Raw genomic sequence first — 57,671 nt, 5'->3', positions numbered from 1 at the left:
AACCTCATCTTGATGTGGGACTTGGAGTAGTCCTGCACAACTTCGCCGAGCGTCGCGGTCATGACCCGGCCGACCATGTTCGCGGGGTCGGCCGAGATTGCGTCGCCAATCTCAACTTTGCCGAAGGCGTCGGGTACGTAGACACGGTACCACTTCTTGGCCTTCCAGCCTTCCAGCCTTCTTCCAACCTGTTTCTTCTTTGCCATGGTATCACTTCTCTCCTGATTGTTTGTATCCCAGATTCACTCCGGAGCTCCCGGTTGTCTGCCTGATGCCGATGTGCACACATCCTCCGCTATCGCCAGGTTCATGAGGTAGTCGTCCACCGAGGCGGTGATCGACCGAAGCCTGGTCCCCTCTATCTCGGCCCGCACTCCTCCCTCGATCGGGTAGGTCCGGATCAGGGTGAGATTGTCGGGCTCGAGCGCGGCCGCCACGCATTCCGGACGGCTGTGCGGGGTCTCGATGACGCCCTCGATCCGGGTCATGCATGCACCTCATTTAAGAGTTCCTGCCTGAACCGGTCAATCTGGTCGGCGCCGATCAGGGCTCCGGCCCTCCGCTGATGCCCGCCGCCCTGGCCGCCGCATGCCTCCGCGACCCTCCGCATCAGCGGCTCGAGGTCGAGGTCGATGCCCGGCGGGCAGCGTGCCGATACGGAGTACCGGTCCCCCCTCTCTCCGATGACGAAGACAGGCCCGCTCTGGACGAGATCGTTTGCGAGCGCGTCGGCGACGTCGCTTGCTACCGCTCCATCGTCTACCGCAAAGAGAGCGAGACGCTCGTCGAGACGGCGCGCCCCCCGGATGCCGGCGATGACCGCCTGCCGATAGCGGGCGGTGATCTCCCAGGCTTCCTGGAGTGCATGGGTCGAGCGGAGGCAGAGCGATGCGCCGATGTCCCCGCGCCCGGCCTTGCCGCAGGCGTCGACGACGGCGGCGAGGTTCGTGGCCTCGTCGATCACCTCCCGTCCGAGGCTGTAGGTAGTGCCCCAGATCCCGCAGAGCGCGGAGAGCGAGGCTTTCGGGGCGGCCGTGAGCACGACCCGGGAGAGGAGGGACTCGACGTCCACGTCATCCTCATCAGTGACCTCTGCGACGAGCGCCCTCGCCGCGTCGGGCTCGCCCGAGAATCCCACAAGATACGGGTTGACGGAGAGTGCGAACTGCTCGACGAGCCCCCTTCCCGGGAGGCGGAGACCGCGGCGGGGTGCGATAAACCCGTTCCCGATGCCTTCGCTGGAAATTTCCCGGTTCGGCCCCTCTATCTCCTGGCCGTCGCCGATGATCCCGAGGAGTGCGAGGCCCGTCAGGTCGCGGTTGTCTCCCATGCGCTGGGCGACGAGGTAGGCCGCACCGGCCGCCGAGAGGTTTCGATCGCCGTCGATTCCCGCGAGGCGCGGGTTGACGTGGTAGTCGCCTTCGAAGTGGGGCAGATGGTGGTCCACCACCATCACGTCGCCGGAGAGGTCCGTGAGTGCTGACCCGAAGTCGCAGAGGAGCACGCTGCTGTCGTGAGGGACCTCGGCCGCGGTGATGCCTGCGCGGATCCTCAGCCGGAACTGCCCGCCCTCACGGAACATGGCATGGCAGAGGATGGATGCGGCGGCTATGCCGTCCGCGTCATGGTGCGCGAGCACCTCCACAAACTCCTGTTCGAGCAGGTGATCGGCGAGGTTTGCAGCAGCGGCGTTTAGCGACATGGGGTCATCAGCGGGAAAGCAGGATCTCCGCAGTCTCCGGTTTATATGTCCAGCCTTTCGGCATCCGTCCGGATCCGACGTAGTACTTGACCAGTCTGCGCACCTTGGACTCAACGATCTGGAGCTGCCGGGCGTTGTGCACGTCCTTCTTGTTCTCCTCAAGGTGTTTCCTTAACCCGAGCGCTTTCTGCATCAGGTTCCGGAGATCTTCGGGGATCTCGGACTCAAGCCCCTTTTCGCGAAGGATCTCGTTTACACGCTTGCCGGTGGCGAGCTTGACGTCAGGGACAGCGTACCTGTCCCGCAGTGCAAGGCCGATCTGGCTGGTCGACATGCCGTCTTTGCGCAGATCGACGACGATCTTCTCGATCTCCGTAGCGTCCGTATTGGACCACTCGGGTGCTTCCTTCCGGTAGGGCCGGATGGAACTGCTGGTTCCTCGGCGCCGAGCGTACATTCTTGCCATTCATACACCTCCGTTAGATACACTATGTAAGTCCAGAAAAGAGTCCGTTACCTGACTAATCTCTGTAATCCCGAGCCCTTGCGGGCAGTGCTTCCGGGAGCACGTCGGACTTACCATAGCCAGCACATGTGGTGCTGCATCATATTCTCCGGGAGGCGTCTTAAGGGTATCGGGCGGATGCACAAGGAGCCGGGAGCGATCTTCTTCGTGAGGGTTCCCTCATGAGGTGAAGGGGCAGAGCCGGAAGGCCCGGGCAACAGGTGCGGGGGTGAAAGCTGCGTCCCTTCGTCAGGCGGATCAGGAGGGCCGGATCGCCGCCGGTCAGTCTACAACCGGGCGTTGAACCTCAAGGGCCGTGCCTATCGGGAGGATGGTGTGAGCCTGTCCGGGTACGATCTCATTATGACACTCTCGCCACTCAAGGAGGGGCATCTCCGGCTCCGGGATCCCCGACGACTGCGAGCCGCGTATCTTCAACCACAGCCGGCGCGGGAAGGGGCCCGGCCTCTACATCGTCCGGATGCTTCTGGGGCGCTATAGGGGCAGCGTCCGGGCGGGTGACCACGTCCCGGGCCGGCCGGGGGAAGGGGCCGCCATCACGTTCACCCTGCGGCGTTATAAGCCGGGAGGGAGTGAGCCGAATGTTTATCTCCTCCCCGGTCAACATGTATTGGTACCGGAGCGATAGTAGTCTAGCGGTAGGACAGGGGCTTCCCAAGCCTCTAGCCCGGGTTCGATTCCCGGCTATCGCATGGGTATCTTCTGGTTCTGTTTTTCGGTACCGTTCTCGATTCCAGAAGAACACGATTGCAATCCTTGAGTCCGCGAGGACCAGGTTCAATCTCAAGGCCACGCTGATTGACCTCCAGGATTCGGATGCCGTTCAAAATGCCCCTTGCGCGTTTGGAACCTTCTGTATCGTGCATGACGGCGAGGTTATCAGCCATCACCCGATCAGCAATACCCGGTTTGAGAATATCATGAAGAGGAGGGTCGCGTAACCGGGGAGGGAAGAGGGGGTTCTGCCGGCCCCGGTTTCCCGTAGCGTGGATCACCCGACGCCGTTACTGTCGCCATCCGCAATAATCTCGAACCGGCAGTGATCAAACCCCATCGAGTAGCACCGGGCCTCGATCACCTCCATCGGCCGCCCATAGTGGCGGGAGAAGAGTGCCCGGAGGATGCCGGAGTCGAACGCGCACGCGGGCTTCCCCGTTACGGGCAGGTCGGCGCATTCGAAGCAGTCGTAGACGAGGAGGGTGAGCGGCTCCGTCCCTGCGATCTCGATCCGACCGAGGTTGTGCTCCTCCCAGAACCGGGCGATCTTTGCGCAGAAGGCCCCCGTATCTGTCTCGGTCACCGCCGGATAGAGTTCCTCCCCGACCCGCTCGCCGGCCCGGGTGAGGAGCGGGTCGAGCAGGATCCCCTCCTGCATCAGCGAGACCCGGACCGTCCGGAAGATCAGTTTATAGAACGCAAAGGGGTCGCTCGATCCCGCCCGGTACGCCCCCGTGTAGGCGGCGAGCGCATCGGCCACCCGGTCGTCGGGCGTGACGCTTGCGACGAGCTCGCCGGTGAGAAAGAAGATCTTGCGTCTCGCGTCCTCCGGGTCGGCCCGGGACCCGATCACCCCCGCTGCCGTGAGGTCCTGGAGGTGTACCGAGACCGTTGACTTTGCCCGCCCGGCAAGGGCGACGATCTCATCGAACGTGTACTCGCGTTCCCGGAGCGCTGTAAGGATCGCGCGCCGCACCGGGTTCTCGACCGTCCGCATCCCGTCCCGTGTCGAATACAGGTCTATCTCCAGGTTCGGTTTCGGCCGGCTGGTTCTCTCTCTGCCGGTCATCTCCTGCTCCATAGACTAAGATCGAAAGGATGATATATCAAATGTTCGGATATAATAGAACGTTCGTTTAATTACGAACAACATGAGGGATACATATGATGGCTACGAAACTCGCCCCCGGCGTCTACTGGGTCGGGGCAATCGACTGGAACCTGAGGGAGTACCACGGCTACACCCTCCCCGGAACGACCTACAATGCTTACCTTGTCCGGGGTGAGAAGACGGCGCTGATCGACGGCGCCTACCACGGGTTCGAGGGGGAGGTCCTTGGTCGTATCGAGTCTGTCTGCAACCCCGGCGCGATCGATTACATCGTCGTGAACCATATCGAGATGGACCACTCCGGCACCCTGCCGGCGTTCGTGCGGCGGATGCCCGATGTCCCGATCTACTGCACGGGGCGGGCCGCGGCCGGCCTTGCGCGCCACTACGATATCAGCGGCTGGAAGATCCATGTCGTGAAATCCGGCGACACCCTCGACCTCGGCGGAAAGACGCTCACCTTCCTTGAGGCCCCGATGCTCCACTGGCCCGATTCGATGTTCACCTACCTCGTGGAGGACGCCATCCTCTTCCCGAACGACGCGTTCGGGCAGCATGTGGCAAGCGCCGCCCGGTTCGACGACGAGCTCGGGAAGGATGCAGCGATGGCCCACGCGCAGAAATTCTTTGCAAACCTGATCATACCGCTCGCGCCGAAGGTCCTGAAGAAACTCGACGAGGTCGGCGGGCTCGGGATCGATATCAGGATGATTGCGCCGAGCCACGGCATCGTCTGGCGGTCCTACGCCGGAGATATCCTCAAGGCCTACACCGACTGGAGCCGGGGTGTCGCGAAGGAGAAGGTCACGATCGTCTACGACACCATGCACGGCTCGACCACGATGATGGCCCGCGCGATCGCTGAAGGGATCATGGCCGAGGGCGCCGACGTCCGGGTCTGCCTCCTCCGCGACGGCCGCTATGAGGGGACGCACCGGAGCGATATCGTTACGGATATCCTCGACTCAAAGGCGGTCATCATCGGGTCGCCAACGCTCCAGGACGAGGTCCTCCCCACGGTGGCCGGGTTCCTCAGTTACCTCCGGGGGCTCGCGCCCGGCCGGCTTACCGCAAAGAAGATCGGGTGCGCGTTCGGGTCGCATGGCGGCATGGGCGGTGCGGTCGCTCAGGCAGAAGCTGCCCTGAAGGCGGCCGGGATCGAGGTGATCGACGGCGGGTTCCAGGTGAACTACCGCCCGGACGGCGACGAACTCGGCCGGGCCTACGAACTCGGGCGGAGGGTGGTGCAGGAGATCCGCGCCCGGTGATCTCGTCTTCCCATACACGTTCTCCGAATCCCGATATGCACCCGGTGTTTCACGCCCGCCGGATGTCCCTATCTGCCGGACTGATCGGCCCAACCACACCCCCGGGCGATACCCGGGGTCCATACTCTCGTTCGCTCTCCTTCACGCCGGTGCAGCAGAGACGGGCCTCGTTGTCGTGCGGGGGAATATCGCGGGGGAAGATGTAATCGTGATGAGCGGCATCTACCTCCCGTGATGCCGGACAAGACGAGCGTTCTGCGGGGAGACGGGCGGGCATGAGAAGCCGGGGCTGGATCCTGCTCTCCCTTCTCCTCAGCGGCGCAACACTCACAGTTCTCCTCGCGGTGACCTTCACCCCCGAGACCCGGGCCTACCTCGGTGAGGTCAGCGTCGCCGCCCTCTTCCTCGCCCTCGGGCTCCGTGCCGCGGCGATCGTCTGCAGGATCGCGCGGATCCGGGTCCTCTGCGGCGGTCTCGGCTACACCATGCCGTTCCGGGGCCTCGCGGAGCTCCAGTTCCTCTCACTTCTCGCCGGCTCGATCACGCCCGGTCAGGTCGGCGGCGAACCTGTCCGAATCCACCGGCTCTCGCGTTCCGGGCTTGCCATCGGGGATGCCGTTGCCGTCGTCGTCGCGGAGCGGGTGCTTGACCTTGCCGTAGTTGTCGCTCTCACCCTCGCGGCCCTGCTCGCCGTCCGGCACCTCTGGGGCTACCTCGCCGCTACCGTCCTCTACCCGGTGGCCGCCTTCCTGCTCCTCGCCCTCGGTCTCCTGCTCGCGCTCATCCTCCTGATCCACCGCCCGTCGTTTCGGAGGAGGGCGGTGGACGGTGTTGCCGCCCGGGTGATCGACCGGTGCAGCCGGAGCCGGCGTTGGCTCCGGTTCTGTCCGGGTGCCGGGACTGCGAGCTCCCTTGCGGAGCGGATCAGCCGTGAGGCCGAGACGTTTGCCGCAGGGCCATCCCGGTTTGCGCGGGCCGGCCGGCGGGCTATCGGTGGTGCGCTCACCCTCACCGTCCTTGAATGGACCCTTTATTTCTCGGTATCCTCGGCCCTGCTCGTTGCTCTTGGTCTACCGCCTTCCCTCCCGGAGTCGCTCCTCTTCCAGGGGGTTCTCCAGATGGTCGCGACCATCCCGCTCATTCCCGGCTCGTCCGGGATCGCCGAGATCGGCGCCGTCACGCTGTATCGCCAGCTCGTGCCCGCTTACCTCCTCGGTATCTTCGTCGTCCTCTGGCGGCTGACCCTCTACTACCTCAACATCCCTCTCGGTCTCCTTGCGGGTGTTCTTGCCGCGAAGGAGGGGATCGGTGAGGGCGAGGCCGATCCCTATCCCACTGAAAACCTATAACCCTTATGAGACCCAAATCTATCAATTAACGCGATATGACCGAATTTTTCCTGTTCACCAGACAATCGATGAGTATTCGGATCTCCGGCGGGGGAGGATCATGATCACCGATACCGATATGTATGCCCTCTCGATCATCACCGAGAACAGGGCCGGCGTGCTGCGCGATGTGGCCACGGTGATGGCGGATTACCAGGCCAATATCCAGATGATCCAGCAGTCGATCATCACCTCCGGCCCGAACACCGGGAAGGCGTACCTCTACTTCGAGTTCGAGGAGTGCGGGAACCACGGCGAACTGATCGCCGACTTATCAAGGGTGCCGTCGGTTGTCGAGGTCACGATCTACCCGCCGTTCTCCCGGATATTCGGGTCCCGGGTGATCATCATCGGCGGTGGTGCGCAGGTGGCGCAGGTGGCGCTCGGCGCCGTGAACGAGGCGGACCGCCACAACATCCGCGGCGAGCGGATATCGGTCGACACGATCCCCCTTGTCGGGGAGCAGACCCTGGCCCTCGCCGTGGACGCGGTGGCCCGGCTCCCCCGGGCGTGCATTCTGGTGCTTGCCGGGTCGCTGATGGGGGGGGAAGTCTCGCGGGCCGTCGACCGGGTCCGGCAGGCCGGCATCCCGGTGATAGCCCTCAAGATGGCGGGGAGCGTCCCGCAGCACGCCGATCTGGTCGTGACCGACCCCATCCAGGCCGGCGTCTTCGCCGTGATGCACGTCAGCGGCAAGGGGGTCTTCGACATCAACCGCGTGCGTGGACGTGAGTTCTGATGAATTCGATCGATATGGCTGTCAAGGTGCTCTCGCGGGACGGGCTTATCGTCTATCCCACCGAGACGGTCTACGGCCTCGGGGCGGACGCTCTCTCCGAGGATGCGGTGATGCGGGTCTATGAGGCCAAGAACCGGCCGCTGGGTAAACCGGTCTCCGTTGCGGTCTCGGATATGGAGATGCTCTGTGCCGTCGCCGTGGTGGACGAGGCTGCACGGGCCTTCATCGACCGGTTCCTGCCCGGCCCGGTGACGGTGGTCCTCCCGGCGAAGTCCTGCCTGCCGGAGGTCCTCACCGGCGGCACCGGTCTCATCGGGATCCGGTGGCCCGAGAACGAGATAGCCATCGCTATCATCGCGCGGTTCGACACGCCGATCACGGCCACGAGCGCGAATATGTCTGATGATATCCCGCCGGTCCGGCCCGAGGAGGTCTCCGTCCCCTACGACTACCTGGTTGACGGCGGGGAACTTCCCGGGACGCCGAGCACGGTGGTGGACCTGACCACCCGGCGCATCCTGCGGAAGGGGGCGGAATGGGAAGCAGTGGAAGCGTTCCTGGAGACCCTGCAACCATGACCTCCATACGGCTCCGTGACTTCATCGAGGACCGTGAGGGCTGCATCTATGCGGTCTCGAACTACGACAACACCGATCGGGTAGGGTGCATCCTCCGTTACGTCCCCGATGCGGACGGGGAGCGGACGGGCATCACCGGCCGGCGGTACCGGAAGTACGACTTTGCCGAGTCTTTCGCCTGGATCCGGGAGCATAAGCCGGAGTATCTCGACGCGGTCCACCGGGTGCCCTGCTGCGATGTGGTCCGGGTCTACAAGCCGGAGGAGGAGATCGGGAAGGTGGCGGCCCGGAACGCCCGGGTGCGGAGGCTCCTCTCCCGCTTCGACCTCCCGACAGGCTCGTTCGGGTGCACGGGCTCGCTCCTCTGCGGCCTGGAGAACGCCGCCTCCGATATCGACCTGGTGGTCTACGGCGACGCCTGGTTTGCCGCCCAGCGCCAGCTCCGGCACCTGGTGGGCGCGGGGGTGATCCCGGGGATGAGCACTGCGATGTGGCGGAAGGTCTACGACAAGAGGGTGCCGGAGATATCGTTTGAGGCCTTTGTCCTGCACGAGCAGCGGAAGTGGAACCGGGGCGAGTTCGAGGGGACCTACTTCGACCTCCTCTACACCCGGGCCTACGGGAACCTGGACGCGGTCCCGGCCGGGAAGGGGACAGTGCTTGGCCGGGCGACGATCGAGGCGACGGTCACGGACGCCTCTCTCTCCTTCGACAGCCCGGCGGTCTACGCCGTGGACCACGACGATGTATCCCGTGTGCTCTCCTTCACCCACACCTACTCAGGCCAGGCGCTCGCGGGCGAGGTCATCGAGGCAAAGGGCGTCGTCGAGGAGCACGGCGACGAACGGTGGCTGATCGTGGGGACGACCCGCGAGGCGAAGGGCGAGTATATCGTTTCGAAGACGCTGCTTGAGAGCGTTTAGAAGAGATCCGAGAGTCGCCGCGGGCCGGCCATGCATCGCTCGAAGTGAGGGCAGCCGTCGCATGGGGCCCGGAGGGGCCGCGGCGGGATATCGCCTGCGACGACCCGTTTTGCGGCCCGGACCGCCCGGACCATCTCCCGCCGGTCGCGGGGCTGGGGCTCGACGAACCGGCAGACGCCGCTTGCGACATACTCGACGTAGCCGCCGGCGACGGCGCGCCCGAGGGTCTCTTTGAGGCAGGCAACGTAGCAGGCGACCCGGAGACGGTCGGTGCCGTAGGCCCCGGCTTTCGGCGCGGTGCTCGATCGGGCGATGGCGAACGTGCCGTCTTCGAACACCTTGTCTACCCTTCCCCGGATGCCGAGGGTGTCGGACTCGACGGCAAGGTCGGTCTGGACCGGCGTCTGCCAGGCGGTCTCCCGGCAGGCGGCGACACACTCGTCGAGGAGGTCCCGGGACTCCGGCGGGGCGTCGGGGAGAACGCAGAGGATCTCCTGCCAGATCTCTTCCGACTCGAGGAGTTCCCCGAGGTGGGTAGAAACCTGTTTGCAAACGGTGTAGCGGGCCGACTCCGGGTGCTCCTCCGAGCGCTCGAAGTAGTAGCGCCGGGGGCAGATGTGGCAGGCGACGACGCCGGAGACCGGGATGTAGTCAGTCATGGATAGCGTGGTCCCGTTTGAGAAGACGTATGCGTTCTCTCTATTTATCGGGATACGCTCGGCGCGGAGTTCCGGACGTCCGGGACGAACGCTTATCCCGGAGTGGATCACAGAAGAAGGGTATGGCAAACCGCGAGATATCGGTCAACATTCCCAGCGACCTCGACCCGGTCTACTCCAACCGGATCCAGATCGCCTACAAGGAGGACGAGTTCACGTTCCTCTTCCTGCACGAGATCCCCGGCATGAACCAGGCGCGGGGGAAGGCAATCGTCTCGATCAGCCCCCGGCACGCGAAGAACCTGGTCGCGGTCCTCGCGAAGAGCGTCGCGGACTACGAGCAGAAGTTCGGGGCGATCGCCGGCCAGGAGAACGCCCCGCACCAGGAGGGCAACGTTACCATCCGGGGGTACTCCTGAACGGGGCCGGGTCGGCGAACCCCCGGCAGGTGATACCTTTTTAATTCCGGACGTACAATATTCTAGGGCAGTCGCCGCTGTGGCTTAGCGGTATAGCGGCTGATTCGTAATCAGCAGGTCGGGGGTTCAAGTCCCCCCAGCGGCTTCTATTATTCACGTTTAATTCTTTCAGGCAATCCTAGTAAGGTGTTTTTCCGACCACAATGCATGCTGAACTTAGCCGCACCAACAATCGACACCGTCTTCAGCTGCTAGCTGAAGTGCCACGATACGAGCGGCGAGATCTACTGCGTGACCTTCAGCTGCAATGCAGTCCGGATCTCGAGATACTGGGTGGATGCCATCCGCACCGCGGTTGAGGCCTTGGTGGACACCGTGCCGGCGCTGGCCTGAAGGGAGTTTAGAGAGATTTCCTTTTTTTCCGAATGTGGGCATCCATGGAGAATGAGGTGCTGTTCGTCGCGATTTTCGTCAGCGCCGGGCTGCTCGGATATGTGGTTATTCTAGGCCTTCTGATCATGTGGGACCAGGTTCTGGACCATATGGGCCGGACCGGGTCGGGGAAGAAGCAGGCGTGAGGACCTGCGCTGGGGGAAGGGAATAACCTCTTCTGTTGCAGAAATACGCCAGATTTGCCGATATTTCGGGTCGAAATCATCTGTTTTCAGCGACTCGGAAAGTCGCCATAATATGCCATTTTATTGATGAAATAAGAGCAATCCTCCTTTATATTGGCCGAATAAGAAGACTTGATTATGGGAGGATGAATCCCTGACCGTCGCAGAGATCTGTCATCTGAGGGTTTCTGTGAAAAAGACTTTTTTTTGTGAATTCGGCCGAAAATTTGGGTATTTAAGTGTTGCTGAACCATATGCACCTGCCCGGCTGACAGCCGCGAGCATGCCCGGCGCAGCTGGAGATGCGAGCAGCGGGCGGAGAGTACCGTCACGATGTGAGCGATAGCGAGTGAGGGCGTCAGCGGTGACGGAAACCGGGAACAAGCAGGGTGACACTCTGCAGCGATCATCGGCAGCAAAGAAACTCGCCCGCCCACGCTGTCCCGAAAAAGAAGAGGTTCCCCCACGGCCCCCGATGAGGAAGACAGCGACCGGCGGAGTGTCGGCCGTGGGTCTGCCGTTCTACGGGATCTGGCTGAAGCGGAAGATTGAGAAGCAGTATCGCGGGACATCAAGTCGAGATGTGATGGCCTGATGCTGCATCGGATGTAGGGCAAACTTTATCCTACTGTGCATAATTGAAGGGGGCCGAGATCTGACGTGGACTTTGATCTCGTCCACGCTAACGCGCATCAGATTGGTGAAAGATTATGGAGGCAATGGCAGTCCGGAGGTTTGAAGTCCCGCCGAGTCCGTGCCCACCGGAGGAGTTTTCTGGCAGGTTCATAGAGCGGAGGACGATACTGAAAACCCTCTCTCAGGTAAAAGATCGCGGACAGGTGATACTGATATCGGGCGCCTCTGGCTCGGGGAAAAGTTCACTCCTGAGATGGGCCGCCGATGAGATCCAGAAACCTGATGGGCTGGAAAGCCCCGCAATAATAAAGGAATTTTACGAAACGGCCGGAATGGGCCTAAAAGTATATTTAGACTTGCTCAAAGACCTGAAAGGTCATACAAAATTCGGCTGGTTCAAAAACATTATAGAGAACACTGGAGTCATTAAGTCTCTGAATACCACACTAGACCTTTTAGAGACGTTCACGTCGATTACCGAGCCGGTCGGGATAGGTATTCGAGTTGTGAGGGCTTTCACAGGGGCATTCGCCCAACCTCAAAAGGTTGAATATGACCAGATTCTCACCTCGTATCTCACGATATTTCGGAATATCAGTGCCGAGTTGCAGAAATATGACCGGTTCATTGCAATCCTTCTCGATGATGTCCAGTGGTCTTCCGATCTGGACTTCCGGCTGCTCAAAGATCTGGTTCGGAATGTACCCCCCAATATCGCTTTTTTGGTGACGTATCGCCGGGAGGACAGGACGCAACAAATGTACGAAGAACTTGTGGGAGAACTAAACCGGTGGAATCAAACAACTCTTTCTCTCTATTGCTTGAAGTCTGCAGAAATAAAAGATCTCGCTGCCCGGAGGTACGGTATATCTCTTGCTGATTCATCAGCTCGCTGCTTAGAGGAGCATGCCGGCGACCCGTTCAGCCTGATAGCCTGCTTCAATTTGTTACAAAAGAAGGGCTTGAGCCCCGATATTGGTAATTTGAGAACTGTTCTGCCGGAAGCACTCCAAAACCCTGCAAGATCATTTTTGGCAGGGCTTGATCAATCATCACGAGACCGCGTGAATTTGATTTGTATTTTGAAACAGCCCATTCCACTCCGAATTATTGTCTGTATGACAGAAACGCAGCCTACAGAAGCAGCGCGACTGCAATCCGATCTGGATAACGACATAGTGTTCAGACGAGTTGAACGAGGCCAGTATGATTTTGCTCACCCTTCGCTCCGAGAATACTGCAAATATGAACTCCCTGAAATTCAGGAACTTGAATTACACAAGAGAGCGGCGAAATGTTTTGAGGAACATCTGGATAGATTACCTGATAAACAACATGCATATCAATCTCTTGCCGAGCATGCTTTCCGAGGAGAAGATTATCAAAAGGCCCTCGATCTCAATTTCAAACTTGGCAGTGACTTATATGAACATTACGATTACTCAACCGCTCTCGAGCTGCTGGACAGGGCAAAGATCTCAGCAGAACAGTTAGATGAGCGGGGAAAACTGGCAACAGTACATCATTATTTGGGCATGGTTCATCAAATGTCATTTCATTTTCCAGAGGCGCTGGAATGTTACAGCCAAAGCTTGGCGGTCTGGCAGGAAATTGAGAATCAGGTAGGCGAGGCAAGAGCTCTCCATGCGGCGGGGATGCTATACTATGCGATGTGCGAGTATGACGAAGCATTGAACCAGTGCAACCGAAGCATGGCGATCATGCGGAAATGTGGTGACCGAGAAGGCGAGGCGGGAGTTCTCCGCCTGATAGGGGCGGTGCATGCAGAAGAACATCAATACGATACCGCACTGGACTATTTCAACCAGAGTTTGACGGTCTTGCGGGAAATTGGAGATCTTGATGGCGAGGCATTAAGCCTCCTTAGCATGGGAAATGCGTACAGGGCGATGCACAGATACGACCTAGCACTGGAATGTTGCAAGCAGAGCCAAGTGGCCGCAAGGAAAATCGGGTACCTTGATACCGTGGTTAGAACTCTCTTTGAAGCAGGGACGGTGTATTTGGAAACGCAACGATATGATGAGGCACTTGACTGTTATAATCAATGCCTGGCGATCGAGCGAGAAATTGGATATCGGGACGGCGAGGCCTTAACCCTCTGCCAGATAGGAATGGTTTTCCAAAGGATGCATCGGTATGACGAGGCGCTGGACTGCTACAACCGGTGCCAGGAGATCTCACAGGAAATTGGATTCCGTAAATGTGAGGCAAAAGCACTTTACCAGATAGGGACAGTGTATCAAGAAACGCATCATCATGATGAGGCGCTGGACCATTACAACCAGAGTCTGGCAATCGAGCAGGTACTCGTAGATCGAGATGGCGAGCCCTCAACATTCCAACGTATTGAAGCATTAGAGGCAAATAAAAATCAAACTTGATGGTTGTTTTCAAGCGGTTCCCTCTGTTCCAAAACCTTCTCCCCGCCGCAATCCTCCATCGTGATAGACCAGCAGATCCTCCCACCCCGAAGCCCTGACTCTCCAGCCCTGCCGTCGCCCTCATCCAGGCAGGGGTCACCCTCAAACCCATCTAAATGAGGACGAATTTGTGGTCTTGTCTGACTTTGCGTCGGCCTTTGAGGCCAGATTTTAGCCCGGGGATAACTGGCACATAGCACCCTGATTGCCGGAGACAGCGGGGTCGGAGGACCATATCGGTCATATGAGCGAGAGTAATTCTTGCGGGATTTAACTACGGGTCTGCTCGATATCGGCTGTCTGAGGGCTTCTGTGAGGAGGGTTTTTTCTGCAAATTCGGCCGAAAATGGGAGTATCTAGACATTGCTGAATCATATGCGCCTGCCCGGCGCAGCCGGAGATGCGAGCGGCGAGCGGGAACAGCGCCACGAAGCGAGTGCAGCGAGCGAGTGAGGGCGTCAGGAATGGCAATTTGAATCTCTCTGAGTTTTCTGGTTTTGGAGTGAATCCAGGTTCACCATGACCAACAAACAATCCAAAAAACGGATGACCCCCCATCCCTCTTCCGAAAGCCCACGGCCAACGACACCGGCATGCTGTCCCTCCCCGGTATCGCGTTCATGCCGCACTTCCCCGCAGCCGGTTACTACCCCATTGACTCCCCGCCGACGGGGCTCAGCACCGGTCCTCGGGCTCCCTGCGTCCTCGGAGTGCTTCTCGCCGGCTTTGCAGCCGCGAAGAAGGGGTAAACCGGTATTCACGATCTCTGGCCGCCGATACATATCACTGATACCTTTATAGATATATCATAGTTTACCGATACATATCACTGATATATAAAATGGGTATCATGATACAGTGATAATTGTGACCTCGATTGATCAGTCCCCGGAAGTCGTCGCGTTCATCCGGGAGGCGCTCGGTCTCTCGCCCGACGCAAGAGCCGACGATGTTGCAGTTCTATATCAAGCAATGGAGATTGAGTTGCCGTTGCAGCCGGATATCGTCTTCAAAGACGGCGATCGGCTCTACTTCGTCGAGGTAAAATCGAACGTTACGTCGATCGACACGATTGGCCGAATGCAGCTCTTACGGGAACTCTGGTATCGCCGGAGATCCAATTGGCACCCGGTCGAGCTGGTTATCGCCGCCAGAACCATTCGCCCACGGGAAGAGCAGCTCGCACGGGAGGTCGGCATCCGGGTGATCAAACTCCCCCGGACACTCGGTCCGCCCCTTCAATCCGAGTTCAAGCCGTCGAAGAGCAGGATCACTTCCGAAAAATCCTGGAAGATCGTCTCCCGCCTGCTCAAAGAGAAGAGCACATCCATCCGGCAGCTGGCGCTGAAAGAAGGGGTTTCCTACGGCTGGGCGCACAAAACCGTCGAGATGCTCATAAGCCAGAACATCGCGAAGAAGAACGACAGTTACGTCCAGATCAGCGATTTGAAAAAACTTCTGAACGGCATCGCCTGGGAGCGGCCGATGAAGAACCTGAGCATCGCCGAGATCCCGGTCTCTTTCAGCGATTCGATTCCGGCAGCGAAGGACATCTCCTCAATGCTCTCCGAACAGAACGTACCGTTCGCCTTCACCGGCTACACTGCCGGCGGGCTCTATACTGGATATGCAGTTCGCCAGGATGCGGTCTACCTTTACCTCGATAAGAAAAACCTCGATCTCTTCACTGAGTTCTTCAAAACATCCTCCTACGAGCCCGACCGGAGCAGCATTCGGGCATGGATCTACGCGCCGGACAGGGATGTCTATACCGACACGCGGCAGAAGGAGGGCATCACCGTCGTATCTCCTGCACAGAGCCTGCTCGACCTTGCAGGATTCGGGTACAGCGCGATGGATCTCACGAAAGCGATGGTGGAGATGTATGACGCTCTATGACCGGGGTCCGGAAGTCATTGAGCGCTCTCTCGCCGAGCTCCGGGAGATCGTCGCCTGGGTCAACGAACGCGAAGAAGATTAGCCCACTCCGATGACGAGCCTTATCGGGGGGTGGGCTGTCGATGCATACAACCCGTATGTCGGTTCCGTCGACATCGACTCTGTCACCAACAGCAACCCGCCGAAGCCTGATGCATCATCTGGTTCATCGCGGGGGATTTCATTACAGGCGATATACTCACCATACGACTGTGGAGAAAGGATCGGGAGCAGAAACCGTTATCCTTGACTTCTATTCAAGAGAACGCCGTGATCCGTTCGAGGGTGGCCGGGGAGAACTTGCGCTTGACTTCCTTGATGATCACACTGTCATCACGTCTATCAGGGGCAACATCCGGATGGCCATCCCGACACGCGGGGCGCTCCTGATTATGAAGCTGAAAGCCGTATGGGACCGCTCGTTCCGCTACGAACAGGGGAGGTCGCCCGATCCCGAGTGGGAATACTCGAAACTCGTCAAAGACAATGCAGACGTTCTGGCTCTACTGGATCCTGAGCACGGTGGGCATGATCTCGATCTTGAACACCTCGGCGAGATGCTGAACTGTCATCGCTTCCTGAAGGAATGCATCGAGAGATTGCCGGGGTTGGACGATGCCCGGGAAAAATACGAACGGATGGATGAGAAAACCATTCGGCAGGTCTGCGAGGATTTCATGTCGGTGCTGTGAAGAGACAGGCTCAATGAGGTGGAGTCATTCCTCGAAAAGCTATGAGAACCATTTGGGGAGGGTATTTTATCCTCACCTCGCGGAGAGCGCCTCATTGAGCGAGAGGGATTCTTCCTCCTCGACCTCTTCCATCAAGAGCGCGAGTCCGCAGTCTTCGAGAAGTTCCTCGATCTTCTCGAAGGTCTCAATGTCAAGAACGACCCCGATCTTTCTGTCGTTGTCGGTTACGATGTACTGCCGCTTGATATTGATCACCGCTCACCACCTCCTGTCGTTCTCTCGCCTGCACGGGTATCCTGGGAGAGCGGAACGATAACTGGTGAGGTATTCCGGTGCCGCCATCGTTTTCTTCCCCTCACTGAATGGCCCGCTACTCCCGCGCCATCATCGCGGCCGCTTCTCTTTCGAGGTCGGTATACGGTTCTCCGGCGACGTCCACCACGATCCTGCGGACCGTCCCGGTGAACGCCCACGGCCGCTCGCCGGGATAGTCGCCGGTCACGGGATCGCCCGGGTCCAGTCCGACGGAAAGCCCGCCGCCGGCGATACCAAAGTACGCGGGCTGGGTCCTGATCCGTCCCTCACCCACTTTCCGGCCGTTGACGGAGATCGCGAGCGTCCCGTGTGCGGTGCCCTCCGGCTCCTCGCTCTCCTTCGTGAACGCAACGGAGAGCGTGACCCTGCCGGCAGGGAGTCCGGCGTCCGACGCGACCACCTGCTCGGTACCGACGAAGTTGTAGACGTATCGGGGCCGGTTATCCCTGACGTAGAGGGCGTGGCCCCCGAATCGGCCCCCGAGGGCGAAGAGGACTCCTTCTGCACCGCCATCCGGGATCTCGACGTCGGCGGTGATGGTGTAGGACCGGTTGCGGATGTTCGCCGCCACGCCTTCGGGGACCGGCGCGGTCTTCGGATAGTAGACGAAGAGGTTGCGTTGCGGCGCGGGCCGGGGCCGGGGGCTGGTCAGGACTTCCGGAGCGGTGCGATCTTCGAGCGGCAGCCCCCGGTACTTCCCGGCCTCGTGCCACCAGAGGGCGATCATCTCAAAGAGTTTACGCGGGTGCTCGTCGGCCAGATTATGTGTCTCCGAGCGATCGTCCCCGGTATGGTAGAGCTCCCAGGTATCTTCGGCGAAGTGGCCCCATCCGGCCATCGCCGGGTGCGTGGTGACCGCCTTCCAGCCATCGTGCCAGATCCCGCGGGAACCGAGCATGGAGTAGAACTGGGTATGCCGCTCTGTGGACGCATCGCCCTTCTCGAAGGTATAGCGCATGCTGACGCCCTCAACAGGCCACTGGGCGTAGCCCTTCACGGTATCGGGCATCGGGATACCGATACATTCCAGGATGGTGGGCGCGATGTCGACGGCATGGTGGTACTGGTGGCGCATCTCCCCCGTTGTCCGAATGCCCCGCGGCCAGTGGATGATGCAGGGGTCGGCGATGCCGCCGGCGTAACAGTAGCGCTTCCACATCTTGAACGGGGTGTTGAACGCCATCGCCCAGCCCGAGCAGTAATGGTTGTATGTCTTCTCGCTCCCGAGGTCGTCGATAAACTGCAGGTTCTCTTCGAGAGAGTCCGGAATGCCGTTAAAAAACCTGTTCTCGTTGACCGAGCCGTTCGGCCCGCCCTCGGCGCTGGCACCGTTGTCGGAGACGAGCACGATCAGGGTGTTCTCAAGTTCGCCGCTCTCTTCGAGGAAGCCGATGAGCCGGCCGATCTGGGCGTCGGTGTGGGAGAGGAACCCGGCGTAGACCTCGGCCATCCGGGCAAAAAGGCTCTTCTCCGCACCTGAGAGCGAGTCCCATGGTTTGACGGCGTCCAGTTCCGGGTATGGCTGTCCGTCGGGACCCGTCCTTGCCTCCGGCGTGCCGATGGGGTTGATCGGCGGCAGTTCCGTATTCTCCGGGACGATCCCCATCTGCTTCTGCCGTGCAAGCACCCTCTCGCGGCAGCGCTCGTAGCCCATATCGAACCTGCCCTTGTAGCGATCAGCCCACGCCTTCGGGACATGATGCGGGGCGTGGGCGGCGCCGGGGCAGTAGTACATGAAGAAGGGCTTTGCCGGGTCGATCTGCCTCGCGTCCCGGACGAACGCGATCGCCGTATCGGTCAGGTCTTCGGTGAGGTGGTAGCCATCTTCGGGCATCGCCGGCTGTCCGACCGGGTGGTTGTCGTGGACCAGGGCGGGGTAATACTGGTTCGTCTCGCCGCCCAGGAATCCGTAATACCGTTCGAATCCCCGGCCGATGGGCCAGTTTCGCCTGGTCGCGGCCAGGTGCATCTCGTCCTGCGGGCAGAGGTGCCATTTGCCGAGCATATAGGTGTTGTAGCCCCGCTCGACCAGCACCTCTGCGAGGGTGGCGCACTCGAACGGGATGTGGCCGTTTGAGTTCGGAAACCCGGTGGTCGCTTCTGCGACGCAGGCCATCCCGACGGTGGTATGATTCCTGCCGGTCAGCAGGCAGGCGCGGGTCGGGGAGCAGAGCGCTGTCGTGTGCCACTGCGTGTATAATAAGCCGTTTGCCGCCAGGCGATCGATGTTCGGTGTATCTATCAGCCCGCCGTAACAGGAGATGGCCGAGAACCCGACGTCGTCGAGGACGATCATCAGGACGTTCGGGGCACCCTCAGGCGCCTTTGGTTCTTCATACGGTGTCCAGTCGGCAACGGAGTCCCGGACATCGACATTGACGACACCCTTCCACTCTTCAGGCATACCTTCTCCCCCCATCGAAATTGGTGAACAGGGTTCCGCAAGATATCTTGTCGTTTATATAGTTGTCATCGAATATCCTGGTGACGACCTGCCGCTACGTTAACGGCTCGTGCGCCCGCAGCATCTCTTATACTTCAAACCGCTCCCGCAGGGGCAGGGCTCGTTCCGGCCCACCTTTGCCGCGAGCATCGGCATCACCTCGCCCGCGGGCCGCCCCCGCCGGAGCAGGTCGGCCATCATCCGCATCGGGCGGTCGGCGTGGGAGAAGAAGGTCCGGTAACCATCGCAGAGGTAGTTCAAGCCCCCCTCGCCGTCCGGCGCCTCGATGAACCGGTTCTTCGGGCATTCGCCGTTGCAGACGGCGAGGAAGTTACATTCCCGGCAGTACCGGGGGAGCGTGTCGCGCTTGGCCGTCCCGAACCGCCGTTGCGCCTTCGAGGCGACGAGCTCAGCGAGCGGTGTCGTGATGATGTTGCCGAGGAGGTGGCCCGGCTCGACGAAGTGGTCGCAGGAGTAGAGGTCGCCGTTGTGCTCGAGCGCCACGCCAAGGCCGCAGGTCGGGGCGAAGACGCAGACCGTCCCGGCCATGCCGAGCCAGCCCGCGAGCGCCCAGTCGAAGTTCAGGACAAACATCCGGCCGACGTCGCGCCCGACCCACTCATCGAAGATCGCGACCAGGAACCGACCCCATTGATCCGGCCGGACGGACCGGCCGGTGACCGCGTTCCCTTCTTCCTCCCGCTCGACGATGGGGATGAACTGGATATACGGTGCAGAGAGTTCGTCGCGGAAGAACCGGTAGACCTCGAGGGGGTGGTCGGCGTTCGTCCTGTTCACCGCACAGAGGATGTTGAACTCGACATGATGCTTCCGGAGCAGGCGGGCGGCGTTGAACACCCGGTCAAACGTGCCCCGTCCCTGCCGGTCCCTCCGGTAGACGTCGTGGAGCTCCCCGGGGCCGTCCATCGAGAGGCCGACCAGGAAGTTGTTGTCGTGGAAGAACCGGCACCATTCGCCGTCGAGGAGGATGCCGTTCGTCTGGAAGGTGTTCTCGATGCGAGTTCCAGGTCTTGCATACCTCTTCTGGACCGCCACCGCCCGCCGGAAGAACTCGAGCCCTATCAGGGTCGGTTCTCCCCCCTGCCAGGCGATCGTCACGAGGGGCACCGCGTGCCCTGCGATGGTCTGGCGGACGAACTCCTCCATCACCTCATCGCTCATCCGAAAACTGCTATCCGGGTACAGGTGCTCTTTCTTTCTGTAGAAACAGTAGGCACAGTCGAGATTGCACCGTGCGCCGGTCGGTTTTGCCATGACGTGGAAGGCGGGGGGCGCCCCCTCGCCGGACCCGCTCATCGGCCGGCCCCGTTCCCGCTGCACCGGCCGGAGGCGTTGAAGACCGGAGATAGGCCTGGTTCCGGCGTAGTCGACCATCCCTTCCGATACAGGTGCGAATTGCGTACGAACGCCTCCCGACAAAGCAGTGTTTCCTCTGCGGGCAGTGCTCTCATGCTCCCTCCTTTTTCAAAGACTGCGTGAGGGTTCTCCCGAAGAACAGAGGCTGGAGAACGAAGTAGATCGCCACGGAGATGTATATTGCGATTGCCACCCGGGGCAGGAACAGTGCGAGCAGCACCCCGATTCCATCGAGCACGATGCCGTATCGCCGCCGGTGCTCCAGACCCCGGAGATCCGTGTCTCCAAAACTGTCGATGAGGAGTTCCGGACGCCGGACAAGGTAATTCATGATCCTGTTCAGCATGAGCGACGCGAGGAACAGGTCCAGCCCGTAGATGAACACCGCCAGCCGCGAGCCCGGCCCGATGAGGTGCGTGGCCATCAGGCTCGTGGAGAACGGGAGCAGAGAGACGAAGAAGAGCATCACGAGCGTCATGCGGACTGTAACGCCGTTTTCGTGTGCTGTCATCCGGGTAATGGACATATGCGTGATCCAGAACCCGCCGATAAATGCGAAACTGATGATGTAGGCGAGGAAGTCGGGCCACGTCTCAAGAAGCGCCCGCAGCAGGTCATCGGTGGCTTCCGGCACGGGAATTTCGAGGACGAGCAGGGTGATGACGATGGCAAAGACTCCATCGGCAAACGCACTCAGCCGGTCGGCAGGAAGCATGTCGGTCAGGCGATCTCGATCGGACGTCTTCGGACTCTCATCGCGGGCGGCCATCATTCCTCACCTCCGCGCCGGCAGGAACGTGAGCGTTCGCATGAGAACGATACGACCCGGGATGTGTGCCCGGCGGGTATGGGAATCGACCACCCCTTTCGATACCCACCGGATCTCACCTCAATTCCCGAAGCGCTCACTACGCCGTGCAGTTCAGGTCATCATAAAGGCTCTGCTGTTCCTCCCGGACGGCCTGTACCTGCGGGCGGATGGCCTGGATGGCTTCGATGACGGTCACATCGTCGGGAAGGTCCTCTACGGCCTGATTGAGGTTATCATAGGCCGCGTTGAGATCGTCGACCCGGATGTTGGCGAGCTCTCCTGCGGATTCCCTGACACTCTCCATGGCGGACCGGACCTGGTCCCGTCCCTCCCGAATATCTCCCACTGAAGTCCTCAGGCTCGTGTTCTCCATGCTCTCAAGCGCCACTCTGAGTTCTTCGAGGTCCTGGCAGAGCTGCGCCTCCGCCTCCTCCTCAGACGGCTGGACACATCCGGCACCGGCACAGGCCAGGATGAGGATCAGCAAGATCGAGAGTACTCCCGTTTTCTTCATGCCTATCTCCCGGGCAGGATGACTGCCCGGAGCCGAATGATAATAGCAGTTATATAAAATTATCCCAATGCATTGCGGCGAACCGGGTGTTACGCAACGGTTCTCCCGTATTCCCGCATACCGGGGAAAACAGCGGCAGATACCCATCGTTACGAGCAAAGAGGGGGGAGGTCGTACCTCCACGCCCGGGATGCTATCCTGCCCCTCCCTCCGGTCACCCCGGCAACCGGAACGAAACGACGATCGCCGTGATGCCCCCGACGATGGCGAGCCCCGCAAGGAGCAGCACCAGGCCGACAGCCGCGACGAGCGGGTTTGCGATCAGGACCAGGCCGAAGATGATGCTCAGGATGCCGAGGATCCCCGTTCCCCACCCGGGACCGGAGAACCCCTGCGCCATGTAGACCGCCCCGATGATCAGCCCCTCCACGCCGATGATGAGGGCAAAGACGGTCGGGACGAGGATGGCGCTATAGAGGGGATAGGTGAGGACGAGGATTCCTGCAAGGATACCGAGGATACCGACCAGCAACTTCCAGCCCCGGCCCGTTCTATCCGTAAACAGGCCGATGAGCGCGACGATACCGTTGAAGAGCCAGTAGAAGCCGAGGAACGTGACGAGGAGCGTCAGCGTCTGGATGGGGTAGATGAAGAAGAGAACGCCAAAGATGACCGCGATAACGCCGAGCAGCAGCACGAGCCAGCGTGACGGGGCCAGAGCAGCGCCGGACTCATAGGTGCCGGCACCGAACTGCGTGTTAACCATAACAACACCGTGCGGAGAGCACGCTACCACCATATAGAGGTATCTGCCCCCCGGCCACCCGGCCCGGCGGAGTGAGCGGTACTCCACCGGGCCGGTGCATCCGTTATCGGGCAGCAGGCCCTTCTACCGGCCGGGGAGAAGAGCCCTTCTTCCTGTAGACGAGCCTCCGCGCTCCCTCCCCCAGCACCTGTTCGGGGGTCATATACCCGGAGATCTGGATGATCCGGGCGACGAGCCCCGTCCACCCGGTCTGGTGGCTGGCGCCCACGCCGGCACCGTTGTCGCCGTGGAAGTACTCGTAGAAGAGGAGGTAGTCGCGCCAGTTGGGGTCGTCCTGGAACTTTTTAGTGTAGCCGAAGACCGGGCGCCGATCGCTCTCATCGCGGAGGAAGATCCGGGTCAGGCGCCGTCCTATCTCCTTGCTCACCTCAAAGAGGTTCATCCGGTTCCCCGACCCGGTCGGGCATTCCACAGTAAAGTCGTCCCCGTAGTAGGCGTAGAGGTTTAACAGCGCCCGGATCAGCATGACGTTCATCGGGAACCAGATCGGCCCCCGCCAGTTGGAGTTCCCGCCGAACATGGCCGAGTTGGAGTCGGCCGGCAGGTAATCAACCCTGTATTCCTGCCCGTCCTGGTAAAAGATATAGGGATTGTTCAGGTGTGCCCACGAAAGGGACCGGATCCCGTAATCGCTCAGGAACTCGTTCTCGTCCAGCATCCTTGCGAGGACCCTTCGCAGCTTCTCCTCGGTGAGGAGCGAGAGGAGGAGCCGTCCTCCGACGCCGGGCCGGCCGGCGTTCGCGATCGTGGACGTCATGCGCTCATGATACTGCCTGAACCACCTGGCCCGCTCTATGAACTCCGGCATCTGCTCGATCATCTCCCGGGTAAAGACCGTGCTTGCAGCAAGCGGCAGCAGCCCCACCAGGGACCGCACCTTGAGACGTGTCGCGCTGCCGTCGGGCAGGCGGAGGAGATCATAATAGAAGCCGTCCTCTTCGTCCCACATCCCATCGAGGCCCTCGCCCATGCTGTTCATCGCCGAGGCGATCCAGACGAAGTGCTCGAAGAACTTGGTCGCCATCTCCTGGTAGACCGGATCGTGGACGGCGAGTTCGGAGGCGATCTCCAGCATCGTCTGGGCAAAGAGGGCCATCCACGCCGTCCCGTCGGCCTGCTCCAGGTAACCCCCCGTGGGCAGGGGTGCGCTCCGGTCAAAGACCCCGATGTTGTCGAGGCCGAGGAACCCACCCTCAAAGACGTTCTGGCCGGTGCGGTCCTTGCGGTTCACCCACCAGGTGAAGTTCATCAGCAGTTTCTGAAACATCCTCCCCAGGAACTGCACGTCCCCGGCGCCCAGGATCTCTTTCTCCGTGCGGTAGATGAAGAGGGCGGCCCAGGCGTGCACGGGGGGGTTGACGTCGGAAAAATTCCATTCATAGGCCGGAATCTGGCCGTTCGGGTGCAGGTACCGCTCGCGCAGCATCAGGTCGAGCTGGTTCTTGGCAAAGTCCGGGTCCACCATGGCAAGGGCGAGGGTATGGAACGCCAGGTCCCATGCCGCATACCAGGGGTACTCCCACTTGTCGGGCATGGATATGATGTCGGCGTTCACCATGTGGAACCAGGAGTTGTTCCTGAGCGAGGACCGCTGGCCGGGATCGTGCCCATTCAGCCAGCGGTCGACCTCGTAGAGGTAGTACTGCTTCGTCCAGAGCATGCCGGCAAGCGCCTGCCGCATCACGTTCGCCGCATCGGGGCCGACCGACGGCGGGGTGATGTTCTCGTAGAATGCGTCCGCCTCCTGCATTCGCTCTGCGAACACGCTCTCAAAGGCGCTCCCGAAGAGAGGGCTCTCCTCCGAGGGCGGGGCCTGGTTCAGCCGCAGCCGTATCGTCTGCGCCTCCCCCGGAGCGAGGGTCAACCGGTAGTGTGCGGAAGCTTTGGTCCCGGACCCCTCCGGGTTCACGGCATCGGCCCGCCCCGAAACGATGCAGTCGTTGATGCCGTCTTTGGCGAACGGCGAGGCGTTCGGGGTGCCGAAGAGACGCTCCGTGTTGGTCTCGTTCTCGGTGAAGAGAAGTTCGGGGGCGCCCTCGCAGGAGAGATACCGCTGTCCGAGAGCGGGGTGATCGGCCGCGATCACGCCGGTCCCCGGTGGACCCTCCGCCCTCCGGAGGGACGGCCTCTTGCCGCCCTGCTCCCAGGTGTTGCGGAACCAGAGGGTAGGGAGCACGTGGAGGGACGCCTCCTCCGGGCCGCGGTTATGGACGGTGATCTGCACCAGGATATCCTCCGGGGACGCCTTCGCGTACTCCACAAAGACGTCGAAGTAGCGGTCGCCGTCGAATATCCCGGTATCGATGAGCTCGTACTCCAGGTCATACCGGTTGCGCTGGCGGTTGGTCTCGACGAGGTCGTTGTATGGGAACGCGGCCTGCGGGTACCGGTAGAGGTACTTCATGTAGGCGTGCGACGGGGTGTTGTCGAGGTAGTAGTAGTACTCCTTCACGTCCTCGCCGTGGTTTCCCTCGGCGTTCGTAAGGCCGAAGAGCCGTTCTTTGAGGATGGGGTCGGCACCGTTCCAGAGGGCGAGCGCAAAACAGAGGAGCTGGGAGTCGTCGGAGATGCCCGCAATCCCGTCCTCCCCCCACCGGTAGGCGCGGGACCGGGCCTGGTCGTGCGTGAAGTAGGCCCAGGAATTGCCATCCCACCCGTAGTCCTCCCTCACCGTTCCCCACTGCCGTTCGCTCAGGTAGGGCCCCCACCGCCGCCAGGGGATACGGCTGCTGCGGATCTCGAGCAGCCGTTGCCCCTCGGCCGTGCCGGGCACAAACGTCACAGGTGTCATGCGCGAGTCAGACTATCCGTCAGATAATATATTTTTCGAGGAATCAAAATCCGGGTTGCCCCAATGGCACCTTGCAGCGCCTCGTCCCGTGTATCCGGGAGAACCGGCGGTCCCGGCTCACGGGGCGTGGCCTGCCGATGCAGCGGCGGGAATGCACCCTGACCGCTACGGCAGGCGGACCACAAGAGGCCCTTGCCGCTGGCGCCATCCCGACCCTCCTGTTTTCCCGTACGGAGGCCACGCTGCCCGTACCGGCGCCGGGCAGTTAGGTTAATATATGCCACCGTCACCTGACGGAATCGATTCAAGGGCTGAGATCATGAATACTTCCGCAGATCCGGCTCTCCGGACGCCGGCAGCAACCCCGCAGGGGGTGCTCCTGCCGCTTGCGCTCGCCCAGTTCATCTGCAGCTACGCCACCTCGAACATGAACGTGGCCATAAACGACATTGCCACCGACCTGGGGACGACCGTCGGCGGCGTCCAGACGACCATCGCCGTCTTTACGCTCACGATGGCGGCCCTGATGATCCCCGGCAGCAAGCTGACGGACATCCTGGGCCGCACCTACCTCTTCAGGCGGGGCCTCATGGTCTACGGGGTGGGAGCACTGGTAGCGGCAGCGGCGCCGGGGCTCGGGGTCCTGATCCTCGGCTACTCGCTCCTCGAAGGCATCGGGACCGCGCTGCTGATCCCGCCGGTATACATCCTCGCAACGATCTTTTATCCCGACCTCACCTCACGCGCCCGGGCCTTCGGCGCGATCAGCGCGGCGGGCGGCATCGGGGCGGCGGCAGGCCCGCTGATCGGCGGGATCATCACCACCACGATCAGCTGGCGCGCCGCCTTTGTCGTGCAGGCCCTCGTCGTCGGGATAGTCATCATCCAGAGCAGGAAGATCGTCGACCCGGGCGTGCAGGGCGAGAAAACCGCCTTTGACATCGTCGGAACCATCCTCTCGGCGGCGGGACTCTTCTTCATCGTGGTCGGCATCCTGCAGGCCTCGACCTACGGCTGGGTCAGGGCCGGCCAGGATTTCGTCATCGGCAATACGGTCGTGATCCGCGAGGGCGGCATCTCCCCGGTATGGATCTTCGTGCTCATCGGTGTGGTCTTACTCGCCCTCTTCTTCCGGCATATCCGGGCCAGGGAACGGGCGGGCAAGGAGCCTCTGCTCTCCACCAGGCTGTTTAAGAACCGCACGTCAAACCTCGGCCTCATCACGCAGAACATCCAGTGGCTGGTCCTGGTGGGCCTCTCCTTCGTGGTCTCCGTCTACCTGCAGACGGTGCGGGGCTACAGCGCGATCGAGACCGGCCTGATCCTCACGCCGGCCACGATCGGTGTTCTGCTCTCCTCGATGGCCGCAGGGAGGCTGGCACGGAGGCGTCCCCAGGCGCTGCTGATCCGGCGGGGCTTTGTCGTGACGGTGGCCGGCATCCTCCTCCTGCTGCTGCTGGTGCGGGAGACCTCGAACGTCCTTACCTTCGTGCCGGGTCTCTTTCTGGTCGGTTTCGGCGTCGGGGTGATGCTGACCTCCTCGGTCACCGTCGTCCAGTCCGCCTTTCCCGAAGAGGACCAGGGGGAGATATCGGGCCTCTCGCGCAGCGTCTCGAACCTGGGCTCCTCGCTCGGCGTGGCCATTGCGGGAACCGTCATCGTCTCCAGCCTTGTTGAGGGGAACCTGGGCTATGCCCTCGCGCTGGTAGTTCTGGTGGTGTTTGCGGTTGGAGGTCTTGCAGCCGCGTTCCTGCTGCCCGCGACGCCGGTGCCCCCGGCCCCGGAGCCCGGGCCCGGCCCGGCCTGACCGGCAGGTACTGCGCCCGGTACTCCTGCCCGTCCTGGTATACAGCGGCTCTCTTCACCGTCCCTTTCCGGCCGACGGATTATGAGGGCGAACGAGTGCCCGTGCCGGGGCACCGTCGCCGCCGAGGATCTTCAGCGGCAGGCAGACCAGGTCTACCGGGCCCGGCGACACCTCCTTCAGGTTCAGCCCCTCGATGATCCAGATCCCGGCATTGAGCAGGGTCCGGTGAATCTTCACCCCGTCCGCATGGAAACCACCGACAGAGAGGTAGTCCACGCCGACCAGCCGCACCTGCCGCCCGGCGAGGTATTCGGCCGCTGCTTCCGAGACGTACACGAAGTCTTCGACGAATGCGCCGGTATCCCAGCAGTGCTCCGAGTTGTGGGTCCTGAAGAGGACCCGCTCGCCGGGCCGGATGGCATGCCCCTCCAGCTCGCCGGGTTCGATGGACGTGCGGTCACGGATGGGGATGACCCGCGCCGGACCGATGCTCGCGTCCAGCGGGATGTCGCCGATCCCGGTGCCGCCGCGGACGAAGTGTGCGGGGGCATCCATGTGGGTGCCGGTATGGGCACCCATCTCGAGGAGCGACACCGTGCTCGGGTCGCCCCGCTCCATGCTCAGTGCATGACTGATCCTGACCGGCGGGTCCCCGGGCCAGGTGACCATCCCGGTCTTCAGCGTGACCGAAACGTCGATCCAATCTGAAACCATCATATCCTCCCTTCTCATGGCGTGATGCAGGACTCCCCGGTCAGATCGCGGCAAACTGGACGATGACCTTGATGTCGCCGGGTCTTCGCACGAGGGCATCCTGAAAATTCTCCGGCCTTTCCCGTCGTGTAATGAGGCGTGCCAGCCACGCCCGGTCGGCATGGGCCAGGGCTCTGCCGGCCTTGTACCAGTGCCGCTTGTTGGCATTCACAGTACCCACGATGGCGATGTTCCGGAGCACCGCCGCCGCGGCGGAGTCAGCCGTGGGCGTCGTAGGTGGCTCGCCACCCCCGCCGACACCCGTGAGGCAGATGACGCCGCCGGGTGCCACCTGGTGAATGGTCCGGGCGATGACCTGCCCGACACCGGTGCACTCGATGATGATGTCCGGTTCGAAGCCGACGTCCGCGACGGATTTCGAGTGATACGTCGCTCCGAGAGCCCTGACGGCCTCGGGCTTGGGACCCGACGTATTGCGATCATAGACATGGACATCCAGTCCTGCCAGCACGCCGATGAGGGCCGCGAGAAGGCCGACGGGCCCCGCGCCGGTTATGAGTGCATTCTCCGGTTCCCAGAACGAACGCTGGCCGACCTCCCGCACCATCTCCCAGGCTTTCGCGACGACCGTCGTCGGCTCAAGGAGGACGCCGAGGATCCCGAGATCGGGGTCTACTTTCATCGCGTACTCGGGTTCGATCCTCCACCGCTCGGACATGAACCCGTCGATCTCCTTGATGCCGCGTTCAGTGTAGAGGCCGTTGGCGCACATATCCCACTCCCCGACCGCACAGTTCGGGCAGGGGACCGGGTCGGGGCGCCGGACGATTCCCACCACCAGATCCCCGGCTTTCAGCCCCGACCTCGGTCCGGGATCGATGACGCGGCCGAGCGACTCGTGCCCCAGAACGAGCCGCGATTTGCCCGGAGGCGCCCAACCGTATTTTCCCGCTACGATCTCGGCATCGGTCCCGCAGACGCCGACGGCGATCGCTTCCACGAGCACCGAGCCGTCCCGCATATCCGGTTCGGGGACGTCCTCCAGCCGTGCGGTCCCTGGTTTTTTCGGTTCAACAGTAATCGCTTTCATCTTTTCACCTCAGGGCCTCTATCCCGCGTCCAGGAGGGGAAGGCCCCCGGAATCGAAGCCTCTCCTGATACTGCCGTGCTTCCTCCCGGCTACCCGGCCTGTCCCATCACCCGCCCGGGCGCCCACGGGACCGGAAGTAGGCCTCGATCTGCTCCAGAGACAGCCCTTTCGTCTCCGGCACGAGTTTGAAGACGAAGAGCCACGCGAGCAGGGCAACCAGGGCGTAGAGGAGGAAGACCCCCGACTCCCCGATGAGGTCCACCAGCGAGAGGAACGTCGCTGCGATGATGAAGTTTGCGGCCCAGTTCGTGACCGTCGCGAGGCTCATGGCCAGTCCCCGCACGCTGAGCGGGTAGATCTCAGCGATGAGCAGCCAGAAGATCGGGCCGAGGCCCAGCGCAAAGGCGGCGACATAGATGATGAGGCTTGCCGCGGTGACCTGCCCGAGCGAGACGGCTGCCCCTCCGGCGCCGCTGTTCTCGAGGGCGAACCCGACCCCGAGGAGCAGCATGGCGATGCCCATCCCGGCAAGGCTCCAGAGGAGCAGCGGCCGGCGCCCCGCCCGGTCGACGAGCCGGATGGCGATGAAAGTCACCAGGACGTTCACGACGCCGATCCCGACCGTCGCGGCGATCGAGGCGGTCGCCTCCGTAAGGCCGGCAAACTGGAAGATGGTCGGAGCGTAGTAGATGACGGTGTTGATCCCGGTCGCCTGCTGGAGGATCGCGAGGCCCACACCCAGAAGCAGCGGGAGCCGGACAGCGGGCGCGACCAGGTCCGACAACGTCCCCGCCCCTTCAGTGAGCACGCTCCTCTCGATCTCCCCGAGCTCGTCCGAGACATCCGCGGTGCCGCGGATCTTTCTGAGGACGGTTGCATCACGCCCGCGAGGAACATCGCCCGCCAGTCGCCGGCCGCCGCAAAGTAGTAGTTCACGCCGTAGGCGATCAGGATGCCGACCGTTATCAGGAGCTGGTTGAGCGAGACGAGGGCGCCCCGGATGTGTTCCGGCGCAATCTCCGAGATATAGAGGGGCGCGACGAACGATGCGACGCCGATCGCGATCCCGATCAGGATCCTGCCGACGAGGAAGATGGAGAAGATGGGGGAGAGAACGACCACGACCGTGCCCGCGAGGAAGATCAGCGATGCGGCCAGGATAGAGCTGCGGCGCCCCACCCGGTCGGAGAGAGGCCCCCCGAAGAGCGCCCCGATGATCGCGCCCATCAGCACGGCGCTCACCGCCACCTCGGTTATGATACCTGTCAGGCTGAACTCCTCGCTGATGAAGAGGATCGCCCCGGAGATGACGCCGGTATCGAACCCGAAGAGGATCCCGGCAACGGCGGCAACGGCGGCGACGACGAGGACGAACCCCGTGACACGGCCGGGTTCAGATGCCATAGGGGCCCTCCTCCCCGCTATGGGGCCTCTGCCGAACGCGGCCGGGCGGGTCATGGAACCCCGCCGTAGGGGGAGGGGGGATCTCGCAGAATAACAGGAATACTCTGTCACCGGAGACTGCCGGAGATCTCATCGCGTCCAGTTGCAACTCAGGCACTTAAACCTGTAGGCCAAAGACGGCTATCACGGTTCTTCGCGCCGCTCCGGCATGAGCGAATGCGGCATCCCCGCCCGAGAGGCGGGGTAGTTCACTGTCTCCAGGAGTTCGAGGCCGATGAGGACCAGCAGGAAGTAGCCGAGGAGGCCGAAGAGTTCCTCACTGTCGAACCGGTAGATGGAGATCTCAAACACCCCCACGGCCACCATCCACCCCAGTTCGAGGAGCGTGAAGAAGAGCAGCACTACCAGGAATGCAATCAGCGCAACATAGACAAAATGCTCAAACCGCTCCACGAGACGGCGCATGCATAATCATCGTGCAGGTCCGCACAAATAAGTGCCGGAAACGTCGCTGTTTTGCGCCTGCGGGATTCCCCGGGTCTGCACGGCACCATGGAGCATGCTGCCCTGCAGGTGCACGGGGCGCGGGAGATGCTTCCGGGCAAGGTTCATATACCGATGTGGGCATCCTATGGCACGCCGGAATGGTAAGGCCTCCGGGGTTCATACCGGCGTCCGGGTGGAACGATGGAGAGCTCCAGGGTGATTGACGGGGTCCGGAAGGGATTTCGGGCAATCGCCATCGCCTTCGTTCTCGCCACCCTGATACCCGTTGTCCTCGCCCTTCTCCTCTCGGTCCCGGTCGGGAGGGTCTTTTCCCTGATCGTCTCCACCCTCATTCTCCAGGCAAACGCCGCCTTCATCGGTCTCTCGCTCGGCTTAAATCCCCTCTTCATCCTCGTGGTCATGACGTTCGTGGAGGTCGGGATCGTCCTTGCCATCTACGAGATCCTGGACGTGTTTGCCGAAACTTCGGAGAGGGTCCGGAGTTTCACGAAGAGCACGGAGGAGAAGATGGCGAGGTATCCGGTCCTGCACAGGTACGGCGCCGTCACGCTCATTATCCTCCCCATGCTCCCGGTGATCGGGCTCTACTCGAGCGTCGTCATCGGGTGGCTTTTACGCTGGAACAAACTCCAGTCGATCTTCTTCGTCACGCTGGGATGGATCCTCGTCACCGGCTTCCTCCTGCTCGTGGCGCTCGGGTTCGTCCGGGTGGTCTTCTGATGCAGGCGGCGGGATAGCATGCCCGGACTCATCGGTATGGACTGGTCGTTTGTCGCGGGCGTCATCTACCTCCTCAACACCCTCTTTGCGATCGTCGTCATCTTCTTTGAACGGAGAAACCCTACGGCAACCCTGGCCTGGCTGATGGTGCTCTTCTTCCTGCCGCTGATCGGGTTCGTGCTGTACCTCTTCCTCGGCCAGAACTACACCAGGCAGCGGCTGTTCACCCTCAAGGCAAAAGACGACGCCGCCCTCAGGGCGATCTTCGAGGAGCAGCACCGGAGACTTCTCGAAGGGCAGTACCGGTTCTCCAGCCCGGAAGCGGAACGGTACCGCGACGTCATTCTCGCGCTTCTCCAGAGCAACCGTGCGTTCCTGACGGAAGACAACCGGGTCGAGATCTACACGGACGGAAACAAGAAGTTCGAGGCCCTGTTCGCCGCAATCCGGGATGCACGCCACCATATCCACCTGGAGTACTTCATCGTCAACAACGACGAACTCGGGCGGGAAGTCGTGCACGCGCTCGCCGCGAAGGCAGCGGAGGGGTTGGAGGTCCGGCTGCTCTTCGACGCCCTGGGGACCCGGGCCGGGGGCGGGTCGCGGGCGGCGTTCCGGGAACTGACGGATGCAGGCGGCCGGATCGGCGTCTTCTTCCCCTCGGTCTACCGGGTCAACTACCGCAACCACCGAAAGATCGCGGTCATCGACGGCAGGATCGGCTTCATCGGCGGGTTCAATATCGGGGACGAGTATCTGGGCAGAGGGCCTCTCGGCTACTGGCGGGATACTGCCGTGAAGATCACGGGACAGGCCGTGAAGCTGCTGCAGCTCCGGTTCTTCCTCGACTGGCACTTCGCAGTCGGCGAATACCTGAGAGCAGACCCGGCCTATTTTCCCGGACCGGACGGCGATGGCACCACTGCCGTCCAGATCGTCTCCGGCGGCCCGGACACCCGCCGGAGCCCGATAAAGGAGGGCTATATCAAGTTGATCAACGCCGCCCGCGAGTCCGTCTACCTCCAGACCCCCTACTTCATCCCCGACGACAGCATCTCGGACGCCCTGCGTCTCGCGGCTCTCTCCGGCGCCGATGTCCGCCTGATGATCCCCTCTAAGCCGGACCACCCCTTCGTCTACTGGGCGACCCTCTCCTTCGCCGCCGATCTGCTTGACGCCGGCGTGCGGGTCTACACCTACGATAACGGCTTCATTCATGCAAAGACCATCGTCGTGGACGGGAGAGTGGGCTCCGTCGGGAGCGCGAACTGGGACGTGCGGAGCTTCCGGCTGAACTTCGAGGCGAACGCTTTCTTCTACGATGCGGCCGTTGGGGAGGAGTTGAAACGACGCTTCCTCGAGGATATTGCCCAGAGCACCGAGCTGACGCTGGAACGGTACGGCAGGCGCTCCCGCCGGACCAGGTTCAAGGAGTCGGTATCGCGGCTCTTCTCACCCCTCGGGTGAGGAGGGGAGGAAGAGCATCGGCATTGCCCGCTCACGCCTCAGTCTTCCCGATCCGCCGGAGAGACCTCATGCAGATCCCGGCCGGGCAACAGATCGAGATATATAGTTGAACCGGCATCCTGCTCCGGAGGCGCACGATGTCTCTTGGTCCGGTCGAGTATATGGTCATCGAGTTTCCGGGAAACCAGTTCAAAGGCGAGATCATCCCGGCGTTGCGTGAGGTGGTCGATAAAGGCGTCATCCGCATCATCGATCTCGTCTTCATGAGGAAAGACGATCAGGGCAATATCAGCGTGATGGAGCTTGCCGACCTCCAGAAGGATGCGGCGGATGCATTTGCCCCGCTTGCACGGGAGGCGAGCACACTCTTTGCCGAGGAGGATGTCGAGAAGGTCAGCGCAGTCATGGAGACGAACAGCTCCGTGGCGCTGCTCCTCTTCGAGCACGTATGGGCAACGAGGTTCCGCGATGCCGTTCTTGCGGCCAATGGGAGGCTGATCGCAGGCGAACGTATCCCGAAAGAAGTGGTTGACGCCGCGCTGGCATGGAAGCCCGAAGAGCAGGAAGCACTGGAGGCGGCACCATGAGAGGCGGCCGGCCGGGCCTTATCGGCACCGTGGCCCGTACCGCGGTGGTCGCGGGGACGGCCACCGTGACCACCCGGGCTGTCGATAAGAGGATGCAGCAGAGGGAGATAAAGAAGGCGGCGCAGGCGCAACAGACAGCACCATACGAGGAGCAGGCTCCCCCCGCCCGGGCGGGGATAACCCAGGAGGAGAAGATGGCTCAACTCCGGGAACTCGCGGAGCTGAAGCAGATGGGGGCCCTGACCGAGGAGGAGTTCCAGCAGGAGAAGCAGAAGATCCTTGCGCAGTAGGGCAGCCGGATCCACCGCTAATCTACTGATGCCGGCCCCCGTCACCATACAGATGAGCAGACCGTACTGCTCCGCAGACGACCGGCTACTACGGCTCTTCCCGCCCCTCGCACACCAGCACGCCGTCGTCCGGGGGGAGAGCATGTGGCAACCCCGCCCGGCGTATGAGGTAGTAGTCGCCGCAGAGGGCAATGACGATCAGCGCGATCCCGATGAGCTCGCCCGCAGTCGCCGAACCGAGGGGGGTAACCTCTCTTGCGATGACGATGATCGCGACGAGGAGTTCCCTTCTGTCAAGGTAGGCCTTGATCGTCTCCATGGGTTCCGGGCCGATGGGGATCAACAGGAAGTATCCGAAGAGGTCCAGAATGTCAAGCCGATAGGCGGACTCGTCGATCAATCCTTCGACCACCAGCCAATCTAATTCGAGGAGCGTGAAGGAGAGCAACACGATCCGGGATATGATGAGTACGACGTAGGTGAAACACGCAAATAACTCTACGAAACGGCGTATGCATAGGATCTGCTGCCGGTCCGCATAATTAGGTGACAAAAACGCCGCAAATTTCCATTTGGGGGATCTTCAAGGCTTCACGCGGTGCAGGGAGGCACCATGCTCCCGGAGAGACGGGGAGATAGTCTGCCCCGGGGCAAGATTCATAGGGCGGAGAGCACATTCCACGGCATGGCGGCATACCGCGAACGCCGGGGTTCATCCCTCTCGCAGCATTCGGGTTCGTCCAGCTGGTCTTCTGACGTGTATGGTGAGGACCTCCCGGAGGGGCACCGGTTTTATCCCCCGGCCGTTCCCCCCGGCACCGCCCACGATAAGGCAGAAGCGCTCGTGGAGTTCTTCGCTTTCTGCAAGATGATGGGCACGTTCGGTCTCGCGAAAGGCACTTCCTGATCAGTACCGGGCTTCGTCCCCGGTTACGGGATCAGAGTGAAACAGGTAGGCTCTCCCCGGCACCTGCGTAAATATTCTGCCCTAACTTGTCATTCATCGCTCCTTTGTCATCCGTTCGGTCTCATATCGCGGTTTGGGAGACCGTTCTCCCGATGACCGGGCCCGGAAAGGCCAAAAGTCATTTCGATGTATGGTTACTGGCTCTACATGACCGGCAGCGGGACGCTCTGCGCCATCAGTGCCTGAGAGACTGCTGTCCGGCCCAAGGCAACCCCCCTCTTCATCCGGAACCGGCAGCCTGCCGGACCTCTCCCGGAACCCCCTCTACTTCTTCACCGCGTACACCAGGTGGACCGTGCCGTGCTCCATCGGCACGGCTTTCCGGAGTTCCAGCGCCGCCCGCCCCCCGGCCCGGTCGAAGAGCTTCTTCTCACCCTCGCCAACGATGACCGGGTGGACGATCAGGCTGATCGTGTCGGCAAGCCCCTCCCGGATGATGACGTTGTTCAACTCGGGGCCGGTATCGGAGACCACCCGTGAGACCCCGAACCGTTCGCCGAGCTCCCATAAGGCCCCCCGGAGGTCCACCCGGTTCCCGCCGCAGCGGATGAACGGGTACTCCCGCTCGCGGAGGTAGTTGAGGTAATCCCTCGGCGTCGCCTCCGAGACGAGGACGACGATGTCCTTCGTATGCTCCATGCTCCGGTAGAAGTGGAGCAGGCCCTTCAGGTACCCTGCGGTCGAACCGGGTGTGCCTCTCTCTGACTGCAGCGTGCTGCCGTTCGCAGAATCCTGCAAGCGTCTGGCGGGAGTGCCGTTCGATCCGTGTGGCGCAGGGACTGTCCTTCGGCGCTCTCAAGGATCCGTCCATTCCTATCTTTGCCGTTACGCCCATACGGAGGGCTGCAATCTCCAAATAAAATCCTTATCGCAAACACCAGTAACGGGGCGGAGCCACGGGCCGGGGACCAGCGTCCCGGTCGAAAAACTCGCATAAATTAATATATTTAAATTAACTTGTTTAATTAATAATGATCAATTATTTATATCCGGGCGATGAGATCGATCCTGACCATATCCTACCCCCATCCGGATGACCGGTCATCGAGAGCAGTGATCTCTATGTATGGAATCGCACCTTTTGAGAATTTACCGAATGCCGGAGCAGGAACGAATTGCAAAGCCGGCATCACGGCATTATGCCTTCTTGTCCTCTGCAGCCTTCTTGCCGCACCCGTTTCGGCCGGCATGACCACGACGGATGTGACCGTCACCAAGCTTGCTTCCGACGGAGTGACAGTCCTCAACCAGACGACGGTGGACTGGCAGTGGATGAAGGAGAACCTCCCGGTAATCGGCGACGGAGAGACGATCTACTATATGCAGGGTCCGATCTTTGAGGATGCCTGGAATGAAGCCCACCCGGGTGAGACATACGACCCGTGGAACCCGACCGAGGACGTCAACCTGATCTATAAGGACCACGGGGAGTTCATGGGCACCGACGTTGCAGATCTGCTCGACCTTGTCGGCGGTGCGGAACCCCAGGATAGGGTGAAGTTCGTCGCATCGGACGGGTTGCCGAAAGAGTGGCCTGCAGAGTACATCTACAGCCCCAACGCGAGGCAGGGACCGTTCTGCCTTGCCTGGTATCACGGGAGCGACACCGGTTATGTGAACCAGAGTTTCACCGATGGGATGCGTCTGTACTTCCTGGGGGAGACGACCAACGCAGACGGCATGCATGTCTGGGGCAACTGGGATATGCATGAGTCCTGGGCCGAAGATTACTGGTACTACTATTCCGGGATCTATCCTTCGGCAAGCGGCGTCTCGGTGCAGAACATCAAAACCATTACTATCTACAGCAACGAGACACCCCGGACGCCGATAGCCGATTTTACGGCTGAACCGGTTGCAGGGGAGGCCCCGCTCACGGTGCAGTTCAACGATACCTCGGCAAACGTCCCGACGGAGTGGGATTGGGACTTCGGGGACGGCATGGCCTCCGCCGAACAGAACCCGAAGCACACATACCAGAACGATGGAGTCTATACGGTGATGCTCACCGTCTCCAACGACCAGGGGAGTGACACCTGCACCCGTGAGAACCTGATCGCCGTCGAGGTGGCCGGGCCGCATGAACCGCAGACGTACGTCGTCGATGCCGATGGAAGTGCAGACTTTACCACCATCCAGGCGGCGGTGGACGCCGCCCGAGCGGGAGACAGCGTCATCGTGAGGGACGGGACTTACCAGGATAACGTCGTCATCGGGAAGAGCATTGTGGTCCGGTCGGAGAACGGACCCGAGAAGACAATCATCCGCGTGGCGAGGACCGAGTCAAAGGACGATCATGTGATCTCCGTCACGGCCGACGGCGCCGTCGTCAGTGGGTTTACCCTGCGGGATGCTGAAACCGGCGGCGCCGGTCTGGGTGTATTCGATGCGACGGGGTGTACCTTCGCGGATCTGGTCTGCACGAATAACAGCCACGGGATCTCCCTGCACGCAGCGCCGGGTAACGAGATTCTGAACTGCTCCTGCAACAATTGTTACCGCGGCGTCGATCTCTATGAGGGTTCGGACGATACGCTTGTGACAGGGTGCAACCTGAGTTATAACGCCGATTACGGTATCTGGGCCGAGTCTTCTGGTAGGAACCAGTTCATCTGGAACACCCTCGTCGGTGCGGAAGGCGGAGGGGCGATCAATCTCAGGGCGTCGTGCGACAATCTTATCGCCTATAACGTGCTCGACTGCTGTAACCCCCAGGGAGCTCACTGTCTTGTGGTAGAGTGGGGTTCGGAGAACAACACTGTTTATATGAACGATTTCTTAAGCAGCGTGCTCCTCGTGACTGTCGATGCCGGGCCGAACGCCTGGAACTCGACTGAACCGGTCTCCTATGTCTATGAAAACCGGACATATTCGGGGTATGTCGGGAACTACTGGGAGAACGTGGGTGGTCGCGGATATACCGGGGAGGATGCAGACGGCGACGGGATCGGGGACACGATATATTCGTTGCCAGTCCATTCGCCGGAGTTCTCCCCCCAGTATGACCGCTATCCGCTGGCGGAGCGGTTCGGGAACTACGTGGGAGAGGGCAACGTGATCCCTCTTTCTCAGGGCTGGAATTTTATCTCGGTGCCGCGAACGCTTGCATCTGGATTGGATACGGCGGCAGTCTTCTCCGGTGTTTCCATGGTCGGCCGCCCGATGTACTCATACGATGCCGTCGCCGGATGGAAGACGCTCCGTGCAGATGACCCACTCAGCCCGCTCATGGCGTACTGGGTGTACTCCGAGACACCCTGCACTGTGCCGCTCACTTTTGATCCGGACCCGGTCAGCACTCCCCCGGAGCGGACTCTCGCTCAAGGGTGGAACGCTGTCGGATTCACCGGTTTCTCTCCAACGTCGGCCCGGAATGCCTTCCTTTCGATTGTGGACGAGTGGAGTTGCGCCATCGGGTTTGGCGCCGGGGAGCAGCGTTATGAGGTTTCGTTCATCAATGGAGCACAAGGGGCCCATGGGGATGGACGCGACCTCGAGCCGATGCAGGGCTACTGGGTCTTTATGAGATCTGCAGGACGCCTCTGTGCAATCAGCGGGTGAGTTGCATGGGACGAACCGGAACGGCGGTGATAACACTCGTTCTTCTCTCTGCCCTGGTATCCTGGGCCTGGGCGATTCCCGCCCTCCCCTGCGCCTTCCATGGCAGCGTGACGATCGACGGGAACCCGGCCCCGGTCGGGACGACAGTTGCCGCCCTGATCGACGGCGAGACACGTGGAGAGATCACGACGACCGAGATCGGAAAGTATGGTAATTACGCGGAACTTGGAGACAAACTGGTGGTCGAGGGGGACGATGATGATGGCGGGAGGACGATCCGTTTCACGGTGAACGGAGTGTATGCCGGGGAAACGGCGACATTTAAGGCCGGTGACGGCCGTCGTTTCGACCTGAGCGTCTCGACGGGTGGCAGCGGCCCGTCTTCCGACGGTGGCGGCAGTTCTTCTGCCGGCGGTTCGGGGACCACGGCGCAGAGCACCACACCGACGACCGGACAGACACCGGGGGCCGGAGAACTTCAGACAACCTCTACGGGTACGGTGACCCGGTCGGTCACGGTGACGACGGAGGACCGCATCTGCACCCTGGCGGTGGCGTCGGGCGTGGTCGCCACCGGTGCCGACGGGAAGCCGCTCCGGGAAGTGATGGTTGAAACGGTGAACGAAGGCGCCGTACCGCCGGTCCCCGGCGGTGCGACCTATGCGTTTGCCGGCCGTGCGGTGAAGTGCGGGCCAGCGGGGGCGGTGTTCAGTCCTGCCGTCCCCCTCACCTTCACCCTCAGCGAGGAAGAGTGGTCGCACCTCCGGGCCGCCGACCTCTCTGTCAGGTGGTACGACGCAGCGGCGGGCGAATGGGTCGGCCTGCCGGTCGAGGTGGACGCGGCCACGAGGACGGTGACGGCGAAGGTCTCGCATTTCTCGGTCTTCGCCCTGTTTACCGGGGAGACAGCGTCTTCGCAGGCGGTTGAGACGCCCCTTGCCGAGGCTTCGGCCGGCGAGACCGGAGCTCCTGCAGGTGGACCAGGGTCCGACACCATCCCCGGGGCGGCTCTGGCCGGGATCCCGGTGCTGATCGTCGCTGTCGGAGCCATTTACATCCTGCAGAGACGCAAGAAATCCCGGTGATCCGGGGCGCGCAGGTAAGCCCTCCGCGGCACCTGCGTAAATATTCTACCCCAATATATCATTTATCGCTCCTTTGTCATCCGTTCGGTTTCATATCCCGGTTCGGGGGGTCGTCCTCCCGATGGCCGGGCCCGGAAAGGCCAAAATTCATTCGATTTAAGGCTGATCTTTCGGGCTCCACAATATTGCATATACATCGCCTGGATATCGATTAGCTTCGGTTTACGTGGCACTCCTCATAGATGCGAATCTGACTGATAAACCTTGTTTATTAAACACACTATATTATATCGTTCGTTACTGAAATTGGAATTGTTTAAAGAGGAGTGTAAAAAAAACATGCTCTCCAGAAAAAGACTTCCCTCGCACCGGGCTGCATTCATTGCGGTCATGACGATGAGCATTGTACTGCTCGTCCTTGTCACGCCTGTCGTGGCGGCAACAACGAGCGTGACCGTAACGAAGTATGCCGATAACAACTACTCGCAGAGTGTCGATTCCGAGACCTTCAACCTCGCCGAGCTGCAGGCGCTCTCGTCGGTCTACAGCAACGGGCCGGTCTACATGCAGGGCCCGACCTTCGATCCGGGCGACCCCTGGGGCGACGGCGGCCAGAACATGATCAACTTCTATGGTCACAACGGTTCCCGGGTCAGCAACATCACCGATGAAGTCGGCGGCATGAGCGACGGCGACGAGCTCAAGGTCCAGTCAAGCGACGGGTTCCCCCTCTACTTCGGCTACGACAACGTCTACACACCGAACAGCAGTCAAGGCGACATGATCGTCGCCTGGTGGGACTCTGATTACGGCTTCGTCCCCCATTATACCTACGGGATGAGGCTCTTCTTCTACACCCCGGCGTCTTCCCCCGGCGTCGACGATTCGCTCAACCTGACGCTCCGCGATATGGAGGCGTCGTTCGATCCCTGGTATCGTCACAACTATACCGATAGCAGCGGCAGCTGGCCGTCGGCAAAGGGTCTCTCGTCAAAGTACGTCCAGTACCTGAAGATCTACCCGCCGCACCGCTACGACTTCAACACTACCGGCGACACCGTCGAGTACGCGTATGAGGGCGGCGTCGGCGCCTCTCCGGGCCTGAACAACCCGAGCGGCACCACTGTTGACACGTCGAAGATCGCAGACGACGACAACGACGCTGACGAGTACAACACATTAACCCTCGGCGAGTACGCTGCCCAGCGCTTCGTCTTCAACGTCACCGAGAGTGCGGGCAACATCGAGAAACTTGCCGTCACCTGGGTCGGGACCAGCAGCCACGACGACTCCAGTGCCGACCAGGGCGCCACCACCTACATCTGGAAGGACGGTACCGGCTACGAGGCGCTCACCGGCGACATTACCTCAGACATCGTCAACTACGTCGTCAACGGGAATGTCACAGTGCTCGTGAAGCAGAACGTGACGCATGTTTATGAGGAGGAGGAAGATCTGTCTTCTCGCGTTGCAACCGACTACGTAGGGCTCGTGGTGACCCATCACCACGCCAACTAACCCTTTTCTTTGGTGATTACAATGAAAAAATCGATTGGAATATTCTGCCTTATCCTGCTTGCTCTCCTCGTCGCACCAACTGCGGCCGCGACCCTCTACGTCGACGACGACGGTGGAGATGGGGTTTACACCACTATCTCGGAGGCTCTGGGCGCCGTTACAGAGGGCGACACAATCTTCGTCAGAGCAGGGACCTACCCGGCATTTTATAGCATAACCGTGCCTAATCTCACCATTAAGGGTGAGGGGGCCGCTTGTGTCACAGTGGATAGCACAGGAAATAGTCTCAATATCGGAGAACAGGGGGCCGGAACAACATTCGAAGGACTTAGGATCCTCAAAGCCGGTCAGGTGGCGACATATGGTTCAGATTGCATTATCAGAGACTGTGTCTTTGACGGGCTGACAGGATCAGCCACCATACTAATTCGTGCGCCGAACTGCACCTTTGCAAACAACAGCGTTCAAAACCTATTATCTCCTACGACCAATACAGGAGTCAATGTATACAGTGCATCTGCCAGGATCGTCAACAACACCTTCGTCAACATACCTGTGACCACCAGCGCCCTGTATATCAGGAAAGAATCTACAAATGCAACCATCGAGGACAACCTCTTCGAGAACTGCACAGGATCTCGCCCTCTCACCCTTCGTGAAGTAACAGGCTGCACCGTCGCCAACAACACCTTCAAGAACACTCACAATGAAGCAATTAGACTATGGAAGACAACGGCAACCGACAACGTTATTACCGGGAACTCTTTTGGTGGCACCGCCATCTGCTTCTATGACACCGGCGACGGAAACCGGTTCTACCTGAACAACAATATATCGGGTGCTGTTCTTTACACGGACAGCACCGCCCCGACCACCACCTACTGGAACGCCACCACCCCGGTCACTTACACCTACAAGGGCACGGAGTACACCGGCTACCCCGGCAACTTCTGGTCGAATTACACCGGCGACGACACCGACGGCGACGGGATCATCGACACCCCGTACGTCCTCCCGGACGGCCTCGGCACCGACCATGCACCCCTGGCGGGAGCGTGGAAGGACGGCAGTATCGCAGCGCCGGTGCAGGAGCCGACGACCTGGTACGTCGACGACGACGGGGGTGCGGACTTCACCACCATCTCCGATGCGGTCTCGGCATCGACCGTGGGCGACACCATCGTCGTGAAGGACGGTGCCTACACCGAGAACGTCCTGGTGGACAAACTGCTCGTCATCCGCACCGAGAACGGTTCCGATGCCGTCACCGTCACGGCTGCGGCCCCCGACAAGCCGGTTTTCGACGTCGACGCCGACGGCGCAACCGTCGAAGGGTTTGCAGTCCGCGGCCCGACGAACGAGCACATCGCGGGGATCGAGATCGTCGGCTTCAATAACTGCGTCGTCACCGGCAACGACTGCGCCGGCTGTTATAACGGCATCCACCTCGGCGGCACGGCAGCGAACAACACCGTCGAGAAGAATTCCTGCCACGAGAACACCCGCCGCGGCATCAGCCTGCGCGACACCGCCCACGACAACCTGATTTACAACAACACCTGCGAGAACAACGCCGACGACGAGATCTGCGCCAAAGACCAGGCTGCAGACAACATTATCTGGGCCAACACCTTCGACGGCACCGTTGAACTCGCCACCGCGAACACCTACCACTCCCCGGCCGAGGTGGCCTACACCTATCGCGGCACGGCATACACCGGCTACGTCGGCAACCATTACTCCCTCTACACCGGCGCCGACACAAACGGCGACGGCATCGGCGATACTCCCATGTCGTTTGGCACCTACGCGGACGACTACCCGATGATGGGTTCATGGCAGGACGGCATCATCACGTATACCACCCCTTCAATCGCCAGGATTGCCCTTTCGCCCGATTCTGCGGCACTCGTGCTCGGTGAGACGCAGCAGTTCGACGCCACCGCCTACGATGTAGCGGATGCGCCTGTTGTGGAGACCGTCTTCGTCTGGGCCTCCTCAAACACCTCGGTCGGCACGGTGAACGCCACCGGCTTCTTCGAGACCCTCGCCGTCGGCACGACCGATGTCACCGCCACCGCAGGCGGTATTACCGGTGCGGCAACCGTCACCGTCGCCGCAGCGACCGCCGCAATCGAGTGGGCTCCGTATGTCACCGGCACCACGACGACAACGGCCACGATCCACTGGCGGACCGACCTTCCGTCGAACGGTAGCGTTGAGTACGCCGACGAGACCTACTACGCCGCAAACGGCGGCTACGAGCACACGATCGACGATCCCTCGGTGACTGACCTCCATCACGTAGACCTCGCCGGTCTCGCTCCCGGCACCCGCTACCATTACCACGTCGTCGCCGAGGGTACCGCTACCGGCGACCGCACCTTCAGCACCTTCCCGGAAAGCGGAGAATTCACCTTCATCGTCTACGGCGACACCCAGGAGTCCCAGAGTTTCACCCAGCTCGAGCGGCATAGCCTCGTTGCCGAACGCATCGCCGCCGAAGAACCGCTCTTTGTCCTTCACCTCGGCGACACCGTCAACATGGTGGACGATGCGGCCGAGTGGGAGAGATTCTTCGAAGCCGGTGACCCGGTCTTCGCGAACACCAGCTTCTTCCCGGCCCTCGGCAACCACGAAGAGAACAGCAGCGCCTATTACGACGCCTTCGGCATGCCCGAGTGGTACTCCTTCGACTGCGCCGGGGCGCACGTTGCCGTCCTCGACTCCAACACCTGGATCGGCGACCGGATGGACGACGAGACCGCCTGGCTGGAAGCGGACCTTGCTGGCGAAGACGGCTGGAAGTTTGTCGCCTTCCACCACCCGCCCTATACTTCAGAAGGGCGCAATCCCGGCGGCAACATCTACCTGCGTGAAGAATGGGGGCCGGTGATCGCCAATGAAAGCGTTTCGGCCGTCTTTTCCGGTCACGTCCATGCCTACGAGCGCTATCTCGTCGACGGCGTCAACTACGTCGTCACCGGCACAGGCGGCGGCCCGCTCTACCCGCTTTCGACCGAAAGGCCGGACGGCTACCAGAACAGCCTCGAGCACACCCTGGGCTACACGAAGGTGATCGTCCATGAAAACGGAAGCGCCACGATGGAGTTCGTTGAGGTGGCTCTCGTCTCGGACGACAATAACGAGGTGCTCGAGATCTACCCGGACGGGATGAGTTTTGATGCTTTCACCCTGACGGTACCCGAAGCCCTCCCCGACCTTGCCGTGACCTCTCTTGAGGTCCCGGCATCGGCCTCCACCGGAACCACCTACACAGTGACGGCAACGGTCGAGAATACTGGTGATGCAGCAGCGCCCGGGACGGCCGTCGCCCTCGCCGTCGACGGAACAGAGGTCGGGCGGAAGGAGATCTCCGCACTCGGGCCCGGCGGCAGCGCTACTGTGGCCTTTGCATGGACACCGTCCGCCTCCGGGACCATGGAGGTTGCCGTCCAGGTCGATCCGGACTGCACGGTGACCGATGCCAACCGGGCGAACAACCTTCGTTCCGGGAGCGTAGCGGTCGAGGGTGGGTCTATCGGCCCCTCCATAAACGATACCATCGTCCTCAGCCGGGGCTGGAACTTTGTCTCGACACCGAGAAGGCTCTCGGCAGGAAACGATACCGCTGAGATATTCCTCTCTGTGGATATGGCCGGCCGACCGCTGTATGCTTACGATGCCGCGACCGAAACATGGCTTCAGATGAACCCGTCCTCTCAGGTCCGCCCGCTCCAGGGTTACTGGGTCTATGCCGACCAGGACGCATCGGTCCCGCTCTCGTTCAACGAAGATCCGCTTCAGGCTCCGCCGGAAACGACTCTTTCCCGGGGCTGGAATGCGATCGGGTTCTCCGATACGATCCCTGCACCGGCACGGGATACTCTGTCGTCCGTCGGTGATGCCTGGACGACCCTGATCGGCTACGATGCCGGAGCCGGTGTGTACGAGACCTCAATGATCAACGGCGCTACGGGCCTTCACAGCGATATGGGGGAGATGAAGCCGATGCAGGGCTACTGGCTCTACATGACCGGTAGCGGGACGCTCTGCGCCATCAGTGCCTGAGAAACTGCTTGCCCGGTCTCAGGCAATCTCCTCTTCTTCCGGAACCGGCAGCCTGTCTGACCTCTCCCGGAACCCCCTCTACTTCTTTACGGCATATACCAGGTGCACCGTGCCCTGCTCCATTGGCACGGCCTTCTGCAGTTCCAGCGCCACCCGTCCCCCGGCCCGGCCGAAGAGTTTCTTCTCTCCCTCGCCGACGACGACCGGATGAACGATCAAACTGATCGTATCCGCGATCCCCTCCCGGATGATGACGTTGTTCAACTCGGGGCCGGTATCGGAGACCACCCGTGAGACCCCGAACCGTTCGCCGAGCTCCCATAAGGCCCCCCGGAGGTCCACCCGGTTCCCGCCGCAGCGGATGAACGGGTACTCCCGCTCGCGGAGGTACTCAAGGTACTCCTCCGGCGTCGTCTCCGAGACGAGGACGACGACGTCCTTCGTATGCTCCATGTTCCGGTAGAAGTGGAGCAGGCCCTTGAGCACGCCCCTGCTGTCGACGATGACGCAGATGGGGCGGCGGTCGTCCGGCCGCACTTCGGGCCGGTGCCGGTCGGCCTCTGCCTCCGGCAGGGTGATGTCCATGAAGAGTTCGATCCCGGTCTTTGCCGTGGTCGACCCCGCAAGGACCGCCCCCGGCTCGAGGGCCAGGAGCGCGCCGTAGTGCAGGCCGAGATCGACCTCAAACCCCGTCACCGCGTGGTCGAGGCTCACGCTGTTGTGGATGATGACTTCCGGGTACATGCGGGAAGGGTACGTGCATCGGAAATATAGCCTGCGCGGATTCTACCCGGTACAGAAAGCCCTATCCCCTCTCCCGGCCGAGAACTCTCTACCGGAGGGTGGCCCGACCGAACCTGGCCTGCCTTCCCGGAGGATACCCGATGGAGATCCCGCAGAGTATCTTTGACCGTATGGAACGGAATATGGCCGACCGCGAATCGCTCCTCTCGCACCGGGCGACCCGGAACGCCGATTACCTCAGGCGGTCCGGCCGCAAACCCGAGGACCCGGTCATCCGGCCGCCGTTCTCCCGCGACGCCGACCGGATTGTCCACTCGAAGGCCTACTCGCGCTACATCGACAAGACCCAGGTCTTCTACCTCGTCGAGAACGACCACATCACCCACCGCGTCCTCCACGTCCAGCTGGTCTCGAAGATCGCAAGGACGATCGGAAGAGCTCTTTGCCTGAACGAGGACCTGATCGAGGCGATCGCCCTCGGTCACGACATCGGCCACGTCCCCTACGGCCACCTCGGGGAGAAGTTCCTCGACGAACTCTGCACCGAGCATGGGCTCGGGAGGTTCCGGCACAACGTCCAGAGCGTCCGGTTCCTCGACGTCGTCGAGGACTGCGACCTCACGCTACAGGTGCTGGACGGGATCCTCTGCCACAACGGTGAAGTCCATGACCGGAGCCTCACGGTCGAGGGCGAGGCCGATTGGGCCTCGTTTGCGGAGAAATTGGCGCGGATCGAGGCCGGGGGCGATGCCCTCCCCCTCACCGCCGAGGGGTGTGTGGTGAGGATCGCCGACAGCATCTCCTACCTCGGCCGCGATCTCGCGGACGCTCTCGAGGTCGCGGTCATCGATGAACGGGATCTCGATGACTTCCCGGAGAACTGCATGAACTTTTTCGGTATCGCCGGGCGAAAGAAGGAAAATTTCTCGGAAGTTAATCGAAGAGTGCTCGACGTCCTAATCCGCGACATCATCGCCGGGAGTTACGATGCCGACTGCATCGCCTTCTCAGGGGAGGCGTCTGCGTGTGTGGCGGCCTTCAAAGAGTTCAATATGCAGCACATCTACGAAAACCCAAGGCTCCTCGCGAACCGAGAGAAGATCCGGTTCATGTTTTGCTACCTCTTCGACCGCACCCTCGAGGATATCGAGGAGGAACGCGAGGCATCATTGGTCTACGAAGACCTCATCAACGCGCCGTGGGCATCTCGCGCGTATGTCGATGCCGCGGCGCCTGCGGAGCTTGCACGGGACTTCATCGCCGGGATGACCGACCGCTACTTCGAGCGGGTCTTCCGGCAGAGCATCCTCCCGGCAAGGGTCCGGTCGCGGTACCGGGGCGGCTGAACCCTGCAGGAAGAACAGGACCGGCATGAACGGAGGCCCTGCTGCTATCACCGGTAATCCTGTTCTGAGTCGATGGGCATAACCCGCCGGTTCCTGTGAATTCATATAGCGTTACTCATTGACCCTCTTTATGCGCAGATCAATGCTTATTTTGAGCCTGGCTGCAGTATTTGTTCTCACAGCAGGCTGTATTGGGCTTGTCGGCCCCGACCCGAAGGTCGTACAGGACTCTGCGATCCGGGACATCAGCCTCGCAAAAGGGCTCGTGTACAACGTGAACGCGGAGATCCGGAACGACGGCCGCGACGGGGACGTCACCGTGACCGCGAGACTGATCGACGAGGAGAAGGGATTTACACGCGATGAGGTCTCGGTGCAGGTCTTCATCCCCACGGGAGAGACAAAATGGGTCAGCCTCACACTGGACGGGGACGTCGGCAGGACGTACCGGCACAGTGTTGAGGTGCGGTAACCGGCGGGGTTCTTCCTGAACCGGACCCGGTAGGAGGGTGCCCGGACCCCCCATCACCCTGCCGCGATGAGGTTGGAGCATATCAGAGTCATTTTTAATCCCTCTCCCAAATGGGAAGTATGGAACTGCTTCCGGGGATCTACGAACAGGTCATCAGCCAATATCTCGCATCAAAACTCTCCGGCCCCGAAAGGGAAGGGAGGGTTCTTAAAGATCCCCTCGCACGCTTCGACCCCCAGAACGTCCTCGCACGACACATCGCAAAGATTCTCAGGGGTGCTCTTCTCTCCGCCGATGAACGGCATCTCCCGCTGGCGGAGCAGGTCCGGATCTGCAACCGCCTCATCGGTCACCTGGCCGCGGAACTGCACGATGAGACGCTTGAACGGTGTGCGATCACGCCCGACGCGGAGATCCTGCTCGCCCTTGCGGAACGCAACCCCTCAGCGCTCAACATCATTGCACCCGCGCGGCCAGAGACCTCCATCGCGCAGAGCAGCCTCTTTACCGGGTCTCCGAAAGAGCCCGGTCTCGTGAATGAGATGAGAAAGGAGATCCAGTCCGCTGACCGCATCGACCTTCTTGTCTCGTTCATCAAATGGAGCGGGATCCGGCTGATTCTCGATGATTTGAAAGAGTTTGTCCGGCATGGCGGTTGTCTCCGGGTGATCACGACCTCCTATACCGGGGCGACTGATATCAAGGCGGTCGAGGTTCTCGCGGCCCTCCCGAATACGACCGTCAGGATATCCTATGATACCGAGAGGACCCGGCTCCACGCGAAGACCTACACCTTCCACAGAAACAACGGGTTCTCCACCTCCTATATCGGGTCGTCAAACCTCTCGAGCCCTGCGATGACGAGCGGCCTTGAGTGGAACATCAAGATCACCGAGCAGGACTCATACGATATCATCAGGAAGATTGAGGAGACGTTTGAGACCTACTGGAACGACCCGGAGTTCGTCGCATACACCCCGGAGAGCCGGGAACAATTGCGGCATGCCCTCTCCAGGGAGAAGCGGGGTGAGTTCGATCTCCGCCCGGTCTTTGACATCCAGCCCTATTACTACCAGAAAGAGATCCTCGAACGCCTGAAGGTCGAGCGGGAGGTGCGCAAGAACTACAGGAACCTCATCGTCGCCGCCACAGGGACGGGAAAGACCGTTGTATCCGCGTTCGACTACAAAAGTCTCATCCGGAGGCCGGGAGAGTACCCGAGATTGCTCTTCGTCGCCCACCGTGAAGAGATCCTCAAACAGAGCCTCCAGGTCTTCCGGGGAGTTCTAAATGACCAGAACTTCGGAGATCTCCTGGTCGGCGGGAACGAACCTGCGCAGTTCGATCATCTCTTCACCTCGATCCAGAGTCTCAACAGCAGGAACCTTTCGGACCTCACTCCCCCGGACTACTACGATATGATCGTTGTCGACGAGTTCCACCATGCCGCTGCCCCTTCATACCAGAAACTGCTCACCCACTACACCCCGAAGGTCCTCCTCGGCCTCACCGCAACGCCGGAGAGGATGGACAACCTTGACATTCTTGGGTACTTCAACGGCAGGGTCTCCGCCGAGATCCGACTCCCTGAAGCGATCAACCGGAAACTCCTCGCCCCGTTCCACTACTTCGGCGTCACCGATGTCGTTGACCTCGATGGTGTGCCGTGGAGGCGGGGCGGCTACGATCCCGCCGAGCTCTCCAGGCTCTACACCGGGAACCGGGAGCGTGCGGACCTGATCTCCAGGGCCGTGCGGGACTACACGACCGACCTTGCCGAAGTCATCGGGCTCGGGTTCTGTGCCTCCGTGGAACACGCTGAATATATGGCTGCATCGTTCCGGGAGGCAGGCATCCCGGCGGCCTGCCTCCACGCCGGGAGCCCGCGGGAACTTCGTTCCTCCATCCAGAAAGACCTCGTCGCCCGGAAGATCCACTTCATCTTCGTTGTCGACCTCTACAACGAGGGTGTCGATATCCCCGAAGTGAACACCATCCTCTTCCTGCGCCCCACCGAGAGTCTCACGGTCTTTGTCCAGCAACTCGGTCGGGGCCTCCGCCTCTCGGACGGGAAGGAATGCCTCACGGTCCTCGACTTCGTCGGGAACCACAACAGAAACTTCCGGTTCGGGGAGAGGATTGCGGCGCTCCTCTCGTCGGGCGGAAGGACCCTGGTGGACCAGATCGCTCAGGACGCATACTCGCTGCCCAGGGGCTGTCACATCCATCTGGAGAAAGTGGCCCGGGATAAGGTTCTTGCAAACATCAAGGCAAACAGAACGGATAAGACAACGCTTATCCGGAGTATTCGCTCATTTGAGGCGGACATCGGCGAGCCTATCAGTTTCCGGAAATTCCTCCAGCGCTACAGCCTCGAGCCTCTCGACGTCTACCGGAAGGGTACCTTCTGTTCACTGGTTGCAGAGGCAGGCATATACCCTGAGGTCTACGCTGATGAGCGCCTCTTCCCGAAAGCTGCCGGGATCCGGCTGACGACCCTGAACTCGCCGGAAGCGCTCCGCCTCATCAGGGCGGTGCTGTCCGGTCCCTCTCATTACTCGCCGGCAGTCCTATCGGACCGCGAAAAGGGCGTGCTTGCGCTCTTCTACTACTCGCTCAACGATCAACCCCAACGTGGCGAGAGTGCGGACATCAGGGATATCTTCCCGGAGATCTTCGGGCATGATGAAATCCGGCATGAGGTCTGTGATCTCCTGGAGTATAACGAGGCACACCTCGAGTTTCTTCCAGGACCTCTCGACCTCGGTTTCGAGAATGCTCTCGAACTCCACGCCATCTACACCCGGGCCCAGGCTTTTGCAGCGCTTGGCCACTACACCCTGACCCGGAAGCCGGCAGAGGGCGGCCGGGAGGGTGTTGTATACTTGAAGGATAAGAAGGCTGACGTGTTCTTTGTCACCCTGAACAAGACCGAGGAGCACTACTCACCCACAACCATGTACCGGGATTATGCGATCAGCGAGACCCTCTTCCACTGGCAGTCCCAGAGCACCACATCCGCGTCGTCACCGACGGGCCGGCGCTACATCGAGCACGAACAGCAGGGGAGCCGGATCCTCCTCTTCGTCCGCGAATACAACAACGTCGACGGCATCACGCAACCGTATCTCTTCCTCGGAACCGCCCGCTACGTCTCCCACGAGGGGAGCCGGCCCATGAGCATCACCTGGGAACTCGACCACCCGATGCCCGCGGGGTTCTTCCTGAAGGCGAACAAGATGGTGGTCGGCTAGCCCCCGCCGAAACCTACATCGTGATGAGCGCCCGATTATGGGTTATGATCTGCTGCCGGCAGAGGGGGGGCGTGCTGCCATTCTGACGAACGAGAGATGTCCTGCCGTTCTGGTCCACGGGTGGCGGAGCCATCCCGGGATCTGGAACCGCCTCGCCCCCGTGCTCACCGATGCCGCGGTGCCCTTCTGGAGGTTCGACCACACCACGATGCAGGATGACGGGACAGAACCGATCGCCCTCGCTCTCCAGGACTTCATCCACGCACAGCGGAAGGGGACCGGTTACGTTGGCCCGGTCGACATCGTCTGCCACTCGATGGGGACCTGCATCGCCCGCTACCTCCTCGAGGTCCTCGACGGCGGCGCACGGGAAGAAGAGGTCCGGATGCTCGTCGGGATCGGCCCGCCGAACAACGGCTCGGCCATGGCCGAGCTCTTCAACGACCCCGACCGGGGCCCGGAGGTGATCCGGCGCCTTGCCGGGGTCTTCGTGCCGGAGGGTTACGACCCCGCCGACGACACCATCGTCCAGGAGTTCCGGCCGGGGAGCAGGACCGTCGCGGCGCTCCGGGCCGCCGGGACCCGCGACGACATCGACTACCGGATCCTCCTCGGCGCGAACCTCACCGCGACCCCGGCCTTCTTCCCGGCCTTCGGCGGCCGGACCTGGGAGATCGCTCCCGACGGGAAATGGCGGGCGACCTATGCCGGCGACGGGATCGTCCCCCACATCGACTCATACCTCCCCGGGGCCCGGATGGATGTGCTTCCGGCAGACCCCACGTTCCTCGCCCGGGACCCGGAGCATTACTGCCACACCCGGCTGCCGAGGAACCCCGAGGTCGTCGCCCGCGTCAGGGATTACCTCCTCACCGCCTCTGCAGGGCCCGCCGCGCAGACTCCGCCCAGGCGTTGATCGCTCGCTCCAGGTCCTCCCCGGCCTTCCGTGCCGCCTGCTCGATCTGCTCGTGCCCTTCAGGCGTCCCGAGCAGGCGGTGCCCCGCGTTCATCACGTCGTTGACTGCCTTGCGGACCGACCGCGATGCCTCGTGCATATGCTCCTCGATGGTGGGTGCCTCCGGCCCTGATGTTGCCCCGGGTTCGGGTTTCACCTCCGGTTCGGGTTTTACCGCCGGCCCTGATTTCACTTCGGGTTCCTGTATTGCCGCCGGCTCCGGTTTTGCCTCCGGTGCCGGTACGGAACCCTGGACCCAGCGCCCGCGTTCATAGCGACCGTTCATCTCGTTCGTAAGCGTGGGTGGATGGCTACCCTGGATAGAATCTGTTTTTACATCGGGCTCCTGTTTTGCCTCCGGTATGGGGGCGGGATCCTGGACCCAGCGCCCACGTTCATAGCGACCGTTCATCTCGCTCATAAGCGTGGTGTATGTCTACACTGGATAAAAACCTGGCTCTTTTACACCAACGGTTTCGTGACTCGACTTCTTCCGGGAATTTACCTACATCCCTCCGGGGGCGAGGAAATTACGGCTCATTTCGTCCCTGGTCCGGCGGTCAACCCCGGATGGTGTCGGCGTACCCGGACCTGCCGCGGACCCGCTGCCGTTCTTGCCGCAGAGCCCGCTGGCCAGGTGGGAACCACCTGCTGTTCTTGCGGCGTTCCTTCTCCCCGAAGGGGGTCGGTGGCGGGCACGATCCGAAGGTATAAATATTCACAATTGTTATTTACTGTAGGTCCGATTAACAATTGTTAACTTCGAATCCTGCCGAGGTGGCGGAACGGCTACGCGGTTGACTGCAGATCAACTCCATCCCGGTTCGACTCCGGGCCTCGGCTTGAGGTATCCCCATGAAAGAACAGGTTCAGAAGACGTTCGAAGCGCTCTTTGCGCTCGAGGATATCCGCGAGGTGCTCCGGGAGGCACTCCCGACCGGCCCGGACTCCGGCGAAGAGCAGGCGCTCCGCGAGGGTGTCGCCCGGGTCCGTGCCATCCTCGACGACCTGGAGGCGGGGACCGGGGCCCCTGCGGTCACGAAGATCGCGGGCACCCTCGATATCCGGAACCGGGAAGAGGCGTATATCAACATCCAGCCGATCCAGGCCGCCGGCCGCCTGACCCTCGAGGGCCGGAAGGCGCTCATCGCCTACGGTGACGGCTACTCCACCTGCGACGCCTGCCGGAAACCCTTCCGCCTCGACAAGATCACGAAGCCCCCCATCGCGGCGTTCCACGAGGACCTGGCCCGGTTCCTGAACATGGACATGGTCCGCGTCGTCCCCGGCGCCCGCCGGGGGTTCCAGGCGGTCGCCTCCACCCTCGTCGAGAAGGGCGACCCGGTCATCGTCTCGGCTCTCGCCCACTACACGGAGTTTCTGGCCGTCGAAGGGGCGGGAGGCGTGGTGAAGGAGGTCCCGGTCTCGAAGGAGAACCTCGTCACCCCCGACGCCGTCGCCGCAAAGATCGAGGACGTCCGGCGCGAGACCGGGAAAAACCCGGCGCTCGCCATGATCGACCACGTCGACTACCAGTTCGGGAACCTCCACGACGTCGCCGGTATCGCGAAGGTCGCTCACCAGTACGACGTCCCGTTCCTCCTCAACGGGGCCTACACGGTCGGGACCATGCCCGTCGACGGTAAAGCGATCGGGGCCGACTTCGTCGTCGGCTCCGGGCACAAGAGCATGGCCTCCCCCGCTCCCTCCGGGGCCCTTGCCGCCACCGCCGAGTGGGCGCCGCAGGTCTTCCGGACGACGGCGATGACCGGCGACCTCACCCAGCGGAAGTTCGGGGTCAAGGAGGTGGAGATGCTCGGCTGCACCCTGATGGGGGCGAACCTCATCGCCATGATCGCCTCGTTCCCTGCCGTCCGGGAGCGGACCCTCCGCTGGGACGAAGAGGTGAAGAAGTCCAACCACTTCATCGACGGCCTCCTCGCCATCGAGGGGACGAAGGTCCTCTCCGAGTACCCGCGGAGGCACACCCTCACGAAAGTGGACACCACCGGGAGTTTCGACACGGTCGCCGCGGCGCACAAGCGGCGGGGATTCTTCCTCTCCGACGAACTCTCAGGGCGCGGGATCGCCGGGGAGTTCGCCGGCGCCACCCGGACCTGGAAACTGAACACCTTCGGCCTCTCCTGGAAGAAGATCCGCTACCTGACGGAGGCTTTCCAGGATATCGCCGCAAAATACGATCTGAACGTCAGGAAAGAATCAACATGAGCACGCACAATTACCGGCCGGGCACGCTCGCCCTCCACGCCGGGCAGTCGCCCGATCCGGCGACGGGAGCCCGGGCCGTACCGATCTACCAGACGACCTCCTACGTCTTCCGCGACACGGAACACGCGGCGAACCTCTTTGCTCTCAAAGAGCCCGGGAACATCTACACCCGGCTGATGAACCCCACCACCGACGTCTTCGAGCAGAGGATGGCCGCGATCGAGGGAGGAACCGCGGCGGTGGGGGTCGCGTCGGGGATGGCGGCGATCTCGAGCGCCCTCCTTGCGGTCACGCGGCCGGGCGACGAGATCGTCGCCGCCGACAACCTCTACGGCGGCACCTACGAGCTCTTCAACTACACGTTCCCGAAACTGGGACGGCAGGTCATCTTCGTCGACTCGACCGACCCGGAGGCGTTTTCGGCGGCGGTGACGGAGAAGACCCGGGCGGTCTACGCCGAGTCGATCGGGAACCCGAAACTTGACGTCCCCGACTTTGAGGGCGTCGCGGCGATCGCCCACGACGCCGAGGTGCCGTTCGTCGTCGACAACACCGCGGCGGTCGGTCTCGTCCGCCCCATCGACCACGGCGCCGACATCGTCGTCCTCTCGGCCACCAAGTTCGTCGGGGGCCACGGCACCTCGATCGGCGGGGTGATCGTCGACTCCGGCAACTTCGCCTGGGACAACGGAAAGTTCCCCGGCTTCACCGAGCCCGACCCCTCCTACCACGGGCTCCGGTACTGGGAGACGTTCCGCGACTACCCGGGGCTCGGGAACGTCGCCCTCGCCTACAAGGTCCGGCTTGAAGTCCTCCGGGACATGGGCGCGTGCCTCTCGCCGATGAACGCCTTCCTCCTCCTGCTGGGGCTCGAGACCCTCCACCTCCGGATGGAGCGGCACTCGGAGAACGCCCTGGCGGTCGCCCGGTTCCTCCGGGACCACCCGAAGGTCGCCTGGGTGAACTACCCCGGCCTCCCCGATCACCCGGCCCACGCCCTCGCGCGGAACTACCTTTCCGGCGGGTTCGGCGCCCTGGTCGGGTTCGGGGTGAAAGGAGGGTGCGAAGCGAGCAAAAAGGTGATCGAGCGGCTCCGGCTCTTCTCGCACCTGGCAAACATCGGCGACGCGAAGAGCCTGGTCATCCACCCGGCGAGCACCACCCACCAGCAGCTGACGCCCGCGGAGCAGGCGACCTGCGGGGTCACTCCTGACTTCATACGCCTCTCCGTCGGGATAGAGGACGTCAGAGATATCATCGAAGACCTCGATCAGGCCCTTCAGGATGCGTAACATGCCCGGATCGGTCGGTACCGTCAGGACGGAGTACGTCACCTTCCCCGACCCCCTCACCCTCGAGAGCGGTGCGGTTCTTGCGCCGGTGACGATCGCCTACGAGACCTACGGCCGGCTGAACCGGGAGAAGAGCAACGCTATCCTGATCTGTCACGCCCTCTCCGGCGACGCCCACGCGGCAGGCTACCACGATGGCGAGACCCGGCCGGGATGGTGGGACGGCGTCGTCGGGCCCGGAAAGGCCTTCGACACCGACCGCTACTTCATCGTCTGCTCAAACGTCATCGGCGGCTGCAAGGGTTCGACCGGGCCCGCCTCCGTCAACCCCGCGACCGGCCGGCCCTATGTCCTCACCTTCCCGGTGATCACCGTGAAGGACATGGTCAGGGCGCAGAAACGGTTGATCGAACACCTCGGGATCGAGTGCCTCGCCGCGGTGGCGGGAGGTTCGATGGGGGGCATGCAGGCGCTCCAGTGGGCAGTCACCTACCCGGAGGCGGTCCGGAAGGTGATCGCCGTCGCCACGACCGCACGCTCGACCGCCCAGCAGATCGCCTTCAACGAGGTCGGGCGGCAGGCGATCATGGCCGATCCCGCGTGGGCGGGCGGGGCCTATCCGGCAGATCGCCCGCCGGTGCAGGGCCTGCGGCTCGCCCGGATGATCGGGCACATCACCTACCTCTCCGACGGGGCGATGCGCGAGAAGTTCGGGCGTAACCTCCAGAACCGAAGCAGCGTCGGCTACGGGTTCTCCACCGAGTTCCAGGTCGAGAGTTACCTCCACCACCAGGGCGAGACCTTCACCCGGCGGTTCGACGCCAACGCCTACCTCTACATCACCCGGGCGCTCGACTACTTCGACCTCGCCGTGGACGACTCGCTTGCCGCCGGGTTTGCCGGGGTGAAGGCCTCGTTCCTGGTCGTCTCGGTCTCTTCCGACTGGCTCTACCCGCCCTACCAGTCCGAGGAGATCGTCGATGCCCTGGCCGCAAACGGTATCAACGTTCAATACTGCGAGATCCGTTCGAATTACGGGCACGATGCCTTCCTCCTCGAAGACGGGCAGATGAACTACCTCATCGGCACGTTCCTCGACCATCTGCTCGTCCGGGACGTCATGGAGACAGGTGTCCCGACCATCGCCGAACGGGCATCCATCCACGACGCCGCGAGGCTCATGATCGAGAACGCCGTCAACCACCTCCCGGTGCTCGCCGGGAAGGGCGATCTCGCCGGGATCGTCACCTCCTGGGACATCGCGAAAGCGGTCGCCTGCTGTTACGGCAGCCTCGACGAGATCATGTCCCGCTCGGTCGTCACCGCCGCGCCGGACGAACCGGTCACGGAGGCCGCCCGGAGGATGGAGGAACGCTCGATATCCGCCCTTCCCGTCGTCGACGCCGACCGGCGGGTGATCGGGCTCATCTCAAGCGATGCGATCAGCACGCTGATAGGACGATGCGCATGACAACGCAAGCACATAAGGATGAATCAGCCCTCCTGGTCTTCGGGTGCCCGGAGGTCCCGGTTCAGGCGGCGATCGGCCTCTACCTCGCAGGCCGGCTCGCCGAGGACGGCTACGACGTGGTCACGGCCGGAAACCCTTCGGTTATCGGGCTCCTCCGCGTCTCCGACCAAAAGAAGCACTACATCGGAAAGACCGTCGACCTCGACCGCTGTATCGGAGAGGTCTCGGAGAAGAAGCGGGACGCCGCTCTCTGTGTGGTCTTTGCCCATAACGATGCCGGCATATCGTACGCCGCCACGATGCGCTACCTCCTTCCGGAAGCCCGCCTCGTGGTCATCGTCTTCGGCCGGAACGCCGAAGAACTCGCAGCAGGGGTCGAGTTCCCCTGCGAGAAGGTCATGGAGAAGGCGGTCCACAACCCGGGGAAACTAAAGAAAGGGATCGATGAGGTCTTCGGATGGCGTGCATCGACGAGCTGAACCCTGAGGTTCTCCTCCGGGGAGCCTCGTTCGCGGAATGCCGCGCCCTGGTGGAGAAACGCTGCCGCGAGGTCTACTACGTCGATCCGGGGTATGCGATCTTTGATACGCACCTCATCGGGGTCCCGCCGATCGCCGTCGGGGTGGAGGAGGATACCTTCATCATCCTCCCCTACACCAAGCCCTGCTACGGGACGTTCCTGATCC

The 57,671-nt window shown here is 61.7% G+C and carries 51 protein-coding genes, 3 tRNA genes and 1 pseudogene (2 of these 55 running past the window's edge); 33 read left to right on the top strand and 22 right to left on the bottom strand.

Annotated elements, in window-relative coordinates; all coding sequences use genetic code 11:
- The 4 genes in view from BRA49_RS01295 to BRA49_RS01280 are tightly spaced (at most 36 nt apart) and all read right to left on the bottom strand, a layout consistent with a single transcriptional unit that may run on beyond the window.
- Positions 1–206, bottom strand: partial view of a 30S ribosomal protein S3ae gene (locus BRA49_RS01295; RefSeq protein ID WP_292382745.1) — the start only. 388 nt of this gene lie to the left of the window's left edge; 206 of the gene's 594 nt are visible here — the first part of the coding sequence; its start codon is at positions 204–206; its stop codon lies beyond the left edge, outside the window.
- 36 nt (positions 207–242) lie between these two features.
- Positions 243–488: a KEOPS complex subunit Pcc1 gene (locus BRA49_RS01290; protein ID WP_292382744.1), complete on the bottom strand. Its 246-nt coding sequence runs from the start codon at positions 486–488 to the stop codon at positions 243–245.
- Positions 485–1,702 (bottom strand): DHH family phosphoesterase, encoded by a 1,218-nt coding sequence (locus BRA49_RS01285; RefSeq protein ID WP_292382743.1) that lies wholly within the window; start codon positions 1,700–1,702, stop codon positions 485–487. Before BRA49_RS01285 ends, BRA49_RS01290 begins: the two co-directional genes overlap by 4 nt.
- Positions 1,703–1,709: 7 nt before the next feature.
- The gene (locus tag BRA49_RS01280) at positions 1,710–2,168 is read right to left on the bottom strand and encodes a 30S ribosomal protein S15 (protein ID WP_292382741.1); all 459 of its coding nucleotides are present in this window, start codon (positions 2,166–2,168) and stop codon (positions 1,710–1,712) included.
- A gap of 681 nt (positions 2,169–2,849) precedes the next feature.
- Here BRA49_RS01280 and BRA49_RS01275 point away from each other — a divergent pair.
- Positions 2,850–2,920, top strand: a tRNA-Gly gene (locus BRA49_RS01275).
- Positions 2,915–3,169: a YoaP domain-containing protein gene (locus tag BRA49_RS13570; RefSeq protein ID WP_366523106.1), complete on the top strand. Its 255-nt coding sequence runs from the start codon at positions 2,915–2,917 to the stop codon at positions 3,167–3,169. Before BRA49_RS01275 ends, BRA49_RS13570 begins: the two co-directional genes overlap by 6 nt.
- 50 nt (positions 3,170–3,219) lie before the next feature.
- Here the strand turns inward: BRA49_RS13570 and BRA49_RS01270 are convergent, their stop codons facing one another.
- The gene (locus tag BRA49_RS01270; protein WP_292382740.1) at positions 3,220–4,014 is read right to left on the bottom strand and encodes a V4R domain-containing protein; all 795 of its coding nucleotides are present in this window, start codon (positions 4,012–4,014) and stop codon (positions 3,220–3,222) included.
- A 95-nt stretch (positions 4,015–4,109) separates the two neighbouring features.
- Between BRA49_RS01270 and BRA49_RS01265 the strand changes: the two genes are divergently transcribed.
- From BRA49_RS01265 to BRA49_RS01245, 5 genes are all read left to right on the top strand, one after another.
- Complete coding sequence (locus BRA49_RS01265; protein ID WP_292382738.1) at positions 4,110–5,324, top strand: FprA family A-type flavoprotein; 1,215 nt, start codon at positions 4,110–4,112, stop codon at positions 5,322–5,324.
- 275 nt (positions 5,325–5,599) lie between these two features.
- Positions 5,600–6,673: a lysylphosphatidylglycerol synthase transmembrane domain-containing protein gene (locus BRA49_RS01260; RefSeq protein WP_292382736.1), complete on the top strand. Its 1,074-nt coding sequence runs from the start codon at positions 5,600–5,602 to the stop codon at positions 6,671–6,673.
- Positions 6,674–6,773: 100 nt separating this feature from the next.
- Positions 6,774–7,451: a DUF5612 domain-containing protein gene (locus BRA49_RS01255; protein ID WP_292382734.1), complete on the top strand. Its 678-nt coding sequence runs from the start codon at positions 6,774–6,776 to the stop codon at positions 7,449–7,451.
- Positions 7,451–8,029: an L-threonylcarbamoyladenylate synthase gene (locus BRA49_RS01250; RefSeq protein ID WP_292382733.1), complete on the top strand. Its 579-nt coding sequence runs from the start codon at positions 7,451–7,453 to the stop codon at positions 8,027–8,029. Before BRA49_RS01255 ends, BRA49_RS01250 begins: the two co-directional genes overlap by 1 nt.
- The gene (locus BRA49_RS01245; protein WP_292382731.1) at positions 8,026–8,952 is read left to right on the top strand and encodes a DNA polymerase subunit beta; all 927 of its coding nucleotides are present in this window, start codon (positions 8,026–8,028) and stop codon (positions 8,950–8,952) included. Before BRA49_RS01250 ends, BRA49_RS01245 begins: the two co-directional genes overlap by 4 nt.
- Here BRA49_RS01245 and BRA49_RS01240 read toward each other — a convergent pair.
- Positions 8,949–9,611: a CRISPR-associated protein Cas4 gene (locus BRA49_RS01240; protein WP_292382730.1), complete on the bottom strand. Its 663-nt coding sequence runs from the start codon at positions 9,609–9,611 to the stop codon at positions 8,949–8,951. The genes BRA49_RS01245 and BRA49_RS01240 overlap by 4 nt on opposite strands.
- A gap of 122 nt (positions 9,612–9,733) precedes the next feature.
- Here BRA49_RS01240 and BRA49_RS01235 point away from each other — a divergent pair, with 122 nt between their 5' ends.
- The 6 genes from BRA49_RS01235 to BRA49_RS01210 all read left to right on the top strand — a co-directional run bounded on the left by BRA49_RS01235 (position 9,734) and on the right by BRA49_RS01210 (position 16,357).
- A complete protein-coding gene (locus BRA49_RS01235) occupies positions 9,734–10,030 on the top strand; it encodes a DUF3467 domain-containing protein (protein ID WP_292382728.1) in 297 nt (98 codons plus the stop codon).
- 73 nt (positions 10,031–10,103) lie between these two features.
- Positions 10,104–10,175, top strand: a tRNA-Thr gene (locus tag BRA49_RS01230).
- 292 nt (positions 10,176–10,467) lie between these two features.
- Positions 10,468–10,608 carry a hypothetical protein gene (locus BRA49_RS01225; protein WP_292382726.1) on the top strand — a complete coding sequence of 47 codons (141 nt, stop codon included), beginning with the start codon at positions 10,468–10,470 and terminating at the stop codon, positions 10,606–10,608.
- Between the two features lie 749 nt (positions 10,609–11,357).
- Entirely contained in the window at positions 11,358–13,688 is a 2,331-nt protein-coding gene (locus BRA49_RS01220; RefSeq protein ID WP_292382725.1) for an ATP-binding protein, read from the top strand.
- A gap of 906 nt (positions 13,689–14,594) precedes the next feature.
- Positions 14,595–15,626, top strand: coding sequence for a hypothetical protein (locus BRA49_RS01215; protein ID WP_292382723.1), 1,032 nt, complete (start codon positions 14,595–14,597; stop codon positions 15,624–15,626).
- 251 nt (positions 15,627–15,877) lie between these two features.
- The gene (locus BRA49_RS01210) at positions 15,878–16,357 is read left to right on the top strand and encodes a hypothetical protein (RefSeq protein ID WP_292382721.1); all 480 of its coding nucleotides are present in this window, start codon (positions 15,878–15,880) and stop codon (positions 16,355–16,357) included.
- Positions 16,358–16,429: 72 nt separating this feature from the next.
- Here BRA49_RS01210 and BRA49_RS01205 read toward each other — a convergent pair whose 3' ends face one another.
- The 7 genes from BRA49_RS01205 to BRA49_RS01175 all read right to left on the bottom strand — a co-directional run bounded on the left by BRA49_RS01205 (position 16,430) and on the right by BRA49_RS01175 (position 25,434).
- Positions 16,430–16,612 carry a hypothetical protein gene (locus tag BRA49_RS01205; protein WP_292382720.1) on the bottom strand — a complete coding sequence of 61 codons (183 nt, stop codon included), beginning with the start codon at positions 16,610–16,612 and terminating at the stop codon, positions 16,430–16,432.
- A gap of 115 nt (positions 16,613–16,727) precedes the next feature.
- Positions 16,728–19,076: an arylsulfatase gene (locus tag BRA49_RS01200; RefSeq protein ID WP_292382717.1), complete on the bottom strand. Its 2,349-nt coding sequence runs from the start codon at positions 19,074–19,076 to the stop codon at positions 16,728–16,730.
- Between the two features lie 99 nt (positions 19,077–19,175).
- The gene (locus BRA49_RS01195; RefSeq protein ID WP_292382716.1) at positions 19,176–20,510 is read right to left on the bottom strand and encodes an anaerobic sulfatase maturase; all 1,335 of its coding nucleotides are present in this window, start codon (positions 20,508–20,510) and stop codon (positions 19,176–19,178) included.
- Between the two features lie 73 nt (positions 20,511–20,583).
- On the bottom strand, positions 20,584–21,261 hold the full coding sequence (locus BRA49_RS01190; protein ID WP_292382715.1) for a TMEM175 family protein: 678 nt from the start codon (positions 21,259–21,261) through the stop codon (positions 20,584–20,586).
- Between the two features lie 139 nt (positions 21,262–21,400).
- Entirely contained in the window at positions 21,401–21,817 is a 417-nt protein-coding gene (locus BRA49_RS01185; protein WP_292382714.1) for a hypothetical protein, read from the bottom strand.
- A 214-nt stretch (positions 21,818–22,031) separates the two neighbouring features.
- Positions 22,032–22,583 carry an HdeD family acid-resistance protein gene (locus BRA49_RS01180; RefSeq protein WP_292382712.1) on the bottom strand — a complete coding sequence of 184 codons (552 nt, stop codon included), beginning with the start codon at positions 22,581–22,583 and terminating at the stop codon, positions 22,032–22,034.
- A 103-nt stretch (positions 22,584–22,686) separates the two neighbouring features.
- Positions 22,687–25,434, bottom strand: coding sequence for an MGH1-like glycoside hydrolase domain-containing protein (locus tag BRA49_RS01175; protein WP_292382710.1), 2,748 nt, complete (start codon positions 25,432–25,434; stop codon positions 22,687–22,689).
- A 319-nt stretch (positions 25,435–25,753) separates the two neighbouring features.
- On the opposite strand from BRA49_RS01175, the gene BRA49_RS01170 reads away from it, so the two are divergent.
- Positions 25,754–27,241, top strand: coding sequence for an MFS transporter (locus BRA49_RS01170; protein WP_292382709.1), 1,488 nt, complete (start codon positions 25,754–25,756; stop codon positions 27,239–27,241).
- Positions 27,242–27,295: 54 nt separating this feature from the next.
- On the opposite strand, the gene BRA49_RS01165 is transcribed toward BRA49_RS01170, so the two are convergent.
- The 5 genes and pseudogenes from BRA49_RS01165 to BRA49_RS01145 all read right to left on the bottom strand — a co-directional run bounded on the left by BRA49_RS01165 (position 27,296) and on the right by BRA49_RS01145 (position 30,914).
- Positions 27,296–27,955 carry a cyclase family protein gene (locus BRA49_RS01165; RefSeq protein WP_292382707.1) on the bottom strand — a complete coding sequence of 220 codons (660 nt, stop codon included), beginning with the start codon at positions 27,953–27,955 and terminating at the stop codon, positions 27,296–27,298.
- A 40-nt stretch (positions 27,956–27,995) separates the two neighbouring features.
- Positions 27,996–29,045, bottom strand: coding sequence for a glucose 1-dehydrogenase (locus BRA49_RS01160; RefSeq protein ID WP_292382706.1), 1,050 nt, complete (start codon positions 29,043–29,045; stop codon positions 27,996–27,998).
- A 106-nt stretch (positions 29,046–29,151) separates the two neighbouring features.
- Positions 29,152–29,865, bottom strand: a complete 714-nt coding sequence (locus tag BRA49_RS01155; RefSeq protein ID WP_292382775.1) for an MFS transporter — start codon at positions 29,863–29,865, stop codon at positions 29,152–29,154.
- A gap of 122 nt (positions 29,866–29,987) precedes the next feature.
- A pseudogene (locus tag BRA49_RS01150) lies at positions 29,988–30,449 on the bottom strand (MFS transporter); the annotation flags it as partial.
- A gap of 183 nt (positions 30,450–30,632) precedes the next feature.
- A complete protein-coding gene (locus BRA49_RS01145) occupies positions 30,633–30,914 on the bottom strand; it encodes a phosphate-starvation-inducible PsiE family protein (protein WP_292382705.1) in 282 nt (93 codons plus the stop codon).
- A gap of 222 nt (positions 30,915–31,136) precedes the next feature.
- On the opposite strand from BRA49_RS01145, the gene BRA49_RS01140 reads away from it, so the two are divergent.
- The 4 genes from BRA49_RS01140 to BRA49_RS01125 all read left to right on the top strand — a co-directional run bounded on the left by BRA49_RS01140 (position 31,137) and on the right by BRA49_RS01125 (position 34,020).
- A complete protein-coding gene (locus tag BRA49_RS01140) occupies positions 31,137–31,676 on the top strand; it encodes a small multi-drug export protein (RefSeq protein ID WP_292382703.1) in 540 nt (179 codons plus the stop codon).
- A gap of 18 nt (positions 31,677–31,694) precedes the next feature.
- The gene (gene cls / locus BRA49_RS01135) at positions 31,695–33,143 is read left to right on the top strand and encodes a cardiolipin synthase (RefSeq protein WP_292382701.1); all 1,449 of its coding nucleotides are present in this window, start codon (positions 31,695–31,697) and stop codon (positions 33,141–33,143) included.
- 137 nt (positions 33,144–33,280) lie between these two features.
- Positions 33,281–33,730, top strand: coding sequence for a DUF6325 family protein (locus BRA49_RS01130; protein ID WP_292382699.1), 450 nt, complete (start codon positions 33,281–33,283; stop codon positions 33,728–33,730).
- Positions 33,727–34,020, top strand: a complete 294-nt coding sequence (locus BRA49_RS01125) for an SHOCT domain-containing protein (protein ID WP_292382698.1) — start codon at positions 33,727–33,729, stop codon at positions 34,018–34,020. Before BRA49_RS01130 ends, BRA49_RS01125 begins: the two co-directional genes overlap by 4 nt.
- Before the next feature lie 88 nt (positions 34,021–34,108).
- On the opposite strand, the gene BRA49_RS01120 is transcribed toward BRA49_RS01125, so the two are convergent.
- Positions 34,109–34,573 (bottom strand): phosphate-starvation-inducible PsiE family protein, encoded by a 465-nt coding sequence (locus BRA49_RS01120; RefSeq protein WP_292382696.1) that lies wholly within the window; start codon positions 34,571–34,573, stop codon positions 34,109–34,111.
- A gap of 60 nt (positions 34,574–34,633) precedes the next feature.
- Here BRA49_RS01120 and BRA49_RS01115 point away from each other — a divergent pair, with 60 nt between their 5' ends.
- On the top strand, positions 34,634–34,927 hold the full coding sequence (locus BRA49_RS01115) for a hypothetical protein (protein ID WP_292382694.1): 294 nt from the start codon (positions 34,634–34,636) through the stop codon (positions 34,925–34,927).
- A 324-nt stretch (positions 34,928–35,251) separates the two neighbouring features.
- On the opposite strand, the gene BRA49_RS01110 is transcribed toward BRA49_RS01115, so the two are convergent.
- The gene (locus BRA49_RS01110) at positions 35,252–35,626 is read right to left on the bottom strand and encodes a dihydrofolate reductase family protein (protein WP_292382692.1); all 375 of its coding nucleotides are present in this window, start codon (positions 35,624–35,626) and stop codon (positions 35,252–35,254) included.
- 549 nt (positions 35,627–36,175) lie between these two features.
- Between BRA49_RS01110 and BRA49_RS01105 the strand changes: the two genes are divergently transcribed.
- The 4 genes from BRA49_RS01105 (at position 36,176) to BRA49_RS01090 (ending at position 45,222) form a co-directional block, all read left to right on the top strand.
- Complete coding sequence (locus BRA49_RS01105; protein ID WP_292382691.1) at positions 36,176–38,548, top strand: NosD domain-containing protein; 2,373 nt, start codon at positions 36,176–36,178, stop codon at positions 38,546–38,548.
- Positions 38,549–38,553: 5 nt separating this feature from the next.
- Positions 38,554–39,633, top strand: a complete 1,080-nt coding sequence (locus tag BRA49_RS01100; protein ID WP_292382688.1) for a hypothetical protein — start codon at positions 38,554–38,556, stop codon at positions 39,631–39,633.
- 396 nt (positions 39,634–40,029) lie between these two features.
- Positions 40,030–41,151 (top strand): hypothetical protein, encoded by a 1,122-nt coding sequence (locus BRA49_RS01095; protein ID WP_292382687.1) that lies wholly within the window; start codon positions 40,030–40,032, stop codon positions 41,149–41,151.
- A gap of 21 nt (positions 41,152–41,172) precedes the next feature.
- A complete protein-coding gene (locus BRA49_RS01090; RefSeq protein WP_292382685.1) occupies positions 41,173–45,222 on the top strand; it encodes a NosD domain-containing protein in 4,050 nt (1,349 codons plus the stop codon).
- Between the two features lie 78 nt (positions 45,223–45,300).
- On the opposite strand, the gene BRA49_RS01085 is transcribed toward BRA49_RS01090, so the two are convergent.
- Positions 45,301–45,966, bottom strand: a complete 666-nt coding sequence (locus BRA49_RS01085; protein WP_292382683.1) for a dihydrofolate reductase family protein — start codon at positions 45,964–45,966, stop codon at positions 45,301–45,303.
- A 140-nt stretch (positions 45,967–46,106) separates the two neighbouring features.
- Here BRA49_RS01085 and BRA49_RS01080 point away from each other — a divergent pair, with 140 nt between their 5' ends.
- The 4 genes from BRA49_RS01080 (at position 46,107) to BRA49_RS01065 (ending at position 51,954) form a co-directional block, all read left to right on the top strand.
- The gene (locus tag BRA49_RS01080; protein ID WP_292382682.1) at positions 46,107–47,312 is read left to right on the top strand and encodes a deoxyguanosinetriphosphate triphosphohydrolase family protein; all 1,206 of its coding nucleotides are present in this window, start codon (positions 46,107–46,109) and stop codon (positions 47,310–47,312) included.
- A gap of 142 nt (positions 47,313–47,454) precedes the next feature.
- Positions 47,455–47,784, top strand: a complete 330-nt coding sequence (locus BRA49_RS01075; protein ID WP_292382680.1) for a hypothetical protein — start codon at positions 47,455–47,457, stop codon at positions 47,782–47,784.
- Positions 47,785–47,903: 119 nt separating this feature from the next.
- Positions 47,904–51,038 carry a DUF3427 domain-containing protein gene (locus tag BRA49_RS01070; RefSeq protein WP_292382677.1) on the top strand — a complete coding sequence of 1,045 codons (3,135 nt, stop codon included), beginning with the start codon at positions 47,904–47,906 and terminating at the stop codon, positions 51,036–51,038.
- A gap of 37 nt (positions 51,039–51,075) precedes the next feature.
- Complete coding sequence (locus tag BRA49_RS01065; protein WP_292382675.1) at positions 51,076–51,954, top strand: esterase/lipase family protein; 879 nt, start codon at positions 51,076–51,078, stop codon at positions 51,952–51,954.
- Here BRA49_RS01065 and BRA49_RS01060 read toward each other — a convergent pair.
- Complete coding sequence (locus tag BRA49_RS01060) at positions 51,908–52,405, bottom strand: hypothetical protein (protein WP_292382673.1); 498 nt, start codon at positions 52,403–52,405, stop codon at positions 51,908–51,910. The genes BRA49_RS01065 and BRA49_RS01060 overlap by 47 nt on opposite strands.
- 359 nt (positions 52,406–52,764) lie before the next feature.
- On the opposite strand from BRA49_RS01060, the gene BRA49_RS01055 reads away from it, so the two are divergent.
- From BRA49_RS01055 to BRA49_RS01030, 6 genes are all read left to right on the top strand, one after another.
- Positions 52,765–52,836, top strand: a tRNA-Cys gene (locus BRA49_RS01055).
- 12 nt (positions 52,837–52,848) lie between these two features.
- A complete protein-coding gene (gene pscS, locus BRA49_RS01050; protein WP_292382671.1) occupies positions 52,849–54,222 on the top strand; it encodes an O-phospho-L-seryl-tRNA:Cys-tRNA synthase in 1,374 nt (457 codons plus the stop codon).
- Positions 54,219–55,514, top strand: coding sequence for an O-acetylhomoserine aminocarboxypropyltransferase/cysteine synthase family protein (locus tag BRA49_RS01045; protein WP_292382670.1), 1,296 nt, complete (start codon positions 54,219–54,221; stop codon positions 55,512–55,514). Before pscS ends, BRA49_RS01045 begins: the two co-directional genes overlap by 4 nt.
- Position 55,515: 1 nt before the next feature.
- Positions 55,516–56,985 (top strand): homoserine O-acetyltransferase MetX, encoded by a 1,470-nt coding sequence (gene metX / locus BRA49_RS01040; protein ID WP_292382669.1) that lies wholly within the window; start codon positions 55,516–55,518, stop codon positions 56,983–56,985.
- Positions 56,982–57,464, top strand: coding sequence for a DUF1890 domain-containing protein (locus BRA49_RS01035; RefSeq protein WP_292382668.1), 483 nt, complete (start codon positions 56,982–56,984; stop codon positions 57,462–57,464). The genes metX and BRA49_RS01035 overlap by 4 nt, the downstream gene beginning before the upstream one ends.
- Positions 57,443–57,671, top strand: partial view of a DUF1894 domain-containing protein gene (locus tag BRA49_RS01030; RefSeq protein ID WP_292382666.1) — the 5' portion only. 59 nt of this gene lie beyond the right edge of the window; only the first 229 of its 288 coding nucleotides appear in the window; its start codon is at positions 57,443–57,445; the stop codon falls past the right edge of the window. The genes BRA49_RS01035 and BRA49_RS01030 overlap by 22 nt, the downstream gene beginning before the upstream one ends.

This window comes from Methanoculleus sp. UBA430 (genome assembly GCF_002506585.1).
Taxonomy (GTDB): Archaea; Halobacteriota; Methanomicrobia; order Methanomicrobiales; family Methanoculleaceae; genus Methanoculleus.
Note: the sequence above shows the minus strand (reverse complement) of the source record. Positions and strands in the feature narration are given on the sequence as shown.

Coding starts and splice junctions, on each gene's coding strand:
- BRA49_RS01290 (WP_292382744.1), bottom strand. CDS start 488: ATGACCCGGATCGAGGGCGTCATCGAGACCCCGCACAGCCGTCCGGAA.
- BRA49_RS01285 (WP_292382743.1), bottom strand. CDS start 1,702: ATGTCGCTAAACGCCGCTGCTGCAAACCTCGCCGATCACCTGCTCGAA.
- BRA49_RS01280 (WP_292382741.1), bottom strand. CDS start 2,168: ATGGCAAGAATGTACGCTCGGCGCCGAGGAACCAGCAGTTCCATCCGG.
- BRA49_RS01270 (WP_292382740.1), bottom strand. CDS start 4,014: ATGACCGGCAGAGAGAGAACCAGCCGGCCGAAACCGAACCTGGAGATA.
- BRA49_RS01265 (WP_292382738.1), top strand. CDS start 4,110: ATGATGGCTACGAAACTCGCCCCCGGCGTCTACTGGGTCGGGGCAATC.
- BRA49_RS01260 (WP_292382736.1), top strand. CDS start 5,600: ATGAGAAGCCGGGGCTGGATCCTGCTCTCCCTTCTCCTCAGCGGCGCA.
- BRA49_RS01255 (WP_292382734.1), top strand. CDS start 6,774: ATGATCACCGATACCGATATGTATGCCCTCTCGATCATCACCGAGAAC.
- BRA49_RS01250 (WP_292382733.1), top strand. CDS start 7,451: ATGAATTCGATCGATATGGCTGTCAAGGTGCTCTCGCGGGACGGGCTT.
- BRA49_RS01245 (WP_292382731.1), top strand. CDS start 8,026: ATGACCTCCATACGGCTCCGTGACTTCATCGAGGACCGTGAGGGCTGC.
- BRA49_RS01240 (WP_292382730.1), bottom strand. CDS start 9,611: ATGACTGACTACATCCCGGTCTCCGGCGTCGTCGCCTGCCACATCTGC.
- BRA49_RS01235 (WP_292382728.1), top strand. CDS start 9,734: ATGGCAAACCGCGAGATATCGGTCAACATTCCCAGCGACCTCGACCCG.
- BRA49_RS01225 (WP_292382726.1), top strand. CDS start 10,468: ATGGAGAATGAGGTGCTGTTCGTCGCGATTTTCGTCAGCGCCGGGCTG.
- BRA49_RS01220 (WP_292382725.1), top strand. CDS start 11,358: ATGGAGGCAATGGCAGTCCGGAGGTTTGAAGTCCCGCCGAGTCCGTGC.
- BRA49_RS01200 (WP_292382717.1), bottom strand. CDS start 19,076: ATGCCTGAAGAGTGGAAGGGTGTCGTCAATGTCGATGTCCGGGACTCC.
- BRA49_RS01195 (WP_292382716.1), bottom strand. CDS start 20,510: ATGGTCGACTACGCCGGAACCAGGCCTATCTCCGGTCTTCAACGCCTC.
- BRA49_RS01190 (WP_292382715.1), bottom strand. CDS start 21,261: ATGGCCGCCCGCGATGAGAGTCCGAAGACGTCCGATCGAGATCGCCTG.
- BRA49_RS01185 (WP_292382714.1), bottom strand. CDS start 21,817: ATGAAGAAAACGGGAGTACTCTCGATCTTGCTGATCCTCATCCTGGCC.
- BRA49_RS01180 (WP_292382712.1), bottom strand. CDS start 22,583: ATGGTTAACACGCAGTTCGGTGCCGGCACCTATGAGTCCGGCGCTGCT.
- BRA49_RS01175 (WP_292382710.1), bottom strand. CDS start 25,434: ATGACACCTGTGACGTTTGTGCCCGGCACGGCCGAGGGGCAACGGCTG.
- BRA49_RS01170 (WP_292382709.1), top strand. CDS start 25,754: ATGAATACTTCCGCAGATCCGGCTCTCCGGACGCCGGCAGCAACCCCG.
- BRA49_RS01165 (WP_292382707.1), bottom strand. CDS start 27,955: ATGGTTTCAGATTGGATCGACGTTTCGGTCACGCTGAAGACCGGGATG.
- BRA49_RS01160 (WP_292382706.1), bottom strand. CDS start 29,045: ATGAAAGCGATTACTGTTGAACCGAAAAAACCAGGGACCGCACGGCTG.
- BRA49_RS01145 (WP_292382705.1), bottom strand. CDS start 30,914: ATGCGCCGTCTCGTGGAGCGGTTTGAGCATTTTGTCTATGTTGCGCTG.
- BRA49_RS01140 (WP_292382703.1), top strand. CDS start 31,137: ATGGAGAGCTCCAGGGTGATTGACGGGGTCCGGAAGGGATTTCGGGCA.
- cls (WP_292382701.1), top strand. CDS start 31,695: ATGCCCGGACTCATCGGTATGGACTGGTCGTTTGTCGCGGGCGTCATC.
- BRA49_RS01130 (WP_292382699.1), top strand. CDS start 33,281: ATGTCTCTTGGTCCGGTCGAGTATATGGTCATCGAGTTTCCGGGAAAC.
- BRA49_RS01125 (WP_292382698.1), top strand. CDS start 33,727: ATGAGAGGCGGCCGGCCGGGCCTTATCGGCACCGTGGCCCGTACCGCG.
- BRA49_RS01115 (WP_292382694.1), top strand. CDS start 34,634: ATGCTCCCGGAGAGACGGGGAGATAGTCTGCCCCGGGGCAAGATTCAT.
- BRA49_RS01110 (WP_292382692.1), bottom strand. CDS start 35,626: ATGGAGCATACGAAGGACATCGTCGTCCTCGTCTCGGAGGCGACGCCG.
- BRA49_RS01105 (WP_292382691.1), top strand. CDS start 36,176: ATGACCACGACGGATGTGACCGTCACCAAGCTTGCTTCCGACGGAGTG.
- BRA49_RS01100 (WP_292382688.1), top strand. CDS start 38,554: ATGGGACGAACCGGAACGGCGGTGATAACACTCGTTCTTCTCTCTGCC.
- BRA49_RS01095 (WP_292382687.1), top strand. CDS start 40,030: ATGAGCATTGTACTGCTCGTCCTTGTCACGCCTGTCGTGGCGGCAACA.
- BRA49_RS01090 (WP_292382685.1), top strand. CDS start 41,173: ATGAAAAAATCGATTGGAATATTCTGCCTTATCCTGCTTGCTCTCCTC.
- BRA49_RS01085 (WP_292382683.1), bottom strand. CDS start 45,966: ATGTACCCGGAAGTCATCATCCACAACAGCGTGAGCCTCGACCACGCG.
- BRA49_RS01080 (WP_292382682.1), top strand. CDS start 46,107: ATGGAGATCCCGCAGAGTATCTTTGACCGTATGGAACGGAATATGGCC.
- BRA49_RS01075 (WP_292382680.1), top strand. CDS start 47,455: ATGCTTATTTTGAGCCTGGCTGCAGTATTTGTTCTCACAGCAGGCTGT.
- BRA49_RS01070 (WP_292382677.1), top strand. CDS start 47,904: ATGGAACTGCTTCCGGGGATCTACGAACAGGTCATCAGCCAATATCTC.
- BRA49_RS01065 (WP_292382675.1), top strand. CDS start 51,076: ATGGGTTATGATCTGCTGCCGGCAGAGGGGGGGCGTGCTGCCATTCTG.
- BRA49_RS01060 (WP_292382673.1), bottom strand. CDS start 52,405: ATGAACGGTCGCTATGAACGTGGGCGCTGGGTCCAGGATCCCGCCCCC.
- pscS (WP_292382671.1), top strand. CDS start 52,849: ATGAAAGAACAGGTTCAGAAGACGTTCGAAGCGCTCTTTGCGCTCGAG.
- BRA49_RS01045 (WP_292382670.1), top strand. CDS start 54,219: ATGAGCACGCACAATTACCGGCCGGGCACGCTCGCCCTCCACGCCGGG.
- metX (WP_292382669.1), top strand. CDS start 55,516: ATGCCCGGATCGGTCGGTACCGTCAGGACGGAGTACGTCACCTTCCCC.
- BRA49_RS01035 (WP_292382668.1), top strand. CDS start 56,982: ATGACAACGCAAGCACATAAGGATGAATCAGCCCTCCTGGTCTTCGGG.